This window comes from Collinsella sp. AM13-34 (assembly GCF_003473055.1).
Classification (GTDB): Bacteria; Actinomycetota; Coriobacteriia; order Coriobacteriales; family Coriobacteriaceae; genus Collinsella.
Map to the genome: position 1 here is coordinate 44,220 of NZ_QRLE01000004.1, position 57,307 is coordinate 101,526.

General features: G+C 60.1%; 56 protein-coding genes and 1 tRNA gene (1 of these 57 running past the window's edge). 44 read left to right on the forward strand and 13 right to left on the reverse strand.

Annotation, left to right across the window (positions count from 1 at the left end; translation table 11 throughout):
- Positions 1-35: 35 nt before the first annotated feature.
- Positions 36-473 (reverse strand): universal stress protein, encoded by a 438-nt coding sequence (locus DW151_RS02230; protein ID WP_055285548.1) that lies wholly within the window; start codon positions 471-473, stop codon positions 36-38.
- Positions 474-722: 249 nt separating this feature from the next.
- Between DW151_RS02230 and DW151_RS02235 the strand changes: the two genes are divergently transcribed.
- Entirely contained in the window at positions 723-1,703 is a 981-nt protein-coding gene (locus DW151_RS02235) for an undecaprenyl-diphosphate phosphatase (protein ID WP_118334221.1), read from the forward strand.
- Positions 1,704-1,898: 195 nt separating this feature from the next.
- Here DW151_RS02235 and DW151_RS02240 read toward each other — a convergent pair whose 3' ends face one another.
- Entirely contained in the window at positions 1,899-2,897 is a 999-nt protein-coding gene (locus DW151_RS02240; protein WP_118334222.1) for a C-terminal binding protein, read from the reverse strand.
- A 274-nt stretch (positions 2,898-3,171) separates the two neighbouring features.
- On the opposite strand from DW151_RS02240, the gene DW151_RS02245 reads away from it, so the two are divergent.
- A complete protein-coding gene (locus DW151_RS02245; RefSeq protein WP_118334224.1) occupies positions 3,172-6,072 on the forward strand; it encodes an ATP-dependent helicase in 2,901 nt (966 codons plus the stop codon).
- Positions 6,073-6,355: 283 nt separating this feature from the next.
- On the opposite strand, the gene DW151_RS02250 is transcribed toward DW151_RS02245, so the two are convergent.
- Complete coding sequence (locus DW151_RS02250; RefSeq protein ID WP_370448015.1) at positions 6,356-7,288, reverse strand: type I phosphomannose isomerase catalytic subunit; 933 nt, start codon at positions 7,286-7,288, stop codon at positions 6,356-6,358.
- Between the two features lie 74 nt (positions 7,289-7,362).
- Entirely contained in the window at positions 7,363-8,082 is a 720-nt protein-coding gene (locus DW151_RS02255; RefSeq protein WP_118334227.1) for a GntR family transcriptional regulator, read from the reverse strand.
- Positions 8,083-8,385: 303 nt separating this feature from the next.
- On the opposite strand from DW151_RS02255, the gene DW151_RS02260 reads away from it, so the two are divergent.
- The 7 genes from DW151_RS02260 to nhaA all read left to right on the forward strand — a co-directional run bounded on the left by DW151_RS02260 (position 8,386) and on the right by nhaA (position 15,964).
- The gene (locus DW151_RS02260) at positions 8,386-9,786 is read left to right on the forward strand and encodes a glycoside hydrolase family 1 protein (protein WP_118334228.1); all 1,401 of its coding nucleotides are present in this window, start codon (positions 8,386-8,388) and stop codon (positions 9,784-9,786) included.
- A gap of 120 nt (positions 9,787-9,906) precedes the next feature.
- Positions 9,907-11,250, forward strand: a complete 1,344-nt coding sequence (locus DW151_RS02265) for a PTS sugar transporter subunit IIC (protein ID WP_118334229.1) — start codon at positions 9,907-9,909, stop codon at positions 11,248-11,250.
- Between the two features lie 160 nt (positions 11,251-11,410).
- Positions 11,411-11,713, forward strand: a complete 303-nt coding sequence (locus DW151_RS02270; RefSeq protein WP_118066284.1) for a PTS sugar transporter subunit IIB — start codon at positions 11,411-11,413, stop codon at positions 11,711-11,713.
- 9 nt (positions 11,714-11,722) lie between these two features.
- A complete protein-coding gene (locus tag DW151_RS02275; protein WP_199411192.1) occupies positions 11,723-12,055 on the forward strand; it encodes a PTS lactose/cellobiose transporter subunit IIA in 333 nt (110 codons plus the stop codon).
- 239 nt (positions 12,056-12,294) lie between these two features.
- A complete protein-coding gene (locus DW151_RS02280; protein WP_233543296.1) occupies positions 12,295-13,248 on the forward strand; it encodes an ROK family protein in 954 nt (317 codons plus the stop codon).
- 166 nt (positions 13,249-13,414) lie between these two features.
- Positions 13,415-14,338, forward strand: a complete 924-nt coding sequence (locus DW151_RS02285) for a manganese-dependent inorganic pyrophosphatase (RefSeq protein ID WP_006235927.1) — start codon at positions 13,415-13,417, stop codon at positions 14,336-14,338.
- A 267-nt stretch (positions 14,339-14,605) separates the two neighbouring features.
- The gene (gene nhaA / locus DW151_RS02290; RefSeq protein ID WP_118334232.1) at positions 14,606-15,964 is read left to right on the forward strand and encodes a Na+/H+ antiporter NhaA; all 1,359 of its coding nucleotides are present in this window, start codon (positions 14,606-14,608) and stop codon (positions 15,962-15,964) included.
- Between the two features lie 86 nt (positions 15,965-16,050).
- Here the strand turns inward: nhaA and DW151_RS02295 are convergent, their stop codons facing one another.
- A complete protein-coding gene (locus tag DW151_RS02295; RefSeq protein WP_117772872.1) occupies positions 16,051-16,305 on the reverse strand; it encodes a hypothetical protein in 255 nt (84 codons plus the stop codon).
- Between the two features lie 149 nt (positions 16,306-16,454).
- Here DW151_RS02295 and DW151_RS02300 point away from each other — a divergent pair, with 149 nt between their 5' ends.
- The 7 genes from DW151_RS02300 to DW151_RS02330 all read left to right on the forward strand — a co-directional run bounded on the left by DW151_RS02300 (position 16,455) and on the right by DW151_RS02330 (position 23,408).
- A complete protein-coding gene (locus tag DW151_RS02300) occupies positions 16,455-17,759 on the forward strand; it encodes an aminotransferase class I/II-fold pyridoxal phosphate-dependent enzyme (RefSeq protein ID WP_117772874.1) in 1,305 nt (434 codons plus the stop codon).
- Positions 17,760-17,825: 66 nt separating this feature from the next.
- Positions 17,826-18,140 carry an STAS domain-containing protein gene (locus tag DW151_RS02305; protein ID WP_089572422.1) on the forward strand — a complete coding sequence of 105 codons (315 nt, stop codon included), beginning with the start codon at positions 17,826-17,828 and terminating at the stop codon, positions 18,138-18,140.
- Positions 18,141-18,293: 153 nt separating this feature from the next.
- Positions 18,294-18,866, forward strand: coding sequence for a twin-arginine translocase TatA/TatE family subunit (locus tag DW151_RS02310; RefSeq protein WP_158571639.1), 573 nt, complete (start codon positions 18,294-18,296; stop codon positions 18,864-18,866).
- On the forward strand, positions 18,866-19,657 hold the full coding sequence (gene tatC, locus DW151_RS02315) for a twin-arginine translocase subunit TatC (protein ID WP_055285525.1): 792 nt from the start codon (positions 18,866-18,868) through the stop codon (positions 19,655-19,657). The genes DW151_RS02310 and tatC overlap by 1 nt, the downstream gene beginning before the upstream one ends.
- Positions 19,658-19,663: 6 nt before the next feature.
- A complete protein-coding gene (locus DW151_RS02320) occupies positions 19,664-20,020 on the forward strand; it encodes a hydrogenase maturation nickel metallochaperone HypA (protein ID WP_117772878.1) in 357 nt (118 codons plus the stop codon).
- Positions 20,021-20,075: 55 nt separating this feature from the next.
- On the forward strand, positions 20,076-20,759 hold the full coding sequence (gene hypB, locus DW151_RS02325) for a hydrogenase nickel incorporation protein HypB (RefSeq protein WP_118334234.1): 684 nt from the start codon (positions 20,076-20,078) through the stop codon (positions 20,757-20,759).
- Between the two features lie 54 nt (positions 20,760-20,813).
- Positions 20,814-23,408, forward strand: coding sequence for a DNA topoisomerase I (locus tag DW151_RS02330; RefSeq protein ID WP_118334235.1), 2,595 nt, complete (start codon positions 20,814-20,816; stop codon positions 23,406-23,408).
- Between the two features lie 122 nt (positions 23,409-23,530).
- On the opposite strand, the gene DW151_RS02335 is transcribed toward DW151_RS02330, so the two are convergent.
- Positions 23,531-24,514: a zinc-ribbon domain-containing protein gene (locus DW151_RS02335; protein ID WP_118334237.1), complete on the reverse strand. Its 984-nt coding sequence runs from the start codon at positions 24,512-24,514 to the stop codon at positions 23,531-23,533.
- Between the two features lie 226 nt (positions 24,515-24,740).
- Between DW151_RS02335 and tmk the strand changes: the two genes are divergently transcribed.
- From tmk to DW151_RS02400, 13 genes are all read left to right on the forward strand, one after another.
- Positions 24,741-25,424, forward strand: a complete 684-nt coding sequence (gene tmk, locus DW151_RS02340) for a dTMP kinase (RefSeq protein WP_118334238.1) — start codon at positions 24,741-24,743, stop codon at positions 25,422-25,424.
- A gap of 1 nt (position 25,425) precedes the next feature.
- Positions 25,426-26,553 (forward strand): ATP-binding protein, encoded by a 1,128-nt coding sequence (locus tag DW151_RS02345; RefSeq protein ID WP_118334240.1) that lies wholly within the window; start codon positions 25,426-25,428, stop codon positions 26,551-26,553.
- Positions 26,544-28,244, forward strand: coding sequence for a regulatory iron-sulfur-containing complex subunit RicT (locus DW151_RS02350; protein ID WP_118334241.1), 1,701 nt, complete (start codon positions 26,544-26,546; stop codon positions 28,242-28,244). The genes DW151_RS02345 and DW151_RS02350 overlap by 10 nt, the downstream gene beginning before the upstream one ends.
- A 102-nt stretch (positions 28,245-28,346) precedes the next feature.
- Positions 28,347-29,153 carry a double zinc ribbon domain-containing protein gene (locus DW151_RS02355; RefSeq protein WP_233540049.1) on the forward strand — a complete coding sequence of 269 codons (807 nt, stop codon included), beginning with the start codon at positions 28,347-28,349 and terminating at the stop codon, positions 29,151-29,153.
- Between the two features lie 10 nt (positions 29,154-29,163).
- Positions 29,164-30,273 carry a hypothetical protein gene (locus DW151_RS02360; RefSeq protein ID WP_118334243.1) on the forward strand — a complete coding sequence of 370 codons (1,110 nt, stop codon included), beginning with the start codon at positions 29,164-29,166 and terminating at the stop codon, positions 30,271-30,273.
- A 751-nt stretch (positions 30,274-31,024) separates the two neighbouring features.
- Entirely contained in the window at positions 31,025-32,017 is a 993-nt protein-coding gene (locus tag DW151_RS02365; protein WP_158571640.1) for an ABC transporter substrate-binding protein, read from the forward strand.
- A 317-nt stretch (positions 32,018-32,334) separates the two neighbouring features.
- Positions 32,335-32,919 carry a ribosome hibernation-promoting factor, HPF/YfiA family gene (hpf, locus tag DW151_RS02370; protein ID WP_035137685.1) on the forward strand — a complete coding sequence of 195 codons (585 nt, stop codon included), beginning with the start codon at positions 32,335-32,337 and terminating at the stop codon, positions 32,917-32,919.
- A 79-nt stretch (positions 32,920-32,998) separates the two neighbouring features.
- Positions 32,999-33,952 (forward strand): DegV family protein, encoded by a 954-nt coding sequence (locus DW151_RS02375; RefSeq protein ID WP_089572413.1) that lies wholly within the window; start codon positions 32,999-33,001, stop codon positions 33,950-33,952.
- A 98-nt stretch (positions 33,953-34,050) separates the two neighbouring features.
- Entirely contained in the window at positions 34,051-35,130 is a 1,080-nt protein-coding gene (locus DW151_RS02380) for an NAD(P)-dependent oxidoreductase (protein ID WP_118334246.1), read from the forward strand.
- Between the two features lie 5 nt (positions 35,131-35,135).
- Complete coding sequence (locus DW151_RS02385) at positions 35,136-35,564, forward strand: hypothetical protein (RefSeq protein WP_117716283.1); 429 nt, start codon at positions 35,136-35,138, stop codon at positions 35,562-35,564.
- A gap of 15 nt (positions 35,565-35,579) precedes the next feature.
- Entirely contained in the window at positions 35,580-36,278 is a 699-nt protein-coding gene (locus DW151_RS02390; RefSeq protein WP_117564743.1) for a HEAT repeat domain-containing protein, read from the forward strand.
- 6 nt (positions 36,279-36,284) lie between these two features.
- Positions 36,285-37,370: an isocitrate/isopropylmalate dehydrogenase family protein gene (locus tag DW151_RS02395; RefSeq protein ID WP_118334247.1), complete on the forward strand. Its 1,086-nt coding sequence runs from the start codon at positions 36,285-36,287 to the stop codon at positions 37,368-37,370.
- A 126-nt stretch (positions 37,371-37,496) separates the two neighbouring features.
- Positions 37,497-38,579, forward strand: a complete 1,083-nt coding sequence (locus tag DW151_RS02400; protein ID WP_118334249.1) for a hypothetical protein — start codon at positions 37,497-37,499, stop codon at positions 38,577-38,579.
- 110 nt (positions 38,580-38,689) lie between these two features.
- On the opposite strand, the gene DW151_RS02405 is transcribed toward DW151_RS02400, so the two are convergent.
- Positions 38,690-38,926, reverse strand: coding sequence for a helix-turn-helix transcriptional regulator (locus DW151_RS02405; RefSeq protein ID WP_118334250.1), 237 nt, complete (start codon positions 38,924-38,926; stop codon positions 38,690-38,692).
- 9 nt (positions 38,927-38,935) lie between these two features.
- Positions 38,936-39,574 carry a DUF2975 domain-containing protein gene (locus tag DW151_RS02410; protein WP_118334252.1) on the reverse strand — a complete coding sequence of 213 codons (639 nt, stop codon included), beginning with the start codon at positions 39,572-39,574 and terminating at the stop codon, positions 38,936-38,938.
- 703 nt (positions 39,575-40,277) lie between these two features.
- Between DW151_RS02410 and DW151_RS02415 the strand changes: the two genes are divergently transcribed.
- From DW151_RS02415 to nagA, 8 genes are all read left to right on the forward strand, one after another.
- Positions 40,278-40,721 (forward strand): PTS fructose transporter subunit IIA, encoded by a 444-nt coding sequence (locus tag DW151_RS02415; RefSeq protein ID WP_118334253.1) that lies wholly within the window; start codon positions 40,278-40,280, stop codon positions 40,719-40,721.
- Complete coding sequence (gene yajC, locus DW151_RS02420; protein WP_117583566.1) at positions 40,721-41,002, forward strand: preprotein translocase subunit YajC; 282 nt, start codon at positions 40,721-40,723, stop codon at positions 41,000-41,002. Before DW151_RS02415 ends, yajC begins: the two co-directional genes overlap by 1 nt.
- A 36-nt stretch (positions 41,003-41,038) precedes the next feature.
- The gene (gene agaV / locus DW151_RS02425; RefSeq protein WP_089572404.1) at positions 41,039-41,521 is read left to right on the forward strand and encodes a PTS N-acetylgalactosamine transporter subunit IIB; all 483 of its coding nucleotides are present in this window, start codon (positions 41,039-41,041) and stop codon (positions 41,519-41,521) included.
- 90 nt (positions 41,522-41,611) lie between these two features.
- Positions 41,612-42,412, forward strand: coding sequence for a PTS sugar transporter subunit IIC (locus DW151_RS02430; RefSeq protein ID WP_089572403.1), 801 nt, complete (start codon positions 41,612-41,614; stop codon positions 42,410-42,412).
- Positions 42,402-43,484: a PTS system mannose/fructose/sorbose family transporter subunit IID gene (locus tag DW151_RS02435; protein WP_022094609.1), complete on the forward strand. Its 1,083-nt coding sequence runs from the start codon at positions 42,402-42,404 to the stop codon at positions 43,482-43,484. The genes DW151_RS02430 and DW151_RS02435 overlap by 11 nt, the downstream gene beginning before the upstream one ends.
- A 185-nt stretch (positions 43,485-43,669) precedes the next feature.
- Complete coding sequence (locus DW151_RS02440) at positions 43,670-44,401, forward strand: GntR family transcriptional regulator (protein WP_022094608.1); 732 nt, start codon at positions 43,670-43,672, stop codon at positions 44,399-44,401.
- A 114-nt stretch (positions 44,402-44,515) separates the two neighbouring features.
- On the forward strand, positions 44,516-45,682 hold the full coding sequence (locus tag DW151_RS02445; RefSeq protein ID WP_118334255.1) for an SIS domain-containing protein: 1,167 nt from the start codon (positions 44,516-44,518) through the stop codon (positions 45,680-45,682).
- Positions 45,683-45,800: 118 nt separating this feature from the next.
- Positions 45,801-46,970, forward strand: a complete 1,170-nt coding sequence (nagA, locus tag DW151_RS02450) for an N-acetylglucosamine-6-phosphate deacetylase (protein WP_117820891.1) — start codon at positions 45,801-45,803, stop codon at positions 46,968-46,970.
- Positions 46,971-47,045: 75 nt separating this feature from the next.
- Here nagA and DW151_RS02455 read toward each other — a convergent pair whose 3' ends face one another.
- Complete coding sequence (locus tag DW151_RS02455; protein WP_233543297.1) at positions 47,046-47,630, reverse strand: flavodoxin domain-containing protein; 585 nt, start codon at positions 47,628-47,630, stop codon at positions 47,046-47,048.
- A gap of 157 nt (positions 47,631-47,787) precedes the next feature.
- On the opposite strand from DW151_RS02455, the gene DW151_RS02460 reads away from it, so the two are divergent.
- From DW151_RS02460 to DW151_RS02480, 5 genes are all read left to right on the forward strand, one after another.
- Positions 47,788-48,669, forward strand: coding sequence for an aldose 1-epimerase family protein (locus DW151_RS02460; RefSeq protein ID WP_118334258.1), 882 nt, complete (start codon positions 47,788-47,790; stop codon positions 48,667-48,669).
- 59 nt (positions 48,670-48,728) lie between these two features.
- Positions 48,729-49,664 (forward strand): hexose kinase, encoded by a 936-nt coding sequence (locus DW151_RS02465; RefSeq protein ID WP_118334259.1) that lies wholly within the window; start codon positions 48,729-48,731, stop codon positions 49,662-49,664.
- A 37-nt stretch (positions 49,665-49,701) separates the two neighbouring features.
- On the forward strand, positions 49,702-49,836 hold the full coding sequence (locus DW151_RS10855; RefSeq protein ID WP_255413121.1) for a hypothetical protein: 135 nt from the start codon (positions 49,702-49,704) through the stop codon (positions 49,834-49,836).
- Positions 49,837-49,868: 32 nt separating this feature from the next.
- Entirely contained in the window at positions 49,869-50,342 is a 474-nt protein-coding gene (locus tag DW151_RS02475; protein WP_118334261.1) for a YhcH/YjgK/YiaL family protein, read from the forward strand.
- A gap of 248 nt (positions 50,343-50,590) precedes the next feature.
- Entirely contained in the window at positions 50,591-51,166 is a 576-nt protein-coding gene (locus DW151_RS02480; RefSeq protein WP_118334262.1) for a DUF5067 domain-containing protein, read from the forward strand.
- Between the two features lie 203 nt (positions 51,167-51,369).
- Here DW151_RS02480 and DW151_RS02485 read toward each other — a convergent pair.
- A tRNA-Thr gene (locus DW151_RS02485) sits at positions 51,370-51,445 on the reverse strand.
- Between the two features lie 157 nt (positions 51,446-51,602).
- Between DW151_RS02485 and DW151_RS02490 the strand changes: the two genes are divergently transcribed.
- On the forward strand, positions 51,603-52,085 hold the full coding sequence (locus DW151_RS02490; protein WP_118334264.1) for a PTS sugar transporter subunit IIB: 483 nt from the start codon (positions 51,603-51,605) through the stop codon (positions 52,083-52,085).
- Positions 52,086-52,411: 326 nt separating this feature from the next.
- On the opposite strand, the gene DW151_RS02495 is transcribed toward DW151_RS02490, so the two are convergent.
- Positions 52,412-53,464, reverse strand: a complete 1,053-nt coding sequence (locus DW151_RS02495) for an aldose epimerase family protein (RefSeq protein ID WP_118334265.1) — start codon at positions 53,462-53,464, stop codon at positions 52,412-52,414.
- A 206-nt stretch (positions 53,465-53,670) separates the two neighbouring features.
- On the opposite strand from DW151_RS02495, the gene DW151_RS02500 reads away from it, so the two are divergent.
- Positions 53,671-54,435: a DeoR/GlpR family DNA-binding transcription regulator gene (locus DW151_RS02500; protein ID WP_118334267.1), complete on the forward strand. Its 765-nt coding sequence runs from the start codon at positions 53,671-53,673 to the stop codon at positions 54,433-54,435.
- A 621-nt stretch (positions 54,436-55,056) separates the two neighbouring features.
- On the opposite strand, the gene lacG is transcribed toward DW151_RS02500, so the two are convergent.
- Together lacG and DW151_RS02515 are read right to left on the reverse strand one after the other, a co-directional pair.
- Complete coding sequence (gene lacG, locus DW151_RS02510; protein WP_118334270.1) at positions 55,057-56,496, reverse strand: 6-phospho-beta-galactosidase; 1,440 nt, start codon at positions 56,494-56,496, stop codon at positions 55,057-55,059.
- A gap of 66 nt (positions 56,497-56,562) precedes the next feature.
- Positions 56,563-57,307 carry the 3' portion of a lactose/cellobiose PTS transporter subunit IIB gene (locus DW151_RS02515; RefSeq protein ID WP_118334271.1) on the reverse strand. Its footprint extends 1,025 nt past the window's final position, so the window shows 745 of its 1,770 coding nt (coding positions 1,026-1,770); its start codon lies beyond the right edge, outside the window; the stop codon is at positions 56,563-56,565.

Below are 57,307 nucleotides of genomic sequence, written 5' to 3' on the forward strand. Positions count from 1 at the left end.
GCTGAAGTAAGGCCCCGCGGCCGGTGGGAGCAACGCTACTTCACGACCAGAATGTCGCAGTCCGTATTGCGCAGCAGGAACGTCGAAATCGAGCCCAAGAGCGCGTACTTAATTGAGGACAGGCCGCGGGCACCGCAGAGCACCAGATCGGGCTTGACCACGTCGAGCATCTCATCCTTGAGCGTCTCACGAATGCGGCCGGTGCGAATCATGACCTCGACCTCGGGAATGTCGGGATTGGCTTTGGCCTCCTCGAGCTGCTTGGCGATGGAGTTGTTAAAGGCCTCCTCCAAGCCGTTGACCAGGTCGACCGGATAGGAACCGGCGCTCTCGAGCGCGGTGGAGTCGATAACGTGGCCGATGATCAGCTTAGCGCCGTTGTTCGCGGCGACCTTGATGGCGCGTGCGAGCACAAAATCCTGCTGCTCAGTACCGTCGAGTGAAACAAATACCTTGGTATAGCCCTCGTTCATGGTTTCCTCCTTGGTCTATCGCACGGGCGCGGGGCTCGTGCGTCGGGCGGGCGCGGGCGCGTTGGCCGCCGGACACTTTATCTTGTTGCAGTTATACCCAAGGATTCGGATTTGACCGCTCGCAATTCTGTGAACGGGCGAGTTTTTTGGTAAGGGTAGGCACAGGCGTGCCGCCAACGGTTGATAATGGGACATCGCCCGCATCGTCCGCAGAACATCTACCGGCGGGTGTCTAACGAGGGGGTCCCTTTGGATATCATCGAGCTTCTAAAATCTGCCTTCATGGGCCTGGTCGAGGGCATCACCGAATGGCTGCCCGTTTCGTCGACCGGTCACATGATCTTGGTGGACGAGTTCGTCAAGATGAACGTGAGCGAGACGTTCTGGAATATGTTCCTGGTCGTGATTCAGCTTGGCGCCATTTTGGCCGTCTGCGTCCTGTTCTTCTATGACCTTAACCCGTTCTCGCCCAGCAAGGGCAAGGAGGGCCGTCGCGACACCTGGGTGCTGTGGGGCAAGATTGTGCTCGGCTGCATTCCCGCCGCGGCGATCGGTCTGCCGCTCAACGACTGGATGGAGGAGCATTTCTACAATGCTCCCGTCGTGGCGCTGGCGCTCATTGTGTACGGCGTACTGTTTATCGTGATTGAGAACTGGCGCGCGAGCAAGCGCGAGGAAATGGCCGTTGCCGGTTCGTTTGGTTCGCGTGCTGTGGTGGCGGGCGGACGTCCCGCCGGTGCGCACTTTGCGGCGCCCGCCGCGGCTACCGCTGAGGATGAGGACGATGACGAGAATTTGGACTTTGGCTCCATCGCCACGCTCGAGGACCTGAGTTGGAAGACTGCGCTGGGTATCGGCTGCTTCCAGGTGCTTTCGCTGGTGCCTGGTACGTCTCGTTCCGGTTCTACCATCATCGGTGGCCTGCTTTTGGGCTGCACGCGTTCGGTGGCGTCCAAGTTCACGTTCTTCCTGGCCATCCCTGTCATGTTTGGCGCGAGTGCGCTCAAGCTGGTCAAGTACTTCATCAAGGGCGGCACGTTCGGCGCCAACGAGGTCGCTATCTTGGGCGTGGGCTGCGTTGTGGCCTTTGTGGTTTCGCTCATCGCTATCAAGTGGCTCATGGGCTTCGTCCGCCGTCACGACTTTAAGTGCTTCGGTGTTTACCGCATCATCCTGGGCATCGTGGTGCTCGCGTACTTCTTTGTCCTGGAGCCTATGCTCGGCCTCTAACTTAGTAGTCGCTCTGGCAGCCGCTCGCTGCCGTATTCGAATACGCGATATCTATCGGAGTTGCGGTGAAATAGGGATTAAAAGGCCTTGTTGAAGGCTCCAACAGTCCCTATTTCACCGCAACTTTTTTGGTGCATTGGGGTCAAGTTACTTTGCACCAACTTGGTACAGACAAACCCGACCTCTTTGCACTAATTATTCGGCCACGGTGTGCTTGGGCTTGCGGTTAAAGACGAGCTTGTCTACTACGGCCTGTAGCGACATGCGACGGACGGTGTCGTAGGCTTCCTGCGTGCTGTAGGCGCAATGGGGTGTGACGATGCAGCGCGGATGCGCGATCAGGGCCTGGTTGGGCGCGGTCTCGTCGGCGAGTACGTCGAGCGCGGCGCCGCAGATGCCGCGCGTGCCACCGCTGGCGATGCCCTCGTTCAACGCGGCGACCAGGGCATCCTCATCCACGATGGGCCCGCGGGCCGTGTTAATCAAAAATGCCGTGGGCTTCATGAGTGCAAGCTCGCGCTTGCCGATGAGTTTTTCGGTCTCTGGAATCAGGGGACAGTGCAGACTGACGATATCCGATGTGCCGAGTAACTCATCGAGCGTTTGTGCTTTGGCACAGCCTGTCGCAGCGAGCTCTTCTGCACTCTTGGTCGGCGCCCACACCAGCACCTTCATGCCAAGCGCTTGTGCGATGGGCGCCACGGCACGCGCGATGCTGCCAAAAAAGACAAGCCCCAGTGTGCGACCCTGCGTGCGGTGCATGGTATAACCGGCAAGTGGATTCCAAACGCCGTCACGCACATCGCGGTTAAGAAACGTAACTTGGCGCATCAGGTCAAGCATCAAAGCGATGGTGTGTTGAGCGACGTCGTCTGAGCAGTACCCAGGGCAGTTGGTGACGGTGATGCCATGAGAGGCTAGGAGTTCGACGGCAACGTGGTTAAGGCCGATAGACATGTTCGAGACAATGCGCATCCCCGTGGCGGCCATGGCGTCGGCACATGCATCATCGACGGGGCCGAACTCGCCGACAAAGCCCTCGCAGCCTGCCAGCTGCTCGACGGTGGGGCAGACATTGGGCTCGTGCGCGCAGCCCACCAGCTCAATCTGATCGCCACCTTCGATTGTGTCGAGCGCCGCCTGACCCGCCTCGGTCGAACCATCGACCATGTAATAGAGCACCCTATGCTTCACAGCAACCCTCCTGCCATGTGGGGACGGGGTAGGAATGGTAGATATTCTATCCCTCCGAGCCAATCGTAGTTGCGGTGGAATAGTTCCTGTTTGGGGGCCAGAAGGCTGGTTTCAGGAACTATTTCACCGCAACTTATTTGGTGATGCTTGGGTGGTGGTGGCGCACGGAGTCGTGGTGTGATTTGCGTCGGTGTCCGCGCGGCTCGGTATACTGGTACGGCTCAAACTATGGCGCTGCCCGCAGGCGCGCCGTCCGTCAGATGAGGAGTCGCCCATGACCCAGCCCCTGCCCTGGGAAAAGAACACTGCCGCGCCCGTGCCGCCTGCGCCGGAACCCGTGCCGCTCGATGCGTACACCGCCCCCGCCGCGCCGGAACCCGAACTCGTTCCGCTCGACATCTACGACGCCCCGGCTCCGGCGCCCAAACCCGCCAAGCCGCTCGTCGATATCGATAGCCTGAACCCCGCCCAGCGCGAGGCGGTCCTGACCACCGAGGGCCCGCTGCTGGTCCTTGCCGGCGCCGGCTCGGGCAAGACCCGCGTCCTGACCTTCCGCATCGCGCATATGCTTGGCGACCTGGGCGTTAAGCCCTGGCAGGTTCTTGCCATCACGTTTACCAACAAGGCCGCGGCCGAGATGCGCGAGCGTCTGGCAGCGCTCATCCCCAGCGGCACCCGCGGCATGTGGGTGTGCACCTTCCACGCTATGTGCGTGCGCATGCTGCGCGAGGACGCCGACCTGCTGGGCTACACCGGGCAGTTCACCATCTACGACGATGACGACTCAAAGCGCATGGTGCGCGACATTATGCAGGCGCTCGGCATTGAGCAAAAGCAGTTCCCCATCAACATGATCCGCAGCAAGATCAGCTCGGCTAAAAACGCCATGATCGGGCCCGAGGACATGCTCAAATCCGCCGACAGCCCTAATGACAAAAAGACCGCGCAAGTCTACCTGGAGCTGGAGCGCCGCCTGCGTGCCGCCAACGCCATGGACTTCGACGACCTGCTTGTGCGCACACTCGAGCTGCTGCGCACCCGCCCCGAGGTGCTCGACAAGTACCAGGAGCGCTTCCGCTACATTAGCGTCGACGAGTATCAGGACACCAACCACGTCCAGTACGAGATCGCCAACCTGCTGGCCGCCAAGTACCAAAACCTCATGGTTGTGGGCGACGACGACCAGTCCATTTATAGCTGGCGTGGCGCTGACATCACCAATATCCTGGACTTCGAGAAGGATTTTAAAAACTGCAAGACCGTCAAGCTGGAGCAGAACTACCGCTCCACGGGTCATATCCTGAGCGCTGCCAACGCCGTGGTGCGTCACAACTCGCAGCGCAAGGACAAGCGCCTGTTTACGGCCGAGGGCGACGGCGAGAAGATTCAGGCCTTCCAAGCAAGCGATGAGCGCGACGAGGGCCGCTGGATTGCCGGCGAGATCGAAAAGCTGCACTCCAAGGGCACGAGTTACGACGACATCGCCGTGTTCTACCGCACTAACGCCCAGTCGCGTATTCTCGAAGATATGTTCCTGCGTGCGGGCGTGCCCTACAAGATCGTGGGCGGCACGCGATTCTTCGACCGCGCCGAGATCCGCGACGTCATGGCCTACCTCAAGATGATCGTGAACCCGGCCGACGAGATGAGCGTCAAGCGCGTCATCAACACGCCGCGCCGCGGCATCGGCTCCACCTCGATCCAAAAGATCGAGCAGCTGGCGCGCGACAACCGTTGCTCGTTCTTCCAGGCCTGCGAGATCGCGACGGCCGAGACGGGCATGTTTAGCGCCAAGGTCCGCAACGGCCTGTCGAGCTTTGTGTCGCTGGTGCGCGAGGGTCGCCGCATGGACGGCGAACTCAAGGACGTCGTCGAGATGATCGTCGACAAGACGGGCCTGCTGCAGGCCTTCCGCGCCGAAGGCACCATGGAGTCCGAGAGCCGCGCCGAGAACATCCAGGAATTCCTGGGCGTCGCTGCCGAATTTGAAGAGACGCACGAGGATATCGAGGGCACGCTCGAGAGCCTAGAAGAGCTGCGCGCGGCCGGTGTTGCCGACGTGCCCGCCGGCGCCGAGCTCGAGCCCGTCGTGGTGAGCGCGCCCGCGCCCGAGCCGGGACCGTCCGCGCCCGCGTCTTCGTTTGAGGCGCTGGTCGGCGCTCGCGACGCCGCTGGTTCCAACCCGCTCGATAGCCTAGCCGCTCCAGCGCTCTCGCCGCAGGATGCCCTGGCCGCCGCCATCGCGGGTAACGCCTATGCCACGCCAACGGAGATGCCGGCGGGTGCCGTGCATGCCGACGAGATCGAGCGCACCTACGGTCCGCTCACCTGTAAGGCACTGCCGGCACTCATGGAGTGGCTGGCCCTGCGCTCCGACTTGGATTCTTTGGCAGGCGAGACGCATGCCATCACCATGATGACCATCCACTCCGCCAAGGGCCTGGAGTTCCCGGCGGTGTTCGTGGCCGGTATGGAGGAGGGCATCTTCCCGCACGTGCACGATTTTGGCGGCAGCGATGATCCGGGCAAGCTCGAGGAGGAGCGTCGCCTGGCCTACGTTGCCATCACGCGTGCTCGCAAGCGCCTGTTCTTGACCTATGCGGCAACGCGTCGCACCTACGGCTCGACCTCTGCCAATCCGCGCTCGCGCTTCCTCAACGAGATTCCGTTTGAGGATATCGAGTTTAGCGGTATCGGTTCTGCCGGTTTTGAGGGCACGGGCTGGGAGAAGCGCGGCGACCGACACGGCACCTTTGGATCGGGCATGGGCTCGGACATGTATGGCGGCAAGGTGTTCGGTTCGCATACGCGCTCGACCGGCGGTTCCGGTTCGCGCGGCGGATCGAGCTTTGACGACTTCTTTGGCGGCAGCAGTTACGGGACCGAGCGCCATCGTGGGGTCTCGCCAGACGCCGGCCGTGTTGCCTCGACCTTTGGCTCGGGCGCACCGCGAGCCAAAAAGCCCTCGTCCAAGGTGTCCCCGACGGTGGAGCGCAAGGTCGATCGCGCCAGCGCATCGCAGGACTTTGCCGCAGGCGATACCGTGAGCCACAAGACCTTTGGCACGGGTACCGTGATCTCGGTCGCCGGAGACATGATCGAGGTTCAATTCGAAAAGACCGGCCAGACCAAAAAGCTTATGAAAGGTTTTGCACCGATCGTCAAGCTGTCGTGATCCCGGCGGACCTGGGCGGGCGTATGGGGCAACATCGCCTGCTCGGGCAGTCCTGCGCAAGACGGAGGCCACATTAAGTGGCCTCCTTTGCGTGCGGAACTCGCGATCGATGTTGCCCCATACGCCCGCCCGGGTCCTTGGGTAACGTTGCTGGACGAACGTCGCTTTGCTCGTTCGCTTTTTGATCTGGAGAGCCGGGTGGGCTGAATACTTAGACATGGCAAGGGGCTCCCCCGTTGAAGAACGGGGGAGCCCCTTGTCGCGTTTGGGTTGTTGTTGCGACCTAGAGGTGGCTGATAATCAGTTCCATATTGCCCTCGAGCTCGATCTTGTCCACGGTACTGGGGGCCAGCAGGTGGCTTCCCTTGTGGACGGGGTCGCCGCAGACGGTGCCTTTGCCGTCGATGACCGACAGGCACATGAAGGGCCAGCGCTGGTCGAGGGTCTTGCTGCCGTTGACGCGCACGCGATCGACGGTGTAGCAGGGGTTGGACTCGAGCTCGGTCACGCCGTCCACCTCGGGCGCGGTTATCGTGCCGTCGGTCGGAGCCTGAGCATCAAAGTTTATGCAGTCGAGGCTCTGCTCAATGTGCAGCGGACGCAGCTTGCCGTCGGTGCCGGGACGGTCGTAGTCGTACAGGCGATACGTCACGTCGCTCGACTGCTGCGTCTCCAAAATGAGCGTGCCGGTCTTGATGGCGTGCACGGTACCGGAATCAATCTGGAAAAAGTCGCCCTTGTGGATCGGCAGTACGTTGAGCATGTCGTCCCAGCGGCCGTCCTTGATCATCTGTGCGGCCTCGGCGCGGTCATGCGCGCGCTGGCCGACGATGATCGTGGCGCCAGGCTCGCAATCCAGCACATACCAGCACTCGGTTTTGCCCAGGCTACCGTTCTCGTGCTCAGCGGCGTACTCGTCGTTGGGATGAATCTGGATCGAAAGGTCGTCCTTGGCGTCCAGAATCTTAATGAGCAGCGGGAACTCCTTGCCCTCGCAGTTGCCAAAGAGCTCGCGGTGCTCGGCCCACAGCCACGAAAGCGTGTGGCCTGCATACGGGCCCTCCGCAATCTGGCAGTCACCGTTGGGGTGGGCCGAGATGGCCCAACACTCACCGATGGGACCATCGGGAATGTCGTAACCAAATACGGTTTCGAGTTGACGGCCGCCCCAGATCTTCTCGTGGAAGATCGGCGTCAGTTTAATCAAATCGGACATGTTCATACTCCCATTGTGCTGCGTGGGCGCCGCGTAAAACTGCTCAAAACGAGCGCCCGCATGACTACAAAAACCTATGCCAACGTTACGTTGTGCAACTCAAAGCGGTCGCCAACGTTGCGCGAGACCGAATACTCAAAGGCGGCGCCGCTATCCAAGAAGCCAATCTGGTTGAGTTCGAGCAGGGGAGAGCCGGGTTTGGTATCCAGGCGCTCAGCTTCTTCCTCGGTTGCTGCCACGGCGCGAATGGTACGGTGAAAGCTCGAAATCTTCAGCCCACATTGCTCGCGGATGAATCGGTAGAGCGATCCGTATAGGTCCTTCTTTTTCAGCCCCGGAATCAGCTCGAGGGGCATGTAGGTGTACTCGATAACGATGGGCTTCTCATCGGCCTGACGCACGCGCACGACGTGATAGGCAAAGTCATCCTCGGCAATTCCCAGCTGGGCTGCGATGTCCGCCGGTGGATTAACGATCGAGAAATCGTAGACCACCGAGGTCACCTTCTCCCCGCGGTGCTCATACGAAAAACCCTGGGCACGGTCGTTTTTGCCCTGGAAAAACGCCTGGCCGGGAAGCCCCGCCGTGTCCTTAACGTAGGTACCCGATCCGCGTCGGCTGGTAATAAGACCTTCCTCGGTGATTTGTTCAATAGCTCGTTTGACGGTGATTTTGGAAACGCTATAGAGCTCGCAGAACTCAACGACGGTGGGAAGCTTGTCGCCCGGTTTAAGAGCGCCATCCTCGATACTTCGACGAATATCTGCAGCTATCGCCTCGTATTTGGGAATCATGGAACCTCCTTTCCGACATATATGAATACAAAAGTAAGTATAACCCTCAACAGGGCACCCATATTACTTTTATCTAAGAAGTTCGAGAAAGAAAAAAGAAAAAGACGCTTTACTTTTAAAATTAGAGCGCTATAGTTTAAGCAACGAACGGAATCCTTCCGCACAACAGGATCGACCGTTTGGGGACGGTTTTGTTTTGGCGGGTTGGATATCGGTATGACCGGTGCGCGCCCGCGCCGGATAACCTGCCAAAGCAAACCCGTCTCCAACCGGAAGCTCTAGAACACGAAAGCGAGGACTTTGATGGCACAGTATCAGCTGCCCAACGACTTCTTCTTTGGCGCTGCTATGTCCGGCCCGCAGACTGAGGGTCAGTGGAACCAGGGCGGCAAGCTCGAGAACCTGTGGGACACCTGGTCCATCCAGGATCTGGGTTCGTTCTACAACTGCGTTGGCTCTTATGCCGGCAATGACTTTATGGCCAAGTACCAGGAAGACTTTCGCATTTTGAAGGACTTGGGCCTGAATACCTATCGCACTTCCATCCAGTGGAGCCGTCTGCTCGATGCCGACGGCAACCTTAACGAGGAGGGCGCCGCGTGGTATCACGAGCTGTTCCGCGCCTCTCGCGAGGCTGGTCTGGAGCCGTTCGTCAACCTGTACCACTTTGACATGCCCACCTACCTCTTTAACCGTGGCGGCTGGGAGAGCCGTGAGGTCGTCGAGGCTTACGCGCATTACGCCGACGTCGCCTTCCACGAGTTTGGCCAGGAGATTAAGTACTGGTTCACCTTTAACGAGCCCATCGTCGAGCCCGAACAGCGCTATCAGGAGGGCGTGTGGTTCCCGCAGCTCCACGACTTCAACCGCGCCCGCACCGTGCAGTATCACATCTCGCTGGCGCACGCGCTGGCCGTGGCCAACTATCGTAAGGCCTATGACGAGGGCGCTATTCGCGCCGATGCCAAGATCGGCATGATCAACTGCTTTACTCCGGTCTACACCAAGGAGAACCCCAGCGAGGCAGACCTCGAGGCCGTGCGTATGACCAGCGGCATCAACAATCGCTGGTGGCTCGACCTTATTACCAAGGGCGAGCTTCCTGCCGACGTGCTCGACAGCCTGGCCGAGGGCGGCGTTAAGCTCCCGTTCCGTGCCGGTGACCAAGAGATCCTCAAACAGGGTGTTGTCGACTGGCTCGGCTGCAACTACTACCACCCCACGCGCGTTCAGGCGCCGGCGAGCAAGGTCGACCAGTACGGTCTGCCGCACTTTGCCGACGAGTACGTATGGCCCGACGCCGTTATGAACGAGAGCCGCGGCTGGGAGATCTACCCGCAGGGCCTCTACGACTTTGGCATGGACTGCGCCAAGAACTATCCCGACCTTGAGTGGTTTGTTTCCGAGAACGGCATCGGCATCATGGACGAATACAAGAACCGTGACGCCGAAGGAACCATCCAGGACGACTACCGCGTCGACTTTGTACGCCAGCACCTGGAGTGGGTGGCCAAGGCCATCGACGAGGGCGCCAAGTGCCGCGGATACCATTATTGGGCTGTCATCGATAACTGGTCTTGGGCGAATGCCTTTAAGAATCGTTACGGCTTTGTCGAGGTCGATCTGATGGACGGTTATAAGCGCCGCCTTAAGAAGTCGGCGGCTTGGCTCAAACAGGTCGCCACGACCCATGTGGTTGATTAGCGACCGGGCGAACGCCCAGACCACGCGCCGCCGCGCGCAACACATGGCACATCTGGTGGCAGAGGGCGACAGACCACCGTGCGCATAGGAAAAGGCCGGATTTGATAGTTAGGAGCAATCATGGCCAGTGACAACGGAAAGAGCTTCCTCGACAAGTTTGCCGAGGTCTCTGCGAAGGTGGGAAATCAGGTTCACCTGCGTTCCCTGCGCGACGCCTTCGCGACCATCACGCCGCTCTATATCCTTGCGGGTATCGCGGTTCTTATCAACAACGTCGTGTTCCCCCTGTTCCCGCTCGATGCGGCGGGCCTTGCCAACCTTCAGACGTGGGGTTCGGCAATTACGCTGGGCACCCTCAACGTCTCTGCCATTATCTTGGCCGGATTGATTGGCTACAGCCTCGCTAAGAACAAGCGTTTCGATAACCCGCTCGCATGCGTGGTCGTCGCCATCTCTGCTTTCGTCATCATGATGCCGCAGCAGATCACCGCCACGCTTGCCGCCACGAGCCCGCTGCTCACCGACAAGATCACCTCCGCCAAGGTCACGGGCGCCCTTTCGACTGCCAACACCGGCACCAACGGTCTGTTCTCGGCTATTATCATCGCCCTGCTTTCCGTCTCGCTCTTCATCAAGATTTCTGGCGTCGAGAAGCTCAAGGTTAAGCTGGGCGAGGGCGTGCCTCCCGCGGTCTCCAACTCCTTCAACGTCATGATTCCGATGCTGCTCAACCTCGCGATCTTCGCTCTTGCCGCAGCCCTGCTCGCCGTGTGCGCCGGCACCGATCTGTGCGCCATCATCTCCACGTGCATCTCCAACCCGCTCAAGAGCATCATGAACGCCGGTCCGTGGGCTGTTATCCTCATCTACACCCTTGCCAACCTGCTGTTCTGCGTCGGTATCCACCAGTCCACCATCTCTGGCGCTACCGTCGAGCCGATCCTGACCATGCTCATCGTCGACAACATGGCTACCTTTGCCGCCGGTGGCACCATCCAGCCCGATCACTACATGAACATGCAGATCGTTAACAGCTTCGCCCTCATCGGCGGCTCGGGCTGCACCCTCATGCTTCTGCTCGACACGCTCCTGTTCTCCAAGAACAAGGCTTCCGAGACCGTTTCCAAGATGGCTATCCTGCCTGGTCTGTTCAACATCAACGAGCCGGTTATCTACGGTTACCCCATCGTGTACAACCTGCCGCTCATGATTCCGTTTGTCCTTCTTCCCGATCTGTTCATCGGCATCACCTATGGCCTTACCTGCGCAGGCATCATCAGCCCCTGCATCGCCCAGGTGCCCTGGACTATGCCTCCCGTCATCAATGCCCTGCTCGCTACGGGCTTTGACTGGCGCGCCGGCGTGTGGCAGGCTCTCGAGATTGTCATTGGCATGGCCGTCTACCTGCCCTTTATGAAGATTTCCGAGAAGGCAATCGCCAAGCAGGAGGCTCTCGCCGAGTAGAACGCCTAACGTTCGTCCCTTTCACCGCTGCGGGCGCCGGTACGCGGTGCCGGTGCCCGCAGCTCTCTCCCTTGCGTAAAGATGCAGGGGGTGGGAACAATAGCTGCAAAGAATGAAACCAGTCGTCGTCTGCGCGCCGCGCAGTTATAAGGAGGAAACCATGAAGAAGATCATGCTCTGCTGCAATGCCGGTATGTCCACGAGCCTGCTGGTCCAGAAGATGCAGGCCGAGGTCGCGAACCGTGGCCTGGAAATTGAGGTCGAGGCTCGCCCCATGAACGAGGCCCACGATCACCTGGACGAGTGCGACATGTTGCTGCTTGGCCCGCAGATCGGCTACACCAAGGGCGATTTTGAGAAGGAGGCCGCTGGCCGCTTCCCGGTCGAGGTCATCAACATGGTCGACTACGGCCGCATGAACGCTGCCGGCATCATCGACCACTGCGTCAGCGTGATGGGCTAGGTGCAGCATATGGAGGATATGAACGAGTTGCAGATGACCTGCTTCGAGATCATCAGCTACGTCGGTACCGCCAAGAGCATGTACATCAATGCCGTGCAAAAGGCCAAGGAGGGCGATTTTGACGCCGCCGAGGAGCTTATTAAGCAGGGCGACGAGGCTTACAACGGTGGCCACGATGTCCATATGGGGCTCCTTAAAAAGGAGGCCAACGGCGAGCGTAACGGCGAGGCCCCGTTGATTCTGCTGCATGCCGAGGACCAGATGGCCGGCACCGAGACCATGCGCGTCATGGCGACGGAGCTCATCGAGATCCACAAGCAGCTGCAGGCACTTAAGGCCTAGTCGGCGTTATCGCCGCGACGGACCGTGCGGTCCAACAGACAACAGAGCCCCTTTGACGGGCGCCGGGAGTCTCCGCCTCCCGGCGCCTTTTTTTGGGGATGGTCTTGCGCGGTCTGTTGAGCGGTCAATTGCGTTTCCCCAGATAAAACCTGCCAAAACAAACCTGTCCCTTTTTGGTAGGTTTTTGCCTTGGGAGCGGTACCATACTGGCAATGTTTAAACGAGAAAGGTGGGCTCCCATGGAACCTAAGCAGTACTACATCGGCATTGACGTCGGCGGCACTTCGGTCAAGGAGGGTCTGTTCGACGAGGACGGCAACCTGCTGGCCAAGGCCAGCGTGCCTACGCCTCCTATCGTTGACGCCGCGGGCTTTGCCGCGGTGACCGAGGCTATCGACCAGGTGGTCGCCAAGGCTCAGATTCCGCGTGCCTTTGTGGCGGGCATTGGTCTGGCCGTTCCGTGCCCCATCCCGGCATCGGGCGATGCCAAGGTCAAGGCCAACATTGCCATTAACCTGCCCGAGCTGAGAGTCGCCATTCAGGAGCACTGCCCCGACGCGGTCGTTAAGTACGAGAACGATGCCAACGCCGCTGCCATGGGCGAGGCCTGGCTCGGCTCTGCCAAGGGCGTGCAGAACGTGGTGATGGTCACCATCGGTACCGGCGTGGGCGGCGGCGTTATCGTTAACGGCGACGTGGTATCGGGTGTTGTGGGCGCCGGCGGCGAGATTGGCCACATGTGCCTGAACCCGGCCGAGGAGCGCACCTGTGGCTGTGGCGGCCATGGCCACCTGGAGCAGTATTCCAGCGCCACCGGCGTGGTGAGCAACTACCTTGCCGAGTGCAAGAAGGCGGGCGTCGAGCCCATCGAGCTCACCGGCCCCTCCGATTCCAAGGACGTGTTCCAGGCCTGCCGCGAGGGTGACAAGCTCGCGCTTGCCGCGGCCGATACCATGGCCGACTATCTCGGCCGCGCACTGGCGCTTATTGCCAACGTGGTTGATCCCGAGATGTTCCTCATCGGCGGCGGCGCCTCCGCCTCGGCCGATGTCTACCTCGACAAGGTTCGCGAGCACTTTAAGCAGTACGCGCTTTCCGCCTCGCGCGAGACACCCATCAATGTCGCTTCGCTCGGAAACGACGCCGGCATCATCGGTGCCGCCTGCGTAGCCCTGCGCGCCGCCGGTAAATAGCTGGTGCAAGGGGGACAGGTTACTTTGCACCAACATGGTGCAAAAGGGACAGCCTTGGCCCCCGTGCCTGCCCCAATTTGTGCCGCGGCCCTTCCATCTCATAGGGTTCGGCGTCAGCGTGCTACCATAGCTATGTCCAAGTACACATATCAAGTGGAGGATATCCATGGCAAACGTTCTTGTCTTTGGTCACCAGAACCCCGATAACGACGCCATCATGAGCGCCGTCGTCCTGTCCCAGCTGCTCAACCAGGTTGAGTATGCCGGCAACACCTACGAGGCCTGCGCCCTTGGTCAGCTTCCGGCCGAGTCCGCCAAGCTGCTCGCCGACGCCGGCATCGCCGAGCCCCGCGTGATCGAGTCCGTCGAGGCCGGTCAGCTCGTCGTCCTCACCGACCACAACGAGTCTGCCCAGTCCGTCGCCGGCCTTAAGGACGCCACGGTCTTTGGCGTTGTCGATCATCACCGCATCGGCGACTTCGAGACCGCCGGCCCGCTGCATTACATCTGCCTGCCCTGGGGCTCCAGCTGCACCATCGTCACCAAGCTCGCCGGCGTGCTCGGCGTTGAGCTTTCCGACGTCCAGGCCAAGCTGCTGCTCTCGGCCATGATGACCGACACGCTCATGCTCAAGAGCCCCACCACCACCGATGTCGACCGCGCTGTCGCCGCCAAGCTCGGCGAGCAGGTGGGTGTCGACCCGGTCAAGTTTGGCATGGAGGTCTTCCTCACCCGTCCGTCCGGCTCCTTCACCGCAGCCGAGATGGTCGGCAACGACATCAAGATGTTCGAGCCCGCCGGCAAGAAGCTGCTCATCGGCCAGTACGAGACCGTCGACAAGAGTCGTGCGCTCGGCATGATCGACGAGATTCGCGAGGCCATGCGCGCCTACGCCGCCGAGAAGGGTGCCGATGGCATTGTCCTGTGCATCACCGACATCATGGAGGAGGGCTCGCAGGTCCTGCTCGAGGGCGAGACCGAGGCCGCTCAGAAGGGCCTGGGCATTGCCGACGAGCACGACGGCGTCTGGATGCCGGGTGTCCTCTCCCGTAAGAAGCAGGTCGCTGCCCCCATCATGGCCGCCTGCTAGGTTTAGTTGACCAAACGCCACGACCGGATCGCGGACGTCCCGCGCTCCGGTCGTTTTTTGTGCACGGCGCCGCGTCGTCTCTTGGACAGGCGTGCCCGTGCCGTTGAGCAAATAATGTTCAACCTGTGGTTCCGCTTTTCGGCCACGCCTGCGTGCTTGTCGTGCAGGGTAGGCTAGATGCAAGCGTAATACGTTAGAGCGCGGCGCCGCCACTTGGGCGGGCCGTGCTTTTTTAAGACGGGAGCTTTCCCGTGAAAGGAGCCGCCCATGGCAGCAACTGAGCAGCTGTTCAACGTTCGTGAGCGCAAGCGCTTTGAACGTCACGACATTTGGGAGCGCATCGCCGAGAACGGCACGATTTCCGCCGCCGTCATGGTCTTCGCCGCTATCGCCGCCGTTATCTGCGCCAACACCGATGCCTACGAGGCCATCCATCACTTTTTGGAGACCCCGCTGTATGTGGGCCTGGGCAACCTTACGGCTGGTCTCACCGTTGAGCTTTTCGTCAACGACTTCCTCATGGCGATTTTCTTTTTGTTGGTGGGCATTGAGCTTAAGTACGAGATGACGGTCGGCGAGCTCAAGAATCCGCGTCAGGCCATGCTTCCCATGTTGGCGGCGGTGGGCGGCGTCGTCGTTCCCGCCTGCATCTACCTGATCTTTAACCATGCCGGCGCCCGCAACGGTTGGGCCATCCCCATGGCAACCGATATTGCCTTTGCGCTGGGCGTGCTGTCGCTTTTGGGCAACCGCGTGCCCAACGGCGTGCGCGTGTTCTTCTCGACGCTCGCCATCGCCGACGACCTCATCTCCATCGCCGCCATCGCCATCTTCTACGGTCAGAGCCCCAATCCGTTTTGGTTGGGCGCCGCCGCGCTTGTGACCTGCGCGCTCGTGTGGCTCAACAAGACGCAGCACTACCGCCTTGCCCCGTATTCGGTACTGGGTCTGCTGTTGTGGTTTTGCATGTTCAAGAGCGGCGTGCACGCTACGCTTGCTGGCGTCATCTTGGCCTTTACCATCCCGGCCAAGTGCGGTGTCAAGCTCGATAGCCTCACCGATTGGTTGGGCGAGTGCCTGCCGCTGCTCGATGATCGCTACGACGACGAGGCGCACATCCTGGGCCAGCATGACTTTACCGTCTCGACCACCAAGGTCGAGCGCGTCATGCACCGCGTGACCCCGCCGCTCATCCGCATGGAGCGTCTGATCTCCACGCCGGTCAACTTTGTGATCCTGCCGATCTTTGCGTTCGTGAACGCACAGGTTCGCCTAGTGGGCGTGGACATGAGCACGCTGCTTACCGACCCGGTGACGCTCGGCGTGTACTTTGGCATGCTGCTGGGCAAGCCAATCGGTATCTTTGGTATGACGTTTGCCCTGGTTAAGCTTAGGGCCTGCGAGCTGCCGCGCAATGTCAACTGGCACATGATTGCCGGTGTGGGCATTCTGGGCGGTATCGGCTTTACCATGTCGATCCTCATCAGCGGCCTTGCCTTCCCGACGGCCCAGTTTGAGGTCCTGGCTGCAAAGGCCGCCATTCTTGCTGGTTCGGTCACCGCTGCCGTGCTCGGCATGATCTATATGAGCGTGGTCTGCAAGCATCCCGCGCCCAAGGACGAGTAAGGGCACATACAAGTTTGAAAACGCCGCTTGTGAACACCATCACAGGCGGCGTTTTAGTCATTAGGGACGTACTTAAATGACGAGGCTTATTCCACCGTTCCGTAGACGGCGCCCCAGCCGTGGGCGGCCAAGGCGGAGTTGAGCTGGTCGCAGAGTGACTGGCGGTCGTAATAGCCGGGCGGTAGCAGGTTGACGATTTCCATGAGATCGGGCGCCAGGTCCAAGATTTCGGCCTGTACGATCAGGTCCAGGCGGTCGATGGCATGGCGGTCGTAAAACAGCCCGTCGACCAGGCGCTGCAGGTCGCCGAATTCCTCGGCCCTAAACGATCCGTACTCCATAGTGCCTCCTTGGGCGCCCCACGCCGCCATGCGCGGCGATTCGTAATTCATTGCGATGAACTTAATCTATCACGGCTTCATACCGTTGTGGCGGTGGCGGTCTATACTTAGACGAACTGCAACGTACCGCTTCGCGAAAGGTCGCACCCATGCAGACGATCTACCAGAAGATGGAAACCACCGAACTCGATGCCGCCATCGAGGCGCTCAAAGCCGAGGTCGCCGAGGTCAAGGCCAAGGGCCTGGCGCTCGACATGGCCCGCGGCAAGCCGTCGCCCTCCCAGGTGGACATCTCTCGACCTATGCTCGATATCCTCAATGCCGATGCCGATCTGCACGACGGCAACGTCGACTGCTCCAACTACGGCTGCTTTGAGGGCATTCCCTCGGCACGCAAGCTAGCGGGGGAGTTCCTGGGGTGCCCTGCCGAGCAGACGCTCGTGCTGGGCTCGTCGAGTTTGCTGATTGAGCATGACATCGCCGGTATGTTCTGGCGTTGCGGCTCGTGCGGCAGCGAGCCCTGGGACGCCTACGAGGCCGCGCACGACGGCAAGAAGGTCAAGTTCCTGTGCCCCGTTCCCGGCTACGATCGCCACTTTGGCATCACCGCCGACTTGGGCATCGAGAACGTCCCCGTCGCGATGACCGACAACGGCCCCGACATGGACGAGGTTGAGCGCCTGGTTGCCGCCGACGATTCCATCAAGGGCATCTGGTGCGTGCCCAAGTATTCCAACCCCACGGGCATCACCTTTAGCGAGGACACTGTGCGCCGCCTGGTCGAGATGCCCACGGCCGCGCCCGATTTCCGCATCTTTTGGGACAACGCTTACTGCGTGCACGACCTGTACGACGAGACCGACGAGCTCGCAAATATCTTTGACCTCGCTCGCGCGGCGGGCACCGAGGATCGCGTGGTGGCCTTTGCCTCGACGTCCAAGATCACCTTCCCGGGCGCCGGCATCGGCTTTATTGGTGCGAGCCCCGCGGTTATCGCCGAGTTCTCCAAGCGCCTGAAGGCCGGCCTCATCAGCGCCGACAAGCTCAACCAGCTGCGTCACGTGCGTTTCCTTCCCACCATCGAGGCGGTCAAGGAGCACATGAAAAAGCATGCCGAGTTCCTGCGCCCGCGCTTTGAGGCCGTTGAGCGTAAACTCACCGAGGGCTTGGGCAACACGGGTTGCGCCACTTGGACTCATCCCCATGGCGGCTACTTTGTGAGTTTCGATGGCCCCGAGGGCTCGGCCCAGAAGGTCGCCGCGCTTTGTGCCGACCTGGGCGTCAAGCTCACGCCGGCTGGTGCCACCTGGCCTTATGGCAAGGATCCGCGCGACACCAACATCCGCATCGCGCCGAGCTATCCCACGGTCGAGGACCTGGAGGCCGCGCTCGATGTGCTGGTGCTGGCTGTCAAGCTCGTCGCTGCCGAGCTTGCGCGTGCCGAGCGCGCCTAACGCGTAGGGCCCCGCAAGTCCGCGCCTAGTACTATCCGCACTTTCGATACGTAAAGGAGCGTATACATGGATTTGGGTATTTCCACCAACCCCACGCCAGAGCTCTACACCATTAAGGTGACCGGTGAGATCGATATCTCTAACGCCGATAGCCTGCGCAATGCCATCGACCTGGCGCTCGAGCAGCCCACTGAGGCCGTTGAGCTCGATTTTGCCCAGGTGAGCTACATCGATTCGACGGGCATTGGCGTGCTTGTGGGCGCCGCACACCACGCAGCTGATCATGGTAAGCGTTTTAGCTGCGTCAACGTGCAGCCCCCGGTGATGCGCGTGGTTCAGCTGTTGGGCGTCGACCAGGAGATTTCGATCACCGCTGCATAATCTTTGCCCCCAAAAGGGCGTGCCGTTTGGCATATGTTTGTGATGCGCTCGGACGTTTTGGCGTCCGGGCGCTATACTTGACCGAATGAATAGACGAGTTCCGGCCGAATGGCGCGGTGCGGGCTCGACTCACATCGAGCCTTGGAGGTATGTGTGTTTGGTATTGGAGAGGGTGAGCTCGCGATCATCGTGGTCTTCGGCTTTTTGCTGTTTGGCCCGGATAAGCTCCCGCAGATGGGCCGCACGATCGGCCGTGCCATCCGTCAGTTCCGCGAGACGCAGGAAAAGATGACGGCCGTTGTTCAGTCCGAGATTATCGATCCGGTGAGCGAGGCCGCGTCGGCCCCGGTCAAGCCCAAGAAGGCCGCTGCGACCGACGACGATTCCGATGCGGACGAGGATGCCGCCGAGACGGCAGCGCCCGCCAAGAAGGAGACCTTTGCCGAGCGTCGCGCCCGTCTTGCTGCCGAGAAGGCCGCAAGCGAGGGTGCTGCTGAGGGCGAAGGCGCTGTTGATGAGGCCGAGGGTACAGAGCCTGCTGCTGCCGTCGAGCCCGAGCCTGCTGCAGAGCCCGAGCCCGAGCCGGCAGAGCCCACGACGGCTGACCTCTACGCCCGTCGTCCCCGCAAACGCAAGGCCGTCGTCGACCAGCTCGCTCGCGAGCTCGAGGTCGAGGACGATGCCGAGGCTGCTGCCGCCGACGCCCCGAAGGGAGGCGATGAGTAATGCCGATCGGACCTGCGCGCATGCCGCTCTTCGATCACCTGGGAGAGCTTCGTCGCCGCCTGACTATCGTGGTCGTATCGGTGTTTGCCGCCGCTATCGTGCTGTATTTCGCCACGCCTGTGGTGCTCGATATCCTGGAAGACCCCATCCGCTCCTTTGTGCCGGACGGTAAGTTCTACATCACCACCACGCTCGGCGGCTTTGGCCTGCGCTTCTCGCTGGCCATCAAGATGGCCGTGGTCATGTGCACGCCCATGATCATCTGGCAGATCCTGGCATTTTTCCTGCCGGCACTGCGCCCCAACGAGCGCAAGTGGGTTGTGCCCACGGTGCTCGCCTCGACGGTTCTGTTCTTCCTGGGTGCCATCTTCTGCTACTTCATCATCATCCCGGCGGGCTTTGAGTGGCTCATCGGCGAGACCTCGGCCGTCGCTACGGCGCTGCCCGACCTGGAGAACTACGTCAACATGGAGCTGCTCTTTATGATCGGCTTTGGCGTGGCGTTTGAGCTGCCGCTCATCATCTTCTATCTGTCCGTCTTTCACATCGTGTCCTATGCGGCCTTCCGCAGCGCCTGGCGCTACGTGTACGTGGGCCTGCTCGTGGGCTCGGCTGTGATCACGCCCGACGGCTCGCCCGTTACGCTGGGCCTTATGTACGGTGCCCTGCTTTCGCTCTACGAGATCTCGCTCGCCATTGCCCGCGTGGTCATTACCGCGCGCGAGGGCAAGGAGGGCCTGTTCGTGAGCCGTCTGGACCTGTTCTCGGACGACGAGGACGACGAGGAGTAAAACGGTATGCACGAGGTTGGCATTGTCAACGGCATACTCGATACAGTGATTCGCGCGGCGCGTGGGGCGGGGGCCTCGCGCGCCGTTTTGGTAACGCTGCGTATCGGGGATATGACCGAGGTCGTGCGCGAGGCGCTCGACTTTGCGTGGGGGACGTTTCGCGACGAGGACCCGCTCACGCGCGGCTGCGAGCTTGCCGTGGAGGAGGTCCATCCACAAAGCGAGTGCCTGGACTGCGGCGAGGTCTTTGAGCACGACCGTTTCCATTGTCGCTGCCCCCAGTGTGGCGGCGCCAACGTGCGCCTGCTGCACGGCCGCGAGCTCGATATCGCAAGTATCGAAATCGAAACCCCCGACGATTAGCCCGCTAGCCATCTGGTGATGGGGTATAAAGGAGCCAAAGTAAGGAGCGCTAAGTATGGCCGAGAAAACGATTGATATCGCGTCGCCGATCCTGTCGCGCAACGAGCGCCTGGCAGATCAGCTGCGTCAGCGATTTAATGAGGCAGGCACCTACGTGATCAATGTGCTGTCGAGCCCCGGCTCGGGTAAGACCACCACGATTCTGGGCACCAACGAGCGCCTGCGCGACAAGGCCGGCCTACGCTGTGCCGTCATCGAGGGCGATATCGCCTCGGATGTCGACGCCATCACCATGAAGGAAGCCGGCATGCCCGCCATCCAGATCAACACGGGCGGCCTGTGCCACCTCGAGGGCAACATGATCATGGAGGCCGTCGACGCCTTCGACCAGGCCGTCGGTCTGGAGAACATCGACGTCATCTTTATCGAAAATGTGGGTAACCTGGTCTGCCCGGTCGACTTTGACCTGGGCGAGAACCTGTCCATCATGATCCTCTCGGTGCCCGAGGGCGACGACAAGCCCATCAAGTACCCGGGCATCTTCCAGCACGCCGGCGCGCAGCTGCTCAATAAGGTCGACGTGGCCCCGGCTTTCGATTTTGACATGGATAGGTATACTAAGACACTCGATGACCTCAATCCGCAGGCGCCGCGGTTTGCCGTGAGCGCGCGCAAGGGCGAGGGCATGGATGTCTGGTGCGATTGGCTCATCGGGCAGATTGAGCAAGCAAGGGCGTAAGTCGGCCGCCAAGAGGGCGGGCGTAGCCGCAGAGACACGAGATAGGAGCCTCTTTTGAAGCTCATCATCGCCGAGAAAAACGACGCCGCGCGTCAGATCGCCGAGCGTCTGTCTACGGGCAAACCCAAAAAGGACAAGGTGTACAACACCGCCATCTACCGTTTTGAGTGGAAGGGCGAGGAGTGCGTGACGATCGGTCTTGCCGGTCACATCCTTGCGCCCGATTTTTGCGACAGCGTGCTGTTCGATAAAAAGCTGGGCTGGTATTCGGTTACCGAGGACGGCGAGATGCTGCCGGCCGACATGCCCGATGGCCTGGCTCGTCCGCCCTACGACACCAAGCGCAAGCCGTTTCTTGCCGACGGTATCTCCATCAAGGGTTGGAAGCTCGAGAGCCTGCCGTATCTCACCTGGGCGCCCGTCATTAAGCTGCCGGCCGAGAAGGAGCTCATCCGCTCGCTTAAGAACCTCGCTAAAAAGTCCGACAGCGTCATCATCGCCACGGACTTCGATCGCGAGGGCGAGCTGATCGGCTCGGACGCCCTCAACAAGGTGCGCGAGGTTGCGCCCGACTTGCCGGTCGCCCGCGCCCAGTACTCTTCGTTTACCAAGGCCGAGATCACGCAGGCCTTCGATAATCTCGTCTCGCTCGACCAGAACCTGGCCGACGCAGGCGAGAGCCGCCAGCACATCGACCTCATTTGGGGTGCGGTGCTCACGCGCTACCTGACGCTCGCCAAGTTTGGCGGCTTCGGCAACGTGCGTTCCGCCGGCCGCGTGCAGACGCCGACGCTTGCCCTGGTGGTCGAGCGCGAGCGCGAGCGCATGGCGTTTGTGCCCGAGGACTATTGGCAGATCCGCGGCATGGGCGCCGCACAGGGTGCTGCCGAGGACGACCGCTTTAAGATCGCTCACAAGACGGCGCGTTTTACCGACAAAGATGCTGCCGAGACGGCGTACGGCCATGTCGACGGCGTTGCGACGGCAACTGTCGCCGCGGTGACCAAGCGCTCGCGCAAGCAGCAGCCGCCCACGCCGTTTGCGACTACCTCGCTGCAGGCAGCCGCTGCAGCCGAGGGCATCTCGCCTGCGCGCACCATGCGCATCGCCGAGTCCCTCTACATGGCGGGCCTCATCAGCTACCCGCGTGTCGACAACACTGTGTACCCCGCGACGCTCGATCTGGGCGCCGTGGTGAGCGACCTTGCAAAGATTAACCCGGCGCTGGCGCCCGTATGCAAAAAGGTGCTCGCCGGCCCCATGAAGCCCACGCGCGGTAAAGTCGAGACCACCGACCACCCGCCTATCTACCCCACGGGCGAGGGCGATCCGTCCACGCTCGACGGCGGCCAGCGCAAGCTCTACGACCTGATCGCCCGCCGCTTCTTGGCGACGCTTATGGGTCCCTCGACCATCGAGAACACCAAGCTCGAGCTCGACGTCAACGGCGAGCCGTTTGTGGCCTCGGGCGACGTGCTCGTGACCCCGGGTTTCCGCGAGGCCTATCCGTACGGCCTTAAGCGCGACGAGCAGATGCCGCCGCTTGAGCAGGGCGATACGGTCGACGTATTCGACATTAAGCTCGAGGCCAAGCAGACCGAGCCGCCCGCGCGCTACAGCCAGGGCAAGCTCGTGCAGGAGATGGAGAAGCGCGGCCTGGGTACCAAGTCCACGCGCGCGAGCATCATCGAGCGCCTGTATGCCGTGCGCTATCTCAAAAACGACCCCGTTGAGCCGAGCCAGCTGGGCATCGCCATCATCGACGCGCTGACGCAATTTGCTCCGCGCATCACGAGCCCCGATATGACCAGCGAGCTCGACGGCGATATGACCCGCGTCGAGCGCGGCGAGGACACCGAAGAGCATGTCGTGACGCACTCGCGCGCGCTGCTGGCCGGCGTGCTCGACGAGCTGCTCAAGCACACGCAGGAGCTAGGCGACGCCATCAGCGACGCCGTCACGGCCGATGCACGCGTGGGCGCTTGCCCCAAGTGCGGCAAGGACCTGGTTATGAAGACGAGCGCCAAGACCCGCGGCAGCTTTATCGGCTGCATGGGCTGGCCCGACTGCGATGTGACCTATCCGGTGCCGAGCGGCGTCAAGGTGAGCCCGCTCGAGGGCGAGGCGGCCGTGTGCCCCGAGTGCGGCGCGCCGCGCATTAAGTGCCAGCCGTTCCGCCAGAAGGCCTTCGAGATTTGCGTGAACCCCACGTGCCCCACCAACTACGAGCCTGACCTTAAGGTGGGCGAGTGCAAGGTGTGCGCCGAGGCCGGACGCCATGGCGACCTGATCGCGCACAAGAGCGAGAAGAGCGGCAAGCGCTTTATCCGCTGCACCAACTACGATGACTGCGGCGTGAGCTATCCTCTGCCGGCGCGCGGTAAGCTCGAGGCGACGGGTGAGACCTGCCCCGAGTGCGGCGCTCCCATCGTGGTGGTCAACACGGCCCGCGGCCCGTGGCGTATCTGCGTCAACATGGACTGCCCGACCAAGGAGAAGAAGCCCGCCCGCGGCCGCAAGACTGCGACCAAGGCGAGCACGGCGAAGAAGACGACGGCGGCCAAGAAGACGACGGCTAAGAAAGCCACTGCCGCCAAGAAGACGACCGCGAAGAAGTCGACTGCCAAGAAAGCAGCCGCCGACAAGTAACAGCGCAGCCGAAACATTGACCAAAACAAAAATGAGCGAGGATCCCGCGATCCTCGCTCATTTTCTAGGCAGTCATTGGGGACGTTCTTTAATGACTAGTCGTTTGAGAACGTCGCATGCGACTAGTTCACTTCGACGGGTTTGGCGCCGGGATAGCGCTCCTCAAAGTCTAGGCGGTACTTATTGTCATTGGTGCCCGCCACGTTGTCGCGTGACAGCGGTGCCACGATCTCATTCTTGTGGTCCGCAGGTTTGGCGTATTTCAGGCTGATCTCCCAGGCATCACAGATTGCGTCGATGCGGTGATCCAGGTCGTCGTACAGCGCCACGATGTCCTTCCAGGAGCTGTAGTTCTTGGAGCTCGTCGGGACGTCCAGGTCCTCGACGATATCGTAGTACTGCTCGATGGTGTCTTCCGTGCGCTCGGCGACGTCGGCGAGATTTTGACGGGTGGTGCGATCTTCTTCCAGATAGCTGCCGTTGAAGTTCTGCGCGTCGCCACGGACGTAGTTGTCGAGGTCTTCGAGCAAGTCGTAGTATTCGCTCAGTCGGCGGTAGAGGTTCTGTTCGGAGAGCGTTGCTTCGCCGCCATCCTCGTCGTCATCGTCATCATCGTCGTACAGGCTGTTGGGATCGCCGAGAGGCTTTAGGTCATCGTCGTCGACGTCATGGTGCAGCTTAGCTACCTCGGTAGTCGTCTGCGTGGCGGCGTTGTCGAAAGGCTTGATCACAAAGAAAACGACCAGGGCGATGATGATCGCCACCAGCACAACGATAACGGCGATAAGCGGCCCGGTGCCGCTCTTTTTGGGAGCGGGGGTCTGTGGCGAAGCGGGCGCGTATGCGGGAGCCGGCTGCTGTTGGGGCGAGCCGCTCGCGACGGGTATGCGCTGCGTGGTCTCGACGGCCGCGGGGCCTGCGGCGGGGTCGGGGCGATAGGCGAGGGGGTCGTCCGCCTTGGCTTGCGGCGTATCGAGGGAACCGGTCTGCTCAAAAGCGGGCTGGCTATCGCTCGCGGTTGTTTGCTCAACGGGTGCACCGCACGAGGTGCAGAACTTGGCATCATCTGCAAGAAGTTTGCCGCACGAGGCGCAATACCGAGACATTGCCACTCCTTTCGCCACATTTCAATGCAATACGACGATTATACCCAGCACCCCAAAAAGCCGGCAGTTGGGGACATTCCTTTTCGGCCGGCAGTTTAGGAACGTCCCTAACTGCTGCCTGAGTAGCCATTGGCTAGGTGGGGTTTGGGACGCGCCGAGCACTGGGGTATCATGGCTTGGTTGCTATAACTCGCATTTACGCGCCTTGTAGGAAGGGGCTGCGCCCATGGCTTTTGAGCCCGCTCAACATAGCTTTATCACGCTCGAGGGCGTCGATGGCGCCGGCAAGTCCACGCAGGCGCGCCTGCTTGCCCGCGCGCTCGAACTCGCTGGCTACCAGGTTGTGAGCCTGCGCGAGCCGGGCGGTACCGCCATCAGCGAAAAGATCCGTGCTCTGCTGCTCGACCCCGCCAATACAGCGATGGGCGACACTTGCGAGTTGTTGCTCTACGAGGCGGCACGCGCTCAGTTGGTGCACGAGGTCATCGCGCCCGCCCTTGCTGTCGGCAAGGTGGTCCTGTGCGACCGCTTCTACGATTCCACAACCTGCTATCAGGCATTTGCCGACGGCCTTGATCGCCAGATGGTGCGAGATGCCAACAACCTGGCCGTCGCGGGTACGCACCCGGCGCTCACACTCGTCTACCACATCACGCCCGAGCAGGCGGCGCTGCGCATGGCAGCCCGTGGTGCGGCAGATCGCATGGAGGCAAAGGGCATGGCATTCCAAGAGCGTGTCTACCAGGGCTTTTGCGCAATTGCCGCCGAGGAGCCAAACCGCGTAAAGCTCATCGACGCCACCGCGACCATCGAGGAAGTCTTCGAGAAGACGGTCGAGCAGGTTCGTGCCTACGGCCTCGATATTTCCCAGGACGCCGTCGCCGCCGCGCTTGCCCAGGAGGCCGAGTAGCATGGCCCCCGCGCAGACAAGCTTGCTCGCCAAGCTCGATACCCAAGAGCGCGTGCGCGACTTTTTGACCAACGCCGTCGCCAGCGGTCGCGCATCGCACGCCTATCTGTTCTTGGGAGCGCCCGGCGCGGGCAAGCTCGACGCCGCGTGGGCGCTCGCCCAAGCCTTCCTGTGCGAGCAGGATGGCTGCGGCGCATGCGACAGCTGCGTGCGCGTTGCTCGCCATACGCATCCCGACGTTCACTATTACACGCCCGAGAGCGCCACGGGCTACCTCATTGCCCAGACCCGCGAGCTGCTCGACGACGTGCCGCTGGCGCCCATCCGCGCCAAGGCCAAGGTCTACATCATCGACCGTGCCGAGCAACTGCGTGCCAACACCGCCAACGCACTGCTCAAAACGCTCGAGGAGCCGCCCGAGGGCGTTATGTTTATCTTGCTGGGCACCTCGGCAGACGTGATGTTGCCCACCATCGTGAGCCGCTGCCAGTGCGTGCCGTTTCGGCTGGTGTCGCCCGCCGTCGCCGCGCAGGCCGTGAGCCGCGCCACCGGTCAGGACCCTGCGCGTTGCCGCATGGCGGTCGCCGTGGCGGGAAGCCCCACACGCGGCATCGAGTTTCTTAAGAGCGCCGAGCGCCAGGATGCTCGCCGTCAGATGGTTCGCGCCATCGACTCGCTCATCGCCGCCGACGAGGCCGACGTGCTCAGTCGCGCCAAGTCGCTCATCGTCGCCGTTAAGGCGCCGCTCGCCGAGGTCAAGTCCACGCAGGAAAAGGTACTCGAGCAAAACGCCGACTACCTGTCGCGTGGAGCATTGAAGCAGCTTGAGGACCGCAACAAGCGCGAACTCAACGCGCGCGAGCGTTCGGGTATCATGGAAGCGCTGGCGAGCGCGCGGACGCTCATGCGCGACGTGCTGCTGACACTTCAGGACGAGGCAGCCGACGTGGTGAACGAGGATGTGCGCGACACGATCGGTCGGCTTGCCGCCGCGACCAATGTTGCGGGTGCCACCCAGGCGCTCGAGGCGGTCGCGACCGCCGAGCGCAACATCGCCAGAAACGTTACTCCCCAGCTGGCCATCGAGGTCATGCTGTTCGATATCAGGAAGGCACTGAAATGCCGTTAGTCGTACCCGTTAAGTTTACCTACGCCTCGCGCGACCTGTGGTTTGACCCGCAGGACCTGGATATCCTCGAGGCCGATTATGCCATTTGCTCCACCGAGCGCGGAACCGAGATCGGCTTGGTTACGGCCGATCCCTTCGAGGTGCCGCAAGACGAGATCGGTCAGCCGCTCAAGCCCGTGCTGCGCGTGGCGAGCGACATTGACCTGCAGCTTGCCGACGATCTTGCCATCCAGGGCGACGAGGCCATGGTCGATTTCCGCCGTCTGGTCAAAGAACTCGACCTCGAGATGAAGCCGGTCGGCGTCGAGTACCTGTTTGGCGGCGAGAAGGCCGTGTTCTACTTTGCGGCCGAGGAGCGCGTCGATTTTCGCCAGCTCGTCAAGGATCTGTCCTCGACGCTGCACATTCGCGTCGACATGCGCCAGATCGGCGTGCGCGACGAGACTCGCCTGGTGGGCGGCTATGCCCAGTGCGGCCAGGAGCTCTGTTGCACGCGCTTTGGCGGACAGTTTGAGCCCGTCTCGATCCGCATGGCAAAAGAGCAGGACCTGCCGCTCAATTCCTCCAAGATCAGCGGCGTTTGCGGCCGCCTGATGTGCTGCCTGCGCTATGAGTTCGAAGCGTACAAGGACTTTAAGAGCCGTGCGCCCAAAAAGAAGACGCTCATCGATACGCCGCTCGGCAAGGCGCGTATTCAGGAATATGACACGCCGCGTGAGCAGCTGGTGCTGCGCCTGGAGAACGGCAAGGTCTTTAAGGTCAACCTGGCCGATATGACCTGCTCGGAGGGCTGCAAAAAGAAGGCCGCCGAGCAGGGCTGCAACTGCCGCCCCGACTGCGTGACGCGCGACGTGCTCGAGCGCATCGAGTCGCCCGAGATGCGCCTGGCGCTCATGGAGCTCGACCGCGAGAACGGCGTCGACGTGGGCGATGGCCTGTCGAGCGCCGACCGTCTGGCCGGTACGTCGATGCCCAAGCGCCGTCGTCGCGATGCCGATTCCGATGCTCGCGCCGGTCAGGGGCAGGGCGAGGGCCGTGGCCGCGGAAAGGGCCGTGGCAATGCCGCAACGCCTGAGGCCGAGGAGGCCGCCGGTGGCCGTCGTCGTCGCAAGCGCGCGGGCTCGGGCGATGTCGGCGAGGCTGCAGCTGCAGGCAAGAACGCCTCCCGCGAGCGCGAGGTTCAGCAGCCCCAGCAGCAGAATCGCGGCGGTGGTATGAACCCCACGCGTCGTCGCCGCCGTCACCTGTCGAGCGAGGAGCGCGAGGATGCCTTCCGCGCCGCAGCTGCTCGCGAGACCGGTGCCGCTTCCAAGGGTCCCTCGGCCTCCGATGCGCCTGCCGACAAGGGCGGCAAGTCACGTGGCGAGGATGAGCGCGCGCCGCGTCCGCGCCGTCGCCATTCCTCGGGCACGCAACAGAAGCCCTCAGTGCCCTCCGTTGCCGATCAGGTCTCGGATGGTGAGGTCAAGGTCACGCGCCGTCGTCCCGGAGATGGCGGGGGAGCGGCTGCCAAGGCTTCGCGTGGCGCCGCTCGCGACGAGCGCGAGCCGCGCGAGGATCGCGGTGGCGAGGGCTCGGCCGACCAGGGTCAAAAGCGCCGTCGTCGTCGCCGTTCCCGCAAGCCGCGCCAGGATGGTGGCGAGGGCTCGACCCCGTCTTCGTCTGCACCACAACCGCCCGCCGGCGAATAACGCCCGCGAGCGGATTTAACCCGCCTTACCCCAATCGCGTCGGGGTACCATAGCGCTGAATCAACAACCCTCCCTGCGACCGAACGTAGGGAGGGCTGTGTCTTGAAGAGCCATCTGAACAAATTGAGCCGTCTGCAGGGTGCCGGCGCCCTACCGTTTGCGGACGAATTGCTGCCGTTTGCCGAGCGGGCGGCACGCGAGGCACTCGAGGCATTGTCGCCAACACGATGCGCCGGCTGCGAGCGCGCCGGTGCGCTTATTTGCCAAGACTGCCTGGCCGCGCTCACGCTCATCGACCCACGTCATAGCTGCACCCGATGCGGTGCCCCGTTTGGGGATTTGCTGTGCACTGAGTGTTCGGTCGAGGGCACGTCCTCGGCAATGGCGGAGGCGCTCGACCGCTGCCTGGCGTGCTCCGTCTATGCGCATCCGCTGCCGCGCATCATTAAAGCGTACAAGGACGCGGGCGAGCGACGCCTGGCGCCGTATCTGGCGGAGCTGCTCTACGACACCGCCCTGCATGCCCAGGTCGTAGCGCCCGATCGCTTAGGAGGTGTGCTGTCCGGTGCGGATGCGGTGGTGTTTGTGCCTGCGACGGCGGCAGCGTTTCGGCGGCGCGGTTTTGATCATATGGAGGCCATTGCGCGCCCATTTTGCGAGCTGTCGGGTGTTCCTCTGCTCGATGCCCTCGTCAAGTACGGGCATGGCGACCAGCGCGAACTCGGTCGTGAGGAGCGTCGCGAGCGTGCCCAAGGCATGTACGAGACGGTTGAGGACGTGCACGGCCGCCGCCTACTGCTTATCGATGACGTTATCACCACGGGCGCGACCATGGCAGCAGCCTCGGCGGAGCTCAAGCGTGCCGGCGCTGCGGCAGTCGATGGCCTTGCTATCGCACGTGTTTGGTAGGGGTGGTTTTGTGGCAGTGAAGATTGAGCGGCGCAACGAGCCGACAGGCGAACAGCTAGCGGCTTCCGTAATCCTAACAGGCGCCTCGGCGCTACGCATGATGCGCGCCGAGCGCCGACAAATGGGTTACATCAGCTGGAGGGACCTCGATCCCGATGAAGAGCGCCGTGTGCTGTGCACGTCGTCGCCCTCGACCGAGGACATCTATCTTCCCGACTTGGTGCGGATTGGGGCCGCAAGCGGCGAGGTGCAAGAAGATCTTTGCTTGCTGGTGGGATCTGCGGCGCAGCGCCGCCGCATGCCTGACGTGGGCTGGTCCGTATGCTCTGGGTTGCCCGCCGGCTCGATTCTAGAGGTGGAACCGGGGGTGTACAGTCTATCTCCCGAGGCCCTTTGTGTTGCCGTCGCCCGCGAGGTCGGCTGCATCCAGGCGTTTGCCCTGGCCCAGGAGCTGTGCTCTAAGATTTCGCTGAGTGACCGCGGGAAGTATCTGCCTCCCTACACCTCGCCTGTTACGAATAAACTTGCAAAGGACAAGGACCAGCCAGCAGATGTGGGCTACTTTGAGGTTGAGCCGGTGCTGATGCCCGATCGTCTGGCAGATTATCTCGCGGTATGCAAGGGGACCGCGGCCAAACAGCTGCAGCGTCTGTGTCCCTATCTTTCGGAAAACCTGCGCTCGCCCATGGAGTGCATCATGCTCGCCCTGTTTTCGCTTCCGTTTTCCTATGGCGGGTTTGCCTGCGGACCTTTTAAGACCGACTACAAGATCGAGTTCGATGACCGTGCGCAGGCAATCTCGGGGATGCCTCATGCAGTTTGCGATGCGTATCAAGAGGCAGCCCGGTTTGACCTGGAATACAACGGTGAGCTGGGCCATTCCTCCCGGAGGGGACGTATCCATGATGAAAAACGCAACACGGGCTTGATTACTATGGGAATCGAGGTCGCGACGGTCAACAACGAAATGCTCTGCGACATGGAAGCGATGGAAGCGCTCGCATGGCGCATCCACCAGCGTATGCGAAAGCGGTACCGGAATCGTGTCGATGCCCGCAGGAAGAAGCAAGAGGCGTTGCTTAACACGCTGCGGGCGTGTTTTGGGCTTAAGCCGGTCTAATTCACGTCGAAAATAGGGGGTTAATCATATGCCCTGGCCAAAATATGGCAAATATGAGTACTGTCACTAAATCAGTAACAGCAAAATCAAGGAATTTAGGACTCGGGGGCGTCATAAAGTAAGAAGATAATAAACAAATGTAGAATAACTAAGCATCAGGTTGGCGACACTGAGCGCATAATCTGTCCGAGAGGCCAAAATTGCCTGTTACTAAATTGGTGACAGTACTCATATTTGCCATTTTTTGGCCGCAGCACCCTAGGAAGGGTGCCCCGGAGCTCCCCATAGGGGGAGCTCCGGGCTTCACAGGGGCACGAATAGCCCACTCCGACCTGCGAAATCTGTACTCGCGATGCGAATGACGCCCCTAACCTTAAACTTTAGCTTGAACTTAGCTATAATGCGCTACGTTCCTACCAGGCTGTGGTTGCGGACGGACGAAATGCCCGTCCTAGTCCAAGACAGACGCGGTCAAAGGGATCCACGTAAGCGACCGCGTGCGCGCGGCGCGATCATGGCGCGTCCTAGATGTAAGCCGCACCGTCCGTTCTACTTTCTTTGGGGCAATACCGCCTCGCGGGCGAGCGGGCCAGTCGTGAAGGTGGCTGCGGCCTCCCGAGCAAACACCCCGGTGCGCAAGTGTGGGGTCAAATACCAGGTCAGCTGGTGGGAACAATCTGATATTTCGTGCAACGCACGGATCGTATACGACACAGAAGGCAGGGTAGTGGACATGGTGAGGGGTAGCTTGATGCACGCGGCTCGGTTAGGTGCTGGGACCGCAGCGGTCATCGCCGTTTTGGGCCTGAGCGGATGCGCGTTCAACCCGCTGTCTACGTTCACGACTCCCACGATCGACCAGATCGAGTACGAGACCGTCACGCCCGCGGTGTCGGATGATGCCCTGGTCACCCCCGGTACCCTGACGGTTGCCCTCGATACCTCCGATGCGCCGCAGGCCATGCAGGGCGCTGACGGCGAGCTCACGGGGTATGCAGTCGACGCTGCCCGCGCCCTCGCAAGCCGCATGGGCCTTAAGGTCGCCTTTGTCGATGCGTCCTCGGCAGGTTCCGCGCTCGGTGACAAAAAGGCTGATATCTTTATCGGCGAGATCAACTCCACGGATGGGGACGTTAGCTCGCTCGGCACCTGCCTGTACGATGCCGCTTCCGTGTTCGGTAGAACCAGCGATGGTGGGTCGCTAAACGTTTCCACCGATACCCTTAACACGTCTACTCTGGGTGTCCAGATGTCCTCGGCCTCGCAGGAGGCGCTTGCTAAGCAGAGCATCACCGCCAACCAAAAGACCTACCCCAACATCAACGAGTGCTTTGAGGCGCTCGAGTCCGGCGAAGTCGACTATGTGATCTGCGACTCCACGGCCGGCGGCTACCTTGCACGCCTGATGAGCGAGATCTCCTATGTCGGTGCGCTCGAGGCACCCTCGACGCTTGGTGTTGCGGGCCTCTCGTCCAATGACGAACTGTGCCGTGCCGTGAGCGATGCCCTCGACGGCATCACGGTCGACGGTACGCTTGAGGCGGTCCACTGCGTCTGGTATGGCACGATGCCTTACGACCTCACCACTAAGACAGTATCTGGTGTCAACCTTCAGTCGTCTGGCTCCGCATCCTCCGGCAGCGAGTCCTCCGATTCCAACAATGAGACCGCATCCTCCGAAGACAAATCGTCCAGCCAGGAAGACACCATCACCGACGACGACATTAACAAGCTTAATAGCTAGTTATTGCTAGGGGTGGCGTCTCCTATGCGCTAGGAGAGACGCCTCTTCACGGTTTCAACACGCACTGCCGGGCTTTCCCAATAGGGGAGCCCGGCTTTTTCATCTCTATAAAACCAGCAGGTCAAAGCCAATTTTCGGGACCAAATACAAAGTCGCTGGCTCCCTCCTATAGCGCACTTTGCCACAGAAAAGTGCGAGACTTCGGTATGCGGTATCAAGCAATCGTTATTCGGGTCTTTGGGAATCCGCGTGATTAAATGCACGGCAATGGGTACATAGCCAGTACAGTAAGTCCCCGAGGCAGATTGGAGCCACGTATGGATATCAAGGTTTCTGGACGCAAGACGACGGTAACCGATGCTCTGCGTGCGCATGTGGATGAGAAGATCGGCGAGGCGCTCAAGGTTTTCGATATCGAGCCCATGACGGTCGACGTTGTACTTCGCTATGAGAAGAACCCCTCGAACCCCAACCCGGCAATCGTCGAGGTTACGGTTCGTGCCCGCGGTTCGGTGATTCGCGTTGCCGAGCACGGTGCAGATATGTACGCCGCCATCGACCTCTCCGCCGATAAGGTCACCCGCCAGCTGCGTAAGTTCAAGACCAAGGTCGTGGACAACCGCCAGGGCGGTGCCAGCGCCGCGGATGTCGCGCCGGTCGAGCGCGTCGAGGATCTGGCCGACCTGCTGCTGCCCGAGGAGGAGGACGACCTGCTCGTCCGCGAGAAGGTTATCGACGTCACCCCGATGACTGAGGAGCAGGCGCTGGTGCAGACCGATCTGCTGGGCCACGACTTCTACGTGTTCGAGAACGCGACGACCGGTCTCATCAATGTGGTGTATCACCGTAAGAATGGTGGATATGGCATCATCAAGCCCCGCATCGAAACACTTGACGAGTAAAATACGTTAACTTGCATGAGTTAACGGTTGGCGGCCATCCCATGCGGGTGGCCGCCTTTTTACGTAAGGAGTCGCTTTGATGGACAAGGCCGCATCCGCCGGTCATTCGGACCGTTGCCGCATCGTCGTCGATACCTGCTGCGACTTTAGCCCCGAGGTCGCCGCGAACCTCGATGTCGATATCCTGGGTTTCCCCTTCATTATCGATGGCGAGGAGCGCACGGATGACATCTGGTCGAGCATCACACCCAAGGAGTTCTACGACCGCATGCGCGCTGGTGCCCGCGTGTCCACCTCGGCTGTGTCGCTCGGTCGCTATATCGAGTTCTTTACCGAGTGCGCCAAAGAGGGTACGCCCACGGTCTACCTGTGCTTTACCTCGGCGCTGTCGTCGAGCTACAACTCCGCGTGCCAGGCGGCGGACGCCGTGCGTGCCGAGTATCCCAACTTTGAGCTGTACGTGGTCGACAACGCTCTGCCCTGTGCGACCGGCGAGCTCTTGGCGCTTGAGGCCGTGCGCCAGCGTTCGGCGGGACTGACCGCCAAGCAGCTGGTCGACTGGGCAAACGAGGCCAAGACCTATGTCCACGGTTACTTTACGCTCGAGAGCTTTGACGCGCTGGCTGCCGGCGGCCGCATTCCGCCCGCGGCGGCACAGCTCACGGCAAAGCTCGACGTCAAACCCGAGCTGTCCTACGACCTGGCCGGCTCGCTGTCGCTGATCGGCGTCAACCGCGGTCGCAAGAAGGCGCTCAAGTCCATTCTCAAGTCGTTCCGCGAGAACTATGTGCCCGATCGCACCATGCCCATCGCCATTATGACGGCCGATGCCGAAAAGGACGGCGACTGGCTCGAGGCCGCCATCCGCAAGGAGGAAGGCTGCGCCGACGTGACCATCATCCGCAGCTCTGTGGGCCCCACCATTGGCTCGCACGTGGGCCCCGGCATGGTGGCTTGCGCGTTTTGGGGCAAGAACCGCGCCGACAAGGCGTCGCTTTCCGACCGCATCGCCCGCCGCGTGCGCGGTCAGTAGGCAAGTAACGCGGCCGTAATCGATCCCAACTCACAGCCCAAACGCTGGCACCGAGTATTCAACCTGGTAACAACACCCAACCCAAAAGGAAAGGTTTCATGGCAAACAAGCTCTCCGTCGCATTCATCGGCACCGGAATCATGGGTGCCCCCATCGCCGGCCACATCCTGGATGCCGGCTATCCCGTCACGGTCAACAACCGCACTAAGTCCAAGGCGGCGGCGCTTATCGAGCACGGCGCAGTCTGGGCCGATACGCCGGCAGATGCCGTGGCGAACGCCGACGTCGTCTTTACCATGGTGGGCTATCCCTCCGAGGTCGAGGAGCTCTACCTGGCGGGCGACGGCCTGCTCGCGTGCACCAAGCCGGGCGCGGTGCTGATCGACCTCACCACGAGCTCCCCCGAGCTGGCGCGCGACATTGCCGAGGCCGCCCAGGTTTCTGGTCGCATGGCGTTTGACTGCCCCGTCACCGGCGGCGAGTCTGGTGCTATCGCCGGCACGCTCACGGCTATCGTGGGCGCCACCGAGAACGATATCGCCCCAGTCCGCGACATCCTTGCCACCTTCGCGGCCAACGTCTGCTGCTTCGACGGTGCTGGCAAGGGCCAGGCTGCCAAGCTCGCCAACCAGGTGTCGCTGGGCGCCTGCATGGTCGGCATGGCCGATGCGCTGGCGTTTGCCGAGCTGAGCGGCCTTGATCTGGAGAAGACCCGTCAGATGATCCTGGGCGGCACCGGCAAGTCCGGCGCCATGGAGAGCCTGGCGCCCAAGGCGCTCGATGGCGACTACAAACCCGGCTTTATGGTCGAGCACTTCATTAAGGACCTGCGTCTGGCGCTCGCCTACGCCGATGACCGCGAGCTCGCGCTGCCCGGCGCCGACGTGGCCTTTACGCTCTACGACATGCTCGACGCTATCGGTGGCGCCAAGCTGGGCACCCAGGCCATCACGGTCCTCTATAAGGAGGAGGCCGATGCCATCGCCGCCGGTCTGGACTGGTCGCAGTATCGTCCCGAGGAGCATGGCGCTCACGAGGAAGGTTGCGGTTGCGGCGAGCACGGCGAGGACCATGAGTGCGGTTGTGGCCATCACCATGGCGAGGACCACGAGTGCTGCGGTGGCCACGGCCATGACGACGGCCACGAGTGCTGCTGCGGCCACCATCACGGGGAGTAGCGCCCATGAGCTGGACGTTCGTGGTGCTTGCGCTGGCGCTCTTTCTCTTTGCGATATACATCGGCTTTCTGTGCGGCCAGTGGGCGTGCGAAAAGCGCGTCATCACCAAGCGCGACTACTGGATCGCCAACTTTGCGGGAGCGGCGGCAGTCGTCCTGCTGACCTGGGTGTTCTCGCTGTTCCCGCTGGTGCAGTTTGCGCCGATCGGCTGGCTTGGCGGCTTTATCGCCGGCCTTAAGATGAGCTTTGGCGAGTCCGTCGGCCCGTGGCGCAAGCACGACGAGGTCTTTAACGTCAACAAGGCTCACCGCGCCGCCGCCGACGCGGGCGATGCCGAGGAACGCCGCCGTGCACGTCGCAATGGCGCGGCCGACCGACAGCTCATCTCGGTCACCGATGACAGCAAGGGTGCTGGCAAGCATGCTAAGAAATAGTAAGAAGAGGTAACTATGGCAGAAAATAAAGACGAACAGCTCACCGACGAGGAGCTGGCACAGCTCCAGCTGGCAGAGGAGAACGAGAACGCCGTCGACCGCCTGGTCCAGGAGCTCGGCTGCCCCACGCGCCGCATCCGCCAGTTTGCCGCCCGCGTGCTGCACCTGCTTGCCGAGCGCGATCCGCAGCGCGTCGTGCCCTGCGTACCCGCGCTGATCGAGGCGCTCGACCGCCCCGAGGCGCAGACCCGCTGGGAGGCCCTCGATGCCCTGACGGCGCTCGCCACCACCTGCCCCGAGCAGCTGGGCGATGCCTTTGAGGGCGCCGAGACCGCACTGTTCGACGAGATCTCTTCCACGCTGCGCTATGCCGCCTTCCGCCTGCTGTGCGTGTGGGGTGCCACGAGCGTCGAGCGTTCGCGCGAAGCTTGGCCCATCCTGGACGAGGCCATCCAGTGCTACCACGGCGACCTTGAGTATCGCGACATGCTCGGTTGCCTGTACGAGTTTTGCCAGGGCGAGATCGACGCCGAGGTTGCCGAGAAGCTTGCGCTGCGCCTTAAGTTCGATGCCGAGAACGGCAAGGGCAGCTATCTCAAGGCGCGTTCGAGCGAGATTTGCGAAATGCTTGTTAAACGTTTTGGCCTGGATCTCTCCAAAAAGAAGAAGCGTGCTAGCGTAAAAAAATCTGACGACGCCGAAGACGAGGAGTAACAGATTATGGCGCACGATGTAGTCCTGATTCCCGGTGACGGTATCGGTCCCGAGATTACGCAGGCCATGCGCCGCGTGGTCGAGGCCACCGGTGTCCAGATCAACTGGAACGTCCAGGAGGCCGGTGCCGGCGTCATGGACGAGTTTGGCACGCCGCTGCCCCAACATGTGCTCGATGCGGTCGCCGAGACCAAGGTTGCCATCAAGGGCCCCATCACCACGCCGGTCGGCACGGGCTTCCGCAGCGTTAACGTTGCCCTGCGCAAGCACTTCGACCTGTACGCCTGCGTGCGCCCCTGCCTGTCGCAGCCGGGTGACGGCTCGCGCTTCCGCGACGTCGACCTGGTCATCGTGCGCGAGAACACCGAGGACCTCTACGCCGGCATCGAGTTCGATGAGGGCGCTGCCGAGGTCGAGGAGCTCTCACAGCTCGTCGAGCGTTCGGGCCAAAAGACCTTCGCCGCCGATTCCGCGATCTCGATCAAGCCCATCTCTATCGCCAAGAGCCGCCGTATTGTGGAGTATGCCTTTGAGTATGCCCGCCGCTGCGGCCGCAAAAAGGTGACGGCCGTGCACAAGGCCAACATCATGAAGGCGACCGACGGCCTGTTCCTGCGCGTTGCGCGCGAGGTGGCCGCTAACTATCCCGATATTGAGTTCAACGACAAGATCGTCGACGCCACCTGCATGGGTCTGGTCCAGAACCCCAACGACTTCGATGTCCTGGTGCTGCCAAACCTGTACGGCGACATCGTCAGCGACCTGTGCGCTGGTCTGGTGGGCGGCTTAGGCATGGCTCCGGGTTCCAACATCGGCGCCGACTGCGCCATCTTTGAGGCTACGCACGGCTCCGCGCCCGATATCGCCGGCAAGGATATCGCCAACCCCACGGCCGAGATCCTGTCTGCCGCGATGATGCTCGATCACCTGGGCGAGAACGACGCCGCCAATCGTATTCGCGCCGCCGTCTCCGCCACGCTCGACGAGGGCAAGCAGGTTACCGGCGACGTGCGTCGTGCCCAGACCGGCTCCGTTGAGGGTGCCGTGGGCACGCAGGCCTTTGCCGATGCCGTTATCGCGCACCTGGCCTAAGGTATGCACGCTGCAAACGCCTAAATAGTACTTAAGTGTTTGCGTATAACCTAAGAATCAATACGCCCGGCGTTCTGTCGGGCGTATTCTATTGGGGACTATGTTTCCTAACAAGGAGTAACCGATATGGGTTTGATTCAAAAGAAGGACGAGAAGGACGAGATCGACGGCATCCAGATCATCGAGCGCGGCGAAGGCCCCGACGGTGATGAGGACGAGAAGATCGACCTGGTCGCTGGTACGTCTGCCGAGCATATTGCCGCTGGTACGACGGCCGAGGAGGAGGACGCCCGTCTGGAGGCTCAGATTGCCGCGGATGCCGCTGACGAGAATCTGATGCCCGAGGAGCAGGACGAGGACGATTCCGACGCGGACGACCACGCATCCAAGCACAAGAAGACGATGATTGCCGCCTTTGTGGTCGCCATCGTGATTGCTGCGGTGGTCGGCTTCTTTATTGGCAATGGCGGCTTTGGCGGCAAGGGTGTCGGCTCGTCGACCCTCACCGAGGACCAGCTCGATTCGACCGTGGCAAGCTATAGCTACAACGGCAAGAAGAGCGATATCACCGCGCGCGAGGCCATCGAGAGCCAGTACAGCCTCGATACCGTTAAGGATAGCAACGGCAACTACACCGCCCCCTCTGCTGACGTCATCCTGTCTTACGTGCGCAACAAGATTCTGCTCGATGCTGCCGAGGACGAGGGCATTACCGTCTCCTCTAAGGAGATGAAGAAGTACGCCGAGGATTCTATCGGCACCTCGGACTACGACACCATGGCCACGCAGTATGGCGTGTCCAAGGACCAGGCCAAGCAGATCGTCCGCCAGTCCGCGACGCTGCAGAAGCTCTACAAGAAGAAGGTGGGCGATAGCTCCGCAAGCATGCCGACCGCCCCGACCGAGCCTTCTGACGGCAACGAGGAGACCGCGAGTAAGGACTACGCCGACTACATCATCAACCTTGCCGGCGACGAGTGGGATAGCGAGAAGGGCACCTGGAAGGACGCCGATGGCACCTACGCTAAGGCCTTTGCCGACGATGCCTTTACTGCCGATAGCGCTACCTATAAGCAGGCCATGACCGCCTATTACACCGCCTATCAGCAGTATTCCTCGCAGGCTTCGAGCGCCAGCTCCAAGTGGACCGAGTATGCTAACGGCCTCTACGCCAAGGCCAACATCAGCATCTACGGCCTGTTTGCGTAAAGATTGCCTGAGCTTTCGAGCGCGAAGTCGAAATATCTGATTGAGCCCGCTAGAACGTCCGTTCTAGCGGGCTTTTTGCGTCGGAGTTACTGAAGGCTTAATAATTTCCATCAATCTTTAAGCCCAAAGAGGCTATCGGCTTCATCGTCAGGTATGTATTCCAGAACATCGCCCGGTTGGCAGTCGAGTGCCCGGCATATCGCGTCAAGAGTTGAAAAACGTATGGCAGAAACCTTGCCTGTCTTAATGCGTGACATATTGACCTGGGAGATGCCCACGCGTTCCGCAAGCTCTTTGGATGAGATCTTGCGTTCGGCGAGCATGCGGTCAAGCCGCAGAATAATCATGGATTCCCCCTAGAGCAACTCGTCATCTTGTTTTTGCAGGATACACCCGTACTGGAAGACGCTGGCAATCAGGCTAATAATCAGGCCTGCAAAGACCATAGAGAGGTCGAGGTGCTGGCCGCCAAGCGCATCCGTAAAGTTGCCGCCAAATCCTGAGAGTATCAGCCCCGTGACTATGGCACCAAGAAGCTTCACAGCAACGCCGCCAATAAGGAACAAATGTCCTATTTGACGTAGTATGCGGATGCATTCGAGGTCAAAGGGCCTGCCCGCCTTTTCAATGGCGGAGAAAAACCTGTATGCGCTTAGCACGATGGCAAACGCAAGGCATGTCATCATGGCGCTCCCTATGGCAGTATGACCGTCGTGCGCGACAAGCATAAGAGGGGTGTGTTCATCGGCGCCGACGAGAGCGAGAATTGGCCCTTCGCCAGCCTCAAGCTCTACGGATTGGAGACAGAACCCTTGGGAGAGGCTAGGCAATATGAGTAGATCGTAGATTGCAATGACTGCGAGGAGTCCCAGAGCGAGCGCCACGGCGGTGCAGATTGTGGCCCATTTGCAGTAGCGAGTGAGCTTCCTCAGTTTGGCTATTGCCTGTTCACGGTCGATGGCTTCATTCGATTTGGATACGTTCCAGCGGATCATAGCTCCTCCAACCAATGTCTTGGATGATACTTAAATCTTATAACATACTTAACGATAAACGATAAACAATTACAGAATAGAGTAAGTAATGTTTGTAAGACGAATAGCGAGAGCTTATGGCACATTCAGGGAGTGGGAGTTTGGCACGCGGGGGGATGGACGAGTATTGAAATATCCTGCAACCGCGCAAGTGCTTCATCGGGTCTCCCCAATTCATCTAGGAAAACGGCCGTAAACGAATGCAAATAACCGGTGAACGGTCGAAAACTACCGTTCACCGATAATTTCTAAACTGGTTCTAACTGGTATTAAGTCAAAAAGACCAATTCACAAATCTTCACAATGACCTGCAATTTTTCTTTACGCTATTTTTAGCCGCCCTGCGTTGTATTGACACGAAAAGAGTTCCGATCTTTTGCCAAAGCATTTCGAAATGGTTTCAAAACTGCAGGTAGAAGTGTTAACGAGCGGTAAACGGTCGATTTTTTACCGTGAACGGTGCAAAAACGTTTTACTGTATGAATCAACGAAAGCAACCTCTTCTGTGGTGATATAGTGACAACAACACGTCACGTGGTTACTACCAGTTGAGAGACCACTGGTTCTCAAAGAACGCTTTCCAAGAAGCTTTAAGGGCGATTGCCCGTTGGCTTCCGAACATCATCGGACTCAGATCGTACACACCTTCGGAAGGGAAATTTGAATGGTTGGCTTTATTCTTACCGGTCATGGACAGTTCGCACCCGGCCTTGCAAGCGCTATCGCTATGGTCGCTGGTGACCAGCCCGCTTTTACCGTTGTTCCTTTCGAGGGCGACCAGGCTGCTTCCTACGGTGAGGATCTCCGCGCCGCTATTACCGCCATGCGCGAGGAGTGCGATGGCGTGCTCGTCTTTACCGACCTGCTTGGTGGTACCCCGTTCAACCAGTCGATGATGATCGCCCAGGATGTCGACAATGTCGAGGTCCTGACCGGCACCAACCTTCCCATGGTTATTGAGCTTCTGTTCCTCCGCGGTAACGCCACGCTCGCCGAGCTTGGCGAGCAGGCCGTGACCGTTGGCCAGACGGGCATCACCGCCCAGACGGTCGCATCCGTTGTCGGCTCCGACGAGGAGGACGTCTTCGGCGACGAGGACGGCATCTAATGGCCGATTTCGGAGCCAGCGTCCTGAGCTCCTCGGTCGCCCTTTTAGGCCTGCTTGTCATCATGGGCTTGATTTACACCATCTGGTCGCAAATCAACATGAAGAAGAAGCAGAAGTACTTCAAGGAGCTGCACACGGAGCTCAAGCCGGGTCAGGAGGTTCTTTTCGCCGGCGGTATCTACGGAACCGTCAAAGGCATCGAAGGCGAGAAGGTCCAGATCAAAGTCCGATCCGGCGCCGTTGTAGATGTTTCGCGTTACGCGATTCAGGAGATCAAGTAACTGTCGTCAGCAAATAACGAAAGGAAGCTGATCAACATGGCAGAACCCAACATTCTTCTTACCCGCATCGATAACCGACTGGTTCATGGTCAGGTCGCTACCCAGTGGAACTCCACCCTGGGCTCCAACCTTATCCTCGTCGCCAACGACGATGTGTCGACCAACACCATGCGCCAGAACCTCATGAAGATGGCCGCTCCCGCCGGCGTCGCTACGCGTTTCTTCTCCCTGCAGAAGACCATCGACGTCATCGGCAAGGCGAGCCCGCGCCAGAAGATCTTCATCGTGGCCGAAACACCGGAAGACGTGCTTACGCTCGTCAAGGGCGGTGTGCCTATAAAGAAGGTAAACATCGGCAACATGCACATGTCGGAAGGAAAGCGCCAAGTCGCCACCTCCGTCGCAGTTAACGACGAGGATGTCGCTGCGTTTAAAGAGCTGCAGGAATTGGGGGTGGAGTTGGAGATCAGGCGCGTTCCGAGCACGCCTGTTGAGGACACGAGCAAGCTCTTCTCGTAGTCTTCGTGATCCACGTTGTCAGGAGTGAAACCCTGACACTCTGTACGTGAAATCCAAAGTGCGTACATACATTTTGAAAGGAGGAGCAAGATGGAATACTCGATCATCCAGGTCGCTCTGGTCTTCATCGTCACGTTCGTCGCGGCAATCGACCAGTTCAACTTCCTCGAGTCTCTCTATCAGCCCATCGTCACCGGCGCCGTCATCGGTCTTATCCTTGGCGACCTCAACACCGGTCTTCTCGTGGGTGGTACCTATCAGCTCATGACGATCGGCAACATGCCGATCGGAGGCGCTCAGCCGCCTAACGCCGTCATCGGCGGCATCATGGCAGCCATTCTCGCTATCGCTACGGGCCTCGAGCCCAACGCGGCAGTCGGCCTTGCCATTCCGTTCGCTCTGCTTGGTCAGCTCGGCGTTACCCTGGTCTTCACGCTTATGTCGCCGCTCATGTCCTCCGCGGACAACATGGCCCACAACGCTGACACCAAGGGTATCGAGCGTCTGAACTACTTCGCCATGGCTCTGCTCGGCCTGATCTTCGCTGTCGTCGTCACCCTGTTCTTTATCGCTGGCGCTACCATCGGTCAGACCATCGCTTCCGCCATCCCGACTTGGCTGCAGACCGGTCTCTCCGCTGCAGGCGGCATGATGCGCTTCGTCGGCTTCGCCGTCCTGCTCAAGGTTATGATGAACCGCGATATGTGGGGCTTCTTCCTCATGGGCTTTGGCCTCGCGCTCATCACCGTTGCCAACGATTCGCTGGCAACCCCTGCCCTGCTCATCCTCGCTCTCATCGGCTTCGGCATCGCTTTCTGGGACTTCCAGCAGCAGACCGAGCTGAAGGGTGCAGCTGTTTCTGACGGAGGTGACTTCGAAGATGGCATCTAATGAGTATGTGATCCCGGAGCACTACGAGGATCTCACTCCTGCTCCGCAGCTCGACCAGAAGACCCTCAACAAGATGGCTTGGCGCTCCTGCTTCCTGCAGGCATCGTTCAACTACGAGCGCATGCAGGCCGCTGGCTGGCTTTACTCCATCATCCCCGGTCTGGAGAAGATCCACACCAACAAGAACGACCTCGCGGCTTCCATGAGCCACAACCTGGAGTTCTTCAACACTCACCCGTTCCTCGTCACCTTTGTTATGGGTATCGTGCTTTCGCTCGAGCAGAACAAGGTTGACATCCCCACGATTCGCGCCGTCCGCGTCGCCGCAATGGGCCCGCTCGGTGGTATCGGTGACGCCCTGTTCTGGCTGACGCTCGTGCCTATCACGGCCGGCATCACCTCCAACATGGCCATCAACGGCAATGCCGCTGCGCCGATCATCTTCCTGGTGATCTTCAACGTCGTCCAGTTCGCTCTGCGCTTCTGGCTCATGAACTGGTCCTACAAGCTTGGCACCAGCGCTATTGACGCTCTGACTGCCAACATGCAGGCCTTCACGCGTGCCGCTTCCATTATGGGCGTCTTCGTCGTCGGTTGCCTGGTCGTCACCATGGGTGGCACCCAGATCAACCTCCAGATCCCCAACGGCACCACCCGTGGCCTCTCCGCTACTACCGTGATCGTCTCCGAGAAGGAGGCCGAGAACTTCACCGGTATGGAGGGCATCGATACCGAGACCGCTGAGGCCGGTACCATCGCCATGACCGATGAGGACGGCAACGCCCTCACCGCTTCCGATGCCGACGGCAACGCTGTCGAGTGCGGCGTCACCGATCTGGGCAACGGCATGGAGTCCGTTACCTACGGCACCGTCACCGAGGATCCGGTCAACTTCTCTGTTGCCGACACCCTCAACACCATCGTCCCGAAGCTCGTCCCGCTTATGCTTACGCTGCTGCTTTACTACATGTTCGCTAAGCACAGCTGGACCCCGACCAAGGGCATTCTGCTGCTCTTCGTCCTGGGCATCCTGGGCGCTGGCCCGCTTGGTCTCTGGCCGAGCATCTGGTAAGGCTCTAGCTTGAGGGGTGTGTCCCTGCGCGGCTCACACCCCGACCCCTTAAGCCATGTGTATGTTAAAAGCCGCGTGCTCGAAAGAGCGCGCGGCTTTTGTTTTCTTGATGAGTCGGGTGTTGCAGACCGATAATGCTTAACACCCTAGGTAGTTAGCCGAATTCGAGCAAAAGGGAGGATAGGATGGCGATCGGAGCGCGTAAGCAGCCGCTGTACGATCAGCTGGTCGATATTCTGACCGAAAAGATTGACCATGAATATCGCGCCGGTGACATGATTCCTTCCGAGCGCGAACTTTCGGAGCGCTATGGTCTCTCGCGCACTACGGTACGCTTGGCTCTGCAGGAACTGGAGCGTTTAGGACTGGTGGTTCGGCAGCACGGTCGCGGTACCTTTGTGACCGACCGTTCGGCAAAAGCAACCAATCTTATGCAGTCCTACAGCTTTACCGAGCAGATGCGCGCGATGGGTCGAGAACCCGAGACCACGATTCTCGAGTTTTGCGAGATGGAGGCCGATAAGAATCTGGCCGAGCATATGGGATTGCGTATCGGTGATCGCATTTTTAAGCTTAAGCGCCTTCGTTCTGCCGACAACATGCCCATGATGGTCGAACGCAGCTATCTACCGGTTCGTCAATTTCTGTCCCTAAAGCGACCGCTGCTGGAGCGTAAGCCGCTTTACGATGTGATTGAGCAAGACTTTCAGCAAAAGATACGCGTGGCTGAAGAGGAGTTCTATGCGAGCATAGCCCGTCCCACCGACGCCCACCTTTTGGGAATTGTCGAGGGCTCGCCTGTGCTCGATTTGGTCAGGACTACGTATAACGAGTCAAACGAGGTTGTGGAGTATACACTCTCGGTTGCTCGTGCCGATCAGTTTAAATACAAGGTTTACCACCAGCGTAGCAACTAGTGTCCGCATCGTTTCCATATGGTGATTCTTTGCATTTAACTGGTTACTACCAGATAACCAACCGAAGTGTATAATTGCACGTCAGAGGATTACTTCTAGAGAGAGGTATTAGAAATGTTCGAGAAGAGTGTCGAGGAGCTCACCGAGCTCGGCGCCCAGATCACCACGGCCGAGATTGCCCAGCAGCCCGAGCTTTGGCGTGATACGCTCAACATCTATCGCGAGAACAAGGAGGCCATCGAGACCTTCCTGGCCGAGGCTCGTGCTATGGGCGAGGGCCGTCTGTCCGTTGTCTTCACCGGTGCCGGTACGTCCGACTACGTTGGCGATACCTGCGCCCCGTACCTGCGTCACGCTGGCAACACTGATCTCTACGACTTTAAGCCCATCGCCACGACCGACATCGTGAGCGCTCCGCGCGATTTCCTGCGCGCCGAGGATCCCACGCTCGTGGTTTCCTTTGCCCGCTCTGGCAACAGCCCCGAGAGCCTTGCCGCCGTTGCCGTTGCCAAGGAGCTCGTCCACAACGTCAAGTTCCTCAACATCACCTGCGCTCCCGAGGGCAAGCTCGCCGTTGAGTCTGCCGATGATCCCAACGCGCTGACGCTGCTCATTCCGCGCGCCGACGACAAGGGCTTCGCCATGACCGGTTCTTATTCCTGCATGACCCTGCTCTCCACTCTTATTTTCGACACTGCCTCTGACGAGCAGAAGGCCGAGTGGGTCGAGACCATCGCCAAGATGGGCGAGGAGGTCATCGCTCGTGAGCCTGAGATCGCCGATTACCTGGCTGGCGACTTCAACCGCGTGACCTACTTGGGCTCTGGCTCCTTCGGTGGCCTTGCCCAGGAGAGCCAGCTCAAGATCCTCGAGCTCGCTCACGGTCTGGTCGCTACTTCCTACGACACCTCCATGGGCTATCGTCATGGACCCAAGTCCTTCGTCGACGACAAGACCCTCGTGTTCGTGTTCGTCAACAACGACGCCTACACCCGTCAGTACGACATCGACATCCTCAACGAGATCGGTGGCGACAAGATCGCTCAGCACACCGTTGCCGTTCAGCAGGATGGCGCTACTGTCTACGAGGGTGAGTCCTTCACCTTTAAGGGCCATGAGGCACTCCCCGAGGGTTACCTTGCTCTGCCGTTCGTGATGTTTGCTCAGGCTATCAGCCTGCTCAACTCCGTGCGCGTGGGCAACACGCCCGATACGCCGAGCCCCACCGGCACGGTCAACCGCGTGGTTAAGGGCGTGACGATTCACCCCTTCACCGCTTAATCGCGTCCCCCTGTAAGGGCGCCCGTCCGCTCATAACGGCGGGCGGGCGCTTTTTGTTTTTACTTGAACCGGGTATAAGTATCACCACGGTCAACTGCTTTAGAAGCAAGGAGTGCATATGAGCACGTACGCAATTAAGGCTGACAAGTTCTTCTTGCCGGCAGGTCCGCAACTGGGCGGCTATCTTATGGTCGAGGATGGCGTCTTTGGCGCCTGGCAGGCCGACGAGCCCTCTTGCGAGATTAAGGACTACACGGGATCGTGGATCGCACCGGGTATGGTCGACACCCACATCCATGGCTTCTATAACCACTCGACTACCGATAACGATCCCGAGGGCATCGATATCAGCTCGACCGAGCTCGCCCGTCGTGGTACCACCAGCTGGCTGCCCACGACGTTCACCGATGGCGTCGAGCAGATTAAGGACGCCTGCGCCGCCATCGCCCAGGCTGACGAAGGCCGCGGCCCCGACTTCTGCGGTGCTCGCATTCAGGGCATCTACCTGGAGGGCCCCTTCTTTACCATGAAGCACGTGGGCGCGCAGAACCCCGCTTATCTGATCGACCCCTCCGAGGAGGTCTTCGATCAGTGGCAGGAGGCTGCGGGCGGCCGCATCGTTAAGAGCGCCATGGCGGCCGAGCGCGACGGTGCCCCTGCTTATGCGGCTGCTTTGAACGCCAAGGGTGTGGTGACCAGCATCGGTCACTCCGACGCCACCTACGATGAGTGCATCGCCGCCATCAACGCCGGCGCCAGCTGCTTTACGCATACCTATAACGGCCAGCGCGGTCTGCATCACCGTGAGCCCGGTGTCGTGGGTGCTGCCATGTCCACGCCCGAGACCTACGCCGAGATCATCTGTGATGGCAAGCACGTGAACCCTGCCGCCATCAAGGCGCTGCTGCAGGCAAAGGGCTGGCAGCATACGGTGCTCATCACCGACTGCCTGGGCTGCGGCGGCATGCCCGAGGGCAGCTACACCAGTGGCGGCATGGACGTCATCATGAAGGACAACCTGTGCTGGCTCGCCGACGGCAAGAGCATTGCCGGCTCGGTGCTCACGCTTGCCCAGGGCGTCAAGAACATCGTCGACTGGGGCATCGCCAGCGCCGATATCGCCATTCGCATGGCAACCGAGGTGCCGGCGCGCTCCGCGCACATCGAGGATAAGTGCGGCAGCATCATGCCGGGTCGCGACGCCGACTTTGTCGTGTTCGACCGTGAGCTCACCCTCGTCGAGACGTATGTTGGCGGCCAGAGCGTCGGCAACGCCTTTACCGAGTAACGATAGAAAAAGACGGCGGGCCCGAATCTGCTCGGACCCGCCGTATGGGTTAAACGCTCAAAAGCACCTTTACAGTTACAGCTTGTTAGCGATCTTCTTTGCCGTGCGCTTAATGCCGGCCACCAGGCCTCCTGCAGGATGCTCCTTCTCGTATGCTAGGCGCTTCTCGCGCTTGGCGTACTCTTCGACGATGATGTCGCCATACTCGTCTTCGATCTTGTCGAAGAAGTCGACGGCGCCCTTAATTTCCTCAGCGGTCGGGTGTCCCTTTTGGACACCGCCAGCGAGCTTGAACGGCCCCCACGTGTCAAAGCCGGGGCAGCCGTAGACACCCATAAAGATGGCCTGCCTCATGCGGCAGATACCATCGATATCCTTGCCGTACCACTTGTTTTTGCCACCGTAGGTCATAAGGCCAAACACCTTGTCCTGCGGCTGCAGCACGTTAGTGAGCACGCGTGCCATGTCCTTGTCGATCTCGGAGTAATAGATGCCCGTGGCGACGCCGATCAGATGGTATTCGTGCAGGTCGGGGTATTCGTTTTTCCCGAGTGACTTCACGTCGAGGGTATCGATTTCGGGGTGCGCCTCGACGATGGCGTCTACGAGCTTTTTCGTATTGCCGTGGTGACGTGAGGCATAGAGGATGATGGTTCGCATAAGAAGGCCTTTCAGCTGTAATTGCATCAATGTCTGTATGGTACCCCGTTGCATGGCCGGGATACCGGACGCATCGATGAGCGTGCGGGTTTGTTCTATGGTTAGGATTGAAACGGGCGCTTGCGTGAAATAAAGCAGTTGTTCGAAAGGATGGGTAATGGAATACGCTCTCTCCAACGATTCGATTTCTATTAAGGTTTCCACGGCTGGTGGCTCGTTTACCTCGATTGAGGCCGGAGGTCGCGAGTATTTGTGGCAGGGCGATCCCGCCGTGTGGTCCGGCCAGGCACCGATTTGCTTCCCGATTTGCGGAGGCTTGCGCGATGGTAGCGCCATGACGTTTGCCGGGCATCATGTAAAGCTCGCTCGCCACGGCTTTGCGCGCAAGCAGGAGTGGAAGCTGCAGAGCCAAGGCGAGAACGAGCTGGCGATGTGCCTGGCTTCGGAGGATAACGCCGCGCTGCTGAGCGATTATCCGTACCCGTTTAAGCTCGTCGCCCGTTATACGCTCGAGGACGCCGCCGTGCGCGTTTCCTATGAGGTGACCAACGAGGGCACCGAGGACATGCCGTTCTTTATTGGTGGACACCCCGGCTTTAGGTGCCCGCTCGACGAGGGCGAGGCCTATACGGACTACGAGTTGCGCTTCGAGAAAGACGAGGCTGCGGAGCTTTGCACCGCCGTGCCCTCGACCGGATTGATTGATGTAGCTAATCGTTCAAAGAACCCCATGGTGGGAAAGACGCTGCCCCTGTCGCATGAGCTCTTCGATTTTGCGGAGACCATCTTTGACGTGCTTGAGAGCCGTCAGGTCACGCTTTCCAAGAAGGGCGAGGACAAGGGCGTTCGCCTGAGCTTTAAGGGTTTCCCGTATCTCATTGTGTGGAGTAAGCCCGAGGGCGATTTTGTGGCAGTTGAGCCCTGGGGCGGCCTTTCGACCTGTTCCGATGAGGATGACGTGCTTGAGCACAAGCGCGGCTGCCTTGTCGCCAAGCCTAAGGAGACCGTCGTTCGCTCGTTCACGATTGAGATTCTGTAATTCCGTTTTGTCGACTCGTATCGCGAGGCACAAGGAGCCTGCGAGATAAGGAGCTAAAAATGATCCTCACCGTTACGATGAACCCGTCTGTCGATACGCGCTATCAGCTCGATGAGCTCATTATCGACGACGTCAACCGTGTGACGCCCGAAAAGACCGCCGGCGGCAAGGGCCTCAACGTGGCTCGCGTCCTGGGTCAGCTGGGCGACGACGTTGTGGCAACCGGTCTGCTCGGCGGCCACATGGGCGCCTACATGGCCGAGCTCATGGACGCCAACGGTATTAACAACGACTTTGTGCCCATCAAGGGCGAGACCCGTATTTGCCTTAACATCCTCCACGCCGGCAACCAGACCGAGTTGCTCGAGAGCGGCCCGACAATTGCCCCTGAGGAGCTCGATGCCTTTACCGCCAAGTTTACTGAGCTTGCGGGCAAGGCCGACGTCGTCACCATTTCGGGTTCGCTGCCCCGCGGTGTCGAGGCAGACTACTATGCCAAGATCACGGGCATTGCCGAGAACGCCGGTGCCAAGGTGCTGCTCGATACCTCGGGTGCTTCGCTCGAGGCAGCCCTTAAGTCCGAGGTCAAGCCCGAGCTGGTCAAGCCTAACCTGACCGAGATCAACGGCCTTCTGGGCACGAGCTTTACCACCGACGATGTGGACGAGCTCCGCGCCGCGCTCGCCTCTGACGCCCGCTTCTCCGATATCCCCTGGGTCGTCGTTTCCATGGGCGCTGCCGGTTCCGTGGGCTTCCACAATGGCCGTGCGTTCCGCGCGAAGACGCCCGATATCCCTGCCGTTAACGCCACGGGCTCTGGCGATTCGACCATTGCCGGCTTCGCACATGCGATTGCTGCCGGCGCCGACGACGAGACGGTGCTGCGTACCGCCAACACCTGCGGCAAGCTCAACGCCATGGATCCCATGACTGGCCACTTGGTTATGGATCGTTGGGACGAGGTCTACAATGGCGTTGTCGTAACCGAGCTGTAAGAGCTTGGGCGTCGGCCCCGGCATCGGTTGCTTGCTTGTGGTTAGAGCCGATGACAAGTGCGGTAGCATTATGCCGGGGCGCGACGCCGACTTTGTCGTGTTCAATCCCGACCTTAGCCTGGTCGAGACGTATGTGGGTGGCAACAGCGTCGGTAACGTGTTTGCCGAGTAGCCGCCAAAGAAACGATCCGAGAGGGGATTTAGATGATTTACGGTGCACTGGGCGATATCGAGGAATACCGCGGAATGCTCAAGGGCCTCGACGTGCTGATTGACTGGCTCGAGGAGAACGACCCGGCGGAGCTCGAGGTCGGCAGCCATCCGATTCTGGGCGACAAGGTCTTTGCGAACGTCATGGCTCCCACGACGCGTCCCGAGGACGAGGCTCACTATGAGACGCATCAGCGCTATCACGACCTGCAGATTGACGTCGAGGGTCGCGAGGCCTTTAAGGTCGCTACGGGTAGCCTGACGCTGGTCCAGGAGTTTGACGAGAAGGACGACTACGATTTGGTCGATTCCGACGCTTCGATCGCCGGCGATCTTGCCGACGACAAGTTCGCGCTGTTCGTTGCCGGTGAGCCTCACATGCCCACGCTCGAGTTCCCGGGCGATGGCGCACAGCCGGTCAAGAAGATCTGCTTTAAGTTGCTTGCCGACGCCTACTGGGAGGAGTAGCGAGCTGCTCAGCTGAGCTGTTCGTCTGATGGCGTGATTTCCTTGGGGGAGCGCGCTTGAGCCCCGCTGATCGCGGTTCCTTTGGGGATTGCGGTTGGCGGGGCTTTTTGTTGTTTGAGCTGGATTCATTGGAGCGGCCAAATTAGGCTGATCGACGCAGTTATTGAGACACAATTGATGCTAAATGGATTGAAGAATAATTAAAATAGCTGTGGATACGAGAAATAGCTAATTGATGGGAGCTCTTTATGGGACTCGGCACAACCGCTTTAATTCCTAGGCGCGCTTTCTTGGCGTTGGGGCTCGCAGCTGGTTCTGCTTGCCTTACCGCTTGCTCCGGGAAGGGGGGCTATGATGATGGTTACGCTGCAGGCTATGCTGCTGCTCGGGCAGACGCTGCCGGAAAAGAGAAAGATGGCAGCGACGGGGACGGCGATATCCCAGCATCGGGTATTGAGTACACCATCACGGGGGCGCAGCGCGGAGTAGAAAGTTATAGTGACGGCAAGCCACTGTTGATTTTGAACGTGACTGCAAAAAACGTTTCGGATGATCTTCAGTTTGTTTTGTTTTCTGGAAATGAAATAGCGGCTTTCCAAGATGGAAAGGGGCTTAAGTCGGGTATGTTGGCGGAAGGCCTTGATCTTCCTGAATCGCGCCAAATAAAACCTGGTGCTGAGTTAGAGGGCTGGCTCGGTTATGAGCTGATTGACGAAACTACTCCGGTTGAATGTGAAGTCGGACACCAAGTCACATCCGCTGACCATGAGACTGCTTTCTACGGCCTGACTAATCCACAGACAATCGATCCGAGTACTCTTTAATCCCTATTCATGCGTATAAAAGCCGCTGTGATTCTTCTGGGGAACATATTTGAGTCCCGTTGATTGTGGTCTACTTGGGGACCGCAGTTGGCGGGGCTTTTGTTGTTGGAGGGAGCTGTCTGCCGTCGGGGCTGCTGCAGTTTCTTGGTGCAATGCATCAATTGGAAACAAAAAAGCCGCCCGTAGGCGACTATCTTGTGCAATGGAGCCAGCGACCGGGCTCGAACCGGTGACCCCCGCTTTACGAGAGCGGTGCTCTACCAACTGAGCTACGCTGGCGGCCATGTGGTGACGCAACTGAGGCGTCAACGGCTGTTTATGATACGGGACATCGCAAATCCGCGCAAGGGTTCTTGCCGCTTTTCTCACTTTAAATGCACTAATATTGGAGACGTGATGTCTTGCTCTTACGGGTCTCAAGCAGAATGGGGCAGCGATGGCTCAACCCAAGATCCTTCTCACGCGTATCGATGATCGTTTCATTTACGGGCAAGATGTTGAGCTGTGGAACGAAGCCGTGGGTTCCAATCTTGTCTTAATTGTCAACGATGAGATCGCGGCGGATTCGCGCCAGTGGGCACCCATGAGGGTGGCGGCGCCCGAGGGCGTGTGGACGCGGTTTTTTTCGGTGCAAAGGACCATCGACATCATTCATACCGCAACGCCGCGTCAATGGATTCTGATCATGGTGGCCTCGCCCGCCGATGCACTCGCGCTGGTTAAGGGCGGTGTGCCGATTACCAAGATTAGCATTGGCCATATGCAAGCAGGGGAGGGCAAGCGCTCTGTAACGCCTGCCGTTGCCGTAGGCGATGCGGACATCACCGCCTTCAAAGAGTTGCAAAAGCTCGGCATAGAGCTAGAAATCCGCTACCTCCCCAGCTCCAATCCCGATCCCCTCGAGAACCTGCTCACGTGATCCCCTGGGGGCGGAGGAAAAAGGATCATTTTGCCCTTGCGAGGGACGCGCGCGATACCGCCTGTCAAAAACTATGTCCATTTACTACGTTTGATCGGCTATCGCCGAGCATGTCGAATTTGAGAAAAACAAAACCGCAGGTAGACGGCTCGCGAATTTAACAAAAACCGGTGCATGGTCGAGCAACCCGGGCTAAACGTAGTAAATGGGCATAGTTTTGATATGTCACTCATACAGTCACAGCGAAAATGAGCCCAAAAGATGAAAAAGCGCCCGCCGGCGGTGGTGCCGGCGGGCGCTGCTGTGCGATATGTCGCGTTGTGGGCTTAGTGCCTCATAAAGTGGTACTCGATCACATTGCTGTAGGGGTGACCTGGGCCCACAATGCCCTGCGGGAACAGCGGCTGGTGCGGCGTGTCGGGGTACATCTCGGCCTCGAGGGCAAAGCCGGCGCCACAGCCATAGTTGGCGTCGTCCTTGGCATGCTCGTCGCCCAGCCAGTTGCCGGTGTAGAGCTGCACGCCCGGGGCGGTGGTGTAGTAGTCCAGCTCGCGGCCGGTCCACATCTCCTCAACATGCAGGGCGCGGCGCAGGTTGCGGCCGTACTGATAGCCATCGATACACAGGCAGTGATCGTAGCCGCGTGCCTGCTTAATCTGCGGGTCGTCGGCCTCCATGCCGGGTGCGACGGGACGCAGCTCGCGAAAGTCAAACGGTGTTCCCTCGACTGGAGCAATCTCGCCGGTGGGAATGTTCTGGTCATCAATGGGCAGGTAGTGGGCGGCGTTGGCAACAAAGAAGTGCTCACAGTCCATGCCGGCGTTATGACCGGCAAGGTTAAAGTACGTGTGGTTGGTCATGGACACGTAGGTGGCGCGGTCGCTCTTGCAGCCATACTCGATACGGAAACGTCCGGTGCGTGTAACGGTAAACACGGCCGTAAAGGTGCGGTTGCCGGGAAGACCCAGCTCGCCATCCTCAAGCGAGGTGGTCATACGCACGGCGTTGTGAGTCTCGTCGAGCTCAGCGTCCCATACGCGCTTGTGCAGACCATGCTCAAGATCGCTGTGCAGGTTGTTGACGCCTTCGTTGGCCGACATATGCCAGTCCGTGCCGTCGATGGTGATCGTGGCGCCCGCGGTGCGGTTTGCCACGGGGCCGATGGTCGCGCCAAAGCAGGCGGGGTTGTCAAAGTAATCCTCGAGCTTATCGAAACCCAACACCACATCGCGCACGTTGCCGGGAATGTCGGGCACGTCGATACCCAGCACGGTGGCGCCATAGTCCATAATGCGAACGCAGATCTCGGGCCCGTTGAGGGTGTAACGATGAACGGGGGTACCGCACGGCGCGGTGCCGAAAAGCTCGGAAGCGATCATTTGGTTCCTAACATCGAGGTATTTCGGACAAACTGTAGCGCGAACAGGCAAGATTATCACTACACCTCACTAAAGCAGATGGTATTTTTCTCAAAAAAGTGATGATTGGAGCTGTGCGGGCGTTCATTTTTGACGCGCACGAGTCTGATACAATTTGTTCGTTACTGTTTGAATGATATGCGCGCAAAGAACGGCGAGGATTCATCGTGATTAAGGCAGAACGACAGGATAAGGTTCGGCAACTGCTCGAAGAGCAGGGCACGGTCTCGGTCAAGGAGATTTCGGATGCGCTGGGCGTATCGGACATGACCATCCGTCGCGACCTTGAGGAACTTGCGAGCCTGGGCGAGATCGAGCGCGTGCACGGCGGAGCCCGCAGTGCACAGGGCCGTCCCCACGCTATGTTGCGCCATGAGTATTCGCACAGTGAAAAGCGCACCAAGCATGCCGAGGAAAAGCTGCAGATCGCACGCCGCGCTGTGGAGCTTATCGAGGAAGGCTCGACCATCTTTTTGGGTACGGGCACCACGGTTGAGCAGATGGCCTCGATACTGCCGGCGTTTCGCCTGCGTATCGTGACCAATTCGCTTTCGGTGTTTAACCTGCTCGAGGAGCGCGAGGACTGCGAGCTGTGCCTCGTGGGCGGTATGTACCGACGACGCACTGCCGCTTTTGTGGGACCGACGGCCGAGGACACCCTACGTGCGCTGGGCATCGATGCGGCGTTTATCGGCGCCAACGGTATCTTGGACGGTGACGTATCCACGTCCAACATGGACGAGGGCCGCATCCAGCAGCTCGCCTTTAGTAAGGCGGACTCGCGCTATCTGATCGCCGACTCCAGCAAGATCGGCAAGCGCGATTTCTATACCTTCTGTCGCCTGGACAATTTGGACGCCGTGGTGTGCGAGCCAGGTATTACCGCCGAGGATCGCGCCGCCATTGAGGAACACACGCAGGTCATTTGCTAACTATCCTTTGGGGACCCTTGTTTTATTGCTGGCTCGCTATTGGGTATTGCAGATTGCAAGAATAATTCCAGAGCATGGATGTCTTTAAGTATGTAGCCCGTCGAACGACCCGCCCCCGTTTTTTCGATTGCGCTGCAACTGACAAGCTGGCTGAGGGTTCGTTTAATGGTTACCTCGCTGATATCGGGGCAGTTGGACTGGATGTCGGATTTCTTAATGACGCCGAATTTCTGCTGAAACAGAGCAGCTATGCGCGATTGCTTCGACATGGGGCGAGTGCCAGATTCAATCTGGGTGTGCTGCTCCTTTCAGTATCACGAACATACTTTCGGTATCATAATTAACATGAAATGATACCGAAAGTATGTTCGTGATACTGAAAACAAGGTATGAAGCGCGCTTCACAGATGCCTGGAAAGCGCGGATTTGACTATCTAATTGTCTCAATCAGTAACGGTTGGAGGGGTGAAAAACACGGCTGGATGTTACAGATCGAGACAAACGGATTCTGACTCGCTCAAAAACAAAAAGGCCGGGGGCGGCGCGCCGTGTGACGTGCCGCCCCGGCTGAGAAATGGGGACAAGTTATGTGAGCGGGGCAATTCCGCTCGTCGCAAGCCACTAGTCCAGACGACGGGTCTGCGCCACGTGCTTGTACCAGTAGGCGCTCGCCTTGGGCGTGCGCTTTTGGGTCTCAAAGTCTACGTAGAAGAAGCCGTAGCGCTTGTTGTAGCCGTTGGTCCAGGAGAACTGGTCCTGCAGGCTCCACAGGAAGTAGCCGCCCACGTTGACGCCCACCTCCATGGCCTTGAGCAGCCAGCGCAGGTGCTGCTCGATGTAGTCGATGCGCGGCTGGTCGTCCACAAAACCGTCCTTGTAGGGGTCCTTGTAGCCCATGCCGTTTTCGGTGATGAAGATCTGCTTGTAGTTGGGGTAGCGCTGCTTAATGTAGACGAGCAGATCGAACAGACCCTCGGGATAGATGATCCAGTCCCAGTCGGTGGTGGGGATGCCGGGCTTGTTCACATGCTCACCAATACCCTTAACGCGCCAGCGGCCGGTGCCCTTCTCGCCCGTACCGTTGTGGTGCAGGTCGTTCTCTCCATCGTAAGCCCTGAGGAAGCGGCACTGGTAGTTGTTGACACCCAGGTAATCGTTGTAGAGCGCAGCCTCGCGCATGATTTCCAGATCCTCGTCCAGGATCTCGATGGCGCCGCCCGAGACGGCAGCCAGGCGGTTGGCGCACTCGAGGGTGTCGGGAGCATAGTCCCCGCGGAAGGTGGCGTCGAGCAAGAACTGGTTCTGCAGCACGTGCTCGTTGTTGGCGGCCTTGATGTCGGCGGGGTCGTTCTCGTTGAGCGGATACTTAAACTCCAGCGATTGAATGACGCCGATCTTGCCCTTAAAACCGCCGTTGTGGAAGGCCAGCACGGCCTTGGCGTGGGCGAGCATCATGTTGTGCTCGCACTGGAAGGCCTCGGCCAGGTGCGCCTTGACGCCGCCGGGGAAGGTACCCTCGATGTAGGTGTTGGAGGCGTCGGCCCAGATCTCGTTAAAGGTGAACCAGTAGGTCACCTGGTCGGCGTACTCCTTAAAGCAGAAGGTGGCAAAGTCCACAAAGGCATCGATGGTCTCGCGGTTGAGGAAGTCGCCCTTCTCAAAGAGGGGAAGCGGCGTGTCAAAGTGATGCAGCGTGACGAACGGCTCAACATGGTGCTTATGGCACTCGGCGAAGAGATCGTGGTAGAACTGGACGCCCTCGGGGTTGATTTCGCCGGTGCCGTTGGGGAAGATGCGGCTCCAGGCAATGGAGAGGCGAATGCCGTTGATACCGAACTCCTCGCACAGCTCCAAGTCGACAGGGTACTGGTTGTAGAAGTCCGAAGCGGGATCGGGGGAGAAACGGCCTTGGGCTTCCAGAAAGTCGTCCCAGGCAACCTTGCCCTTACCGTGAGTGCGGGTCTCGCCCTCTACCTGGTAGGCAGCAGTGGCGCCGCCAAAGACAAAGTCCTCGGGAAACTGCGCAGGCGGATTGGTGACGCTAGCAGGATTAACGGACATGATGATCCAATCGTCTAAATCGAAGGGCCAGCCGGTCTTGGATGGTCGGCTGGCCCTGAGCGTTACTTACTTCGATAGCTGCTCGGAGACGAAGGCGAGGGACTTGTCGCCGTTCTGGGAGAGCTCGATGTACTGCTTACCACGGCAGGCGACGCACTTGTTGCCCACACGCTCGCAGTCCTTCTGCAGGTCGGCCAGGTAGCTGGCAGCCTGCGGGGCCAGGACGACCAGGTCAAAGTCGGGGAGCATGTCCACGTGGTTGCCATAGGCATCGGCAGCGGTCTCAAGATCGATGCCGCGCTCCTTGGCGGCCTTGGCCAGCGCGTTGGCGAGCAGGCCCGAGGTGCCTCCGCCCTGGCAGAGCACGAGTACGCGCTTGCCGTTGAGGTCGCTGGCGGCCGTAGCCTCGGTAGCGGCAGCAGCGGGGGCGGCGTCGGCCTTCACGGCCTCGGCAGCAGCGCCGGCGGCAACGCTCTTGGCGTCAGCCTTGCCCTGGAAGGCGTCGTTGAGCTTGGCGGCCTTCTCAGCGTTCTTGGCGGCGAGCTCCTCCTGGGAGATCTCGGCCTCCTCGGTGCACTTCTGGGCGTCATAGGCACGGAAGAACGGGTAGTACAGGGCAAAGTCGACAACCAGGATAAGGGCGAGCATCACAAAGGCGAGCGGCTGGAAGCCCAGGCCCATGATGGTGCCGATGGGGCCGGGGACGGTCCAGGGCAGGGTGTACATAAAGCCGTTCATGCCCAAGAAGTCGATAAAGATCTTGAGGATCCAGATGTTGGCGATCGGGGCAAAGACAAACGGGACAAAGAAG

Coding starts and splice junctions, on each gene's coding strand:
- nhaA (WP_118334232.1), top strand. CDS start 14,606: ATGGCAGCAACTGAGCAGCTGTTCAACGTTCGTGAGCGCAAGCGCTTT.
- DW151_RS02375 (WP_089572413.1), top strand. CDS start 32,999: ATGGACAAGGCCGCATCCGCCGGTCATTCGGACCGTTGCCGCATCGTC.
- tmk (WP_118334238.1), top strand. CDS start 24,741: ATGGCTTTTGAGCCCGCTCAACATAGCTTTATCACGCTCGAGGGCGTC.
- DW151_RS02490 (WP_118334264.1), top strand. CDS start 51,603: ATGGCTCAACCCAAGATCCTTCTCACGCGTATCGATGATCGTTTCATT.
- tatC (WP_055285525.1), top strand. CDS start 18,866: ATGCCGATCGGACCTGCGCGCATGCCGCTCTTCGATCACCTGGGAGAG.
- DW151_RS02250 (WP_370448015.1), bottom strand. CDS start 7,288: ATGTCCGATTTGATTAAACTGACGCCGATCTTCCACGAGAAGATCTGG.
- DW151_RS02265 (WP_118334229.1), top strand. CDS start 9,907: ATGGCCAGTGACAACGGAAAGAGCTTCCTCGACAAGTTTGCCGAGGTC.
- agaV (WP_089572404.1), top strand. CDS start 41,039: ATGGCAGAACCCAACATTCTTCTTACCCGCATCGATAACCGACTGGTT.
- DW151_RS02465 (WP_118334259.1), top strand. CDS start 48,729: ATGATCCTCACCGTTACGATGAACCCGTCTGTCGATACGCGCTATCAG.
- lacG (WP_118334270.1), bottom strand. CDS start 56,496: ATGTCCGTTAATCCTGCTAGCGTCACCAATCCGCCTGCGCAGTTTCCC.
- yajC (WP_117583566.1), top strand. CDS start 40,721: ATGGCCGATTTCGGAGCCAGCGTCCTGAGCTCCTCGGTCGCCCTTTTA.
- DW151_RS02270 (WP_118066284.1), top strand. CDS start 11,411: ATGAAGAAGATCATGCTCTGCTGCAATGCCGGTATGTCCACGAGCCTG.
- nagA (WP_117820891.1), top strand. CDS start 45,801: ATGAGCACGTACGCAATTAAGGCTGACAAGTTCTTCTTGCCGGCAGGT.
- DW151_RS02410 (WP_118334252.1), bottom strand. CDS start 39,574: ATGATCCGCTGGAACGTATCCAAATCGAATGAAGCCATCGACCGTGAA.
- DW151_RS02440 (WP_022094608.1), top strand. CDS start 43,670: ATGGCGATCGGAGCGCGTAAGCAGCCGCTGTACGATCAGCTGGTCGAT.
- DW151_RS02380 (WP_118334246.1), top strand. CDS start 34,051: ATGGCAAACAAGCTCTCCGTCGCATTCATCGGCACCGGAATCATGGGT.
- hpf (WP_035137685.1), top strand. CDS start 32,335: ATGGATATCAAGGTTTCTGGACGCAAGACGACGGTAACCGATGCTCTG.
- DW151_RS02395 (WP_118334247.1), top strand. CDS start 36,285: ATGGCGCACGATGTAGTCCTGATTCCCGGTGACGGTATCGGTCCCGAG.
- DW151_RS02280 (WP_233543296.1), top strand. CDS start 12,295: ATGGAACCTAAGCAGTACTACATCGGCATTGACGTCGGCGGCACTTCG.
- DW151_RS02350 (WP_118334241.1), top strand. CDS start 26,544: ATGCCGTTAGTCGTACCCGTTAAGTTTACCTACGCCTCGCGCGACCTG.
- DW151_RS02260 (WP_118334228.1), top strand. CDS start 8,386: ATGGCACAGTATCAGCTGCCCAACGACTTCTTCTTTGGCGCTGCTATG.
- DW151_RS02435 (WP_022094609.1), top strand. CDS start 42,402: ATGGCATCTAATGAGTATGTGATCCCGGAGCACTACGAGGATCTCACT.
- DW151_RS02335 (WP_118334237.1), bottom strand. CDS start 24,514: ATGTCTCGGTATTGCGCCTCGTGCGGCAAACTTCTTGCAGATGATGCC.
- DW151_RS02400 (WP_118334249.1), top strand. CDS start 37,497: ATGGGTTTGATTCAAAAGAAGGACGAGAAGGACGAGATCGACGGCATC.
- DW151_RS02445 (WP_118334255.1), top strand. CDS start 44,516: ATGTTCGAGAAGAGTGTCGAGGAGCTCACCGAGCTCGGCGCCCAGATC.
- DW151_RS02385 (WP_117716283.1), top strand. CDS start 35,136: ATGAGCTGGACGTTCGTGGTGCTTGCGCTGGCGCTCTTTCTCTTTGCG.
- DW151_RS02300 (WP_117772874.1), top strand. CDS start 16,455: ATGCAGACGATCTACCAGAAGATGGAAACCACCGAACTCGATGCCGCC.
- DW151_RS02285 (WP_006235927.1), top strand. CDS start 13,415: ATGGCAAACGTTCTTGTCTTTGGTCACCAGAACCCCGATAACGACGCC.
- DW151_RS02475 (WP_118334261.1), top strand. CDS start 49,869: ATGATTTACGGTGCACTGGGCGATATCGAGGAATACCGCGGAATGCTC.
- DW151_RS02305 (WP_089572422.1), top strand. CDS start 17,826: ATGGATTTGGGTATTTCCACCAACCCCACGCCAGAGCTCTACACCATT.
- hypB (WP_118334234.1), top strand. CDS start 20,076: ATGGCCGAGAAAACGATTGATATCGCGTCGCCGATCCTGTCGCGCAAC.
- DW151_RS02275 (WP_199411192.1), top strand. CDS start 11,723: ATGGAGGATATGAACGAGTTGCAGATGACCTGCTTCGAGATCATCAGC.
- DW151_RS02495 (WP_118334265.1), bottom strand. CDS start 53,464: ATGATCGCTTCCGAGCTTTTCGGCACCGCGCCGTGCGGTACCCCCGTT.
- DW151_RS02430 (WP_089572403.1), top strand. CDS start 41,612: ATGGAATACTCGATCATCCAGGTCGCTCTGGTCTTCATCGTCACGTTC.
- DW151_RS02460 (WP_118334258.1), top strand. CDS start 47,788: ATGGAATACGCTCTCTCCAACGATTCGATTTCTATTAAGGTTTCCACG.
- DW151_RS02405 (WP_118334250.1), bottom strand. CDS start 38,926: ATGATTATTCTGCGGCTTGACCGCATGCTCGCCGAACGCAAGATCTCA.
- DW151_RS02245 (WP_118334224.1), top strand. CDS start 3,172: ATGACCCAGCCCCTGCCCTGGGAAAAGAACACTGCCGCGCCCGTGCCG.
- DW151_RS02415 (WP_118334253.1), top strand. CDS start 40,278: ATGGTTGGCTTTATTCTTACCGGTCATGGACAGTTCGCACCCGGCCTT.
- DW151_RS02345 (WP_118334240.1), top strand. CDS start 25,426: ATGGCCCCCGCGCAGACAAGCTTGCTCGCCAAGCTCGATACCCAAGAG.
- DW151_RS02455 (WP_233543297.1), bottom strand. CDS start 47,630: ATGCGAACCATCATCCTCTATGCCTCACGTCACCACGGCAATACGAAA.
- DW151_RS02365 (WP_158571640.1), top strand. CDS start 31,025: ATGCACGCGGCTCGGTTAGGTGCTGGGACCGCAGCGGTCATCGCCGTT.
- DW151_RS02230 (WP_055285548.1), bottom strand. CDS start 473: ATGAACGAGGGCTATACCAAGGTATTTGTTTCACTCGACGGTACTGAG.
- DW151_RS02320 (WP_117772878.1), top strand. CDS start 19,664: ATGCACGAGGTTGGCATTGTCAACGGCATACTCGATACAGTGATTCGC.
- DW151_RS02390 (WP_117564743.1), top strand. CDS start 35,580: ATGGCAGAAAATAAAGACGAACAGCTCACCGACGAGGAGCTGGCACAG.
- DW151_RS02295 (WP_117772872.1), bottom strand. CDS start 16,305: ATGGAGTACGGATCGTTTAGGGCCGAGGAATTCGGCGACCTGCAGCGC.
- DW151_RS02480 (WP_118334262.1), top strand. CDS start 50,591: ATGGGACTCGGCACAACCGCTTTAATTCCTAGGCGCGCTTTCTTGGCG.
- DW151_RS02255 (WP_118334227.1), bottom strand. CDS start 8,082: ATGATTCCCAAATACGAGGCGATAGCTGCAGATATTCGTCGAAGTATC.